Annotated in this window: 46 protein-coding genes (1 of these 46 running past the window's edge); 28 read left to right on the top strand and 18 right to left on the bottom strand. The window is 75.2% G+C overall.

Features of this window, described 5'->3' with window-relative positions; all coding sequences use genetic code 11:
- The 5 genes from ACH4F6_RS20585 to ACH4F6_RS20565 form a co-directional block, all read left to right on the top strand.
- A protein-coding gene (locus ACH4F6_RS20585; protein WP_397961685.1) for a phosphotransferase family protein crosses the window boundary here: on the top strand, positions 1-995 show its 3' portion. Its footprint begins 1 nt before the window's first position; only the last 995 of its 996 coding nucleotides appear in the window; its start codon straddles the left edge of the window (only 2 of its three bases are visible, at positions 1-2); it ends in the stop codon at positions 993-995.
- Between the two features lie 398 nt (positions 996-1393).
- A complete protein-coding gene (locus tag ACH4F6_RS20580; RefSeq protein ID WP_397961684.1) occupies positions 1394-3628 on the top strand; it encodes a SpoIIE family protein phosphatase in 2235 nt (744 codons plus the stop codon).
- A 96-nt stretch (positions 3629-3724) separates the two neighbouring features.
- A complete protein-coding gene (locus tag ACH4F6_RS20575; RefSeq protein WP_397961683.1) occupies positions 3725-4180 on the top strand; it encodes an RpiB/LacA/LacB family sugar-phosphate isomerase in 456 nt (151 codons plus the stop codon).
- A gap of 129 nt (positions 4181-4309) precedes the next feature.
- On the top strand, positions 4310-6694 hold the full coding sequence (locus tag ACH4F6_RS20570) for a phosphoketolase (RefSeq protein WP_397961682.1): 2385 nt from the start codon (positions 4310-4312) through the stop codon (positions 6692-6694).
- A gap of 376 nt (positions 6695-7070) precedes the next feature.
- The gene (locus ACH4F6_RS20565; RefSeq protein WP_397961681.1) at positions 7071-8084 is read left to right on the top strand and encodes a RimK family alpha-L-glutamate ligase; all 1014 of its coding nucleotides are present in this window, start codon (positions 7071-7073) and stop codon (positions 8082-8084) included.
- Between the two features lie 356 nt (positions 8085-8440).
- On the opposite strand, the gene ACH4F6_RS20560 is transcribed toward ACH4F6_RS20565, so the two are convergent.
- Both ACH4F6_RS20560 and ACH4F6_RS20555 read right to left on the bottom strand, forming a co-directional pair.
- Positions 8441-10369 (bottom strand): PAS domain S-box protein, encoded by a 1929-nt coding sequence (locus ACH4F6_RS20560; RefSeq protein ID WP_397961680.1) that lies wholly within the window; start codon positions 10367-10369, stop codon positions 8441-8443.
- A gap of 72 nt (positions 10370-10441) precedes the next feature.
- Positions 10442-12121, bottom strand: a complete 1680-nt coding sequence (locus ACH4F6_RS20555) for an APC family permease (RefSeq protein WP_397961679.1) — start codon at positions 12119-12121, stop codon at positions 10442-10444.
- 237 nt (positions 12122-12358) lie between these two features.
- Between ACH4F6_RS20555 and ACH4F6_RS20550 the strand changes: the two genes are divergently transcribed.
- Positions 12359-13228 (top strand): fructosamine kinase family protein, encoded by an 870-nt coding sequence (locus ACH4F6_RS20550; RefSeq protein ID WP_397961678.1) that lies wholly within the window; start codon positions 12359-12361, stop codon positions 13226-13228.
- Between the two features lie 204 nt (positions 13229-13432).
- Here ACH4F6_RS20550 and ACH4F6_RS20545 read toward each other — a convergent pair whose 3' ends face one another.
- Both ACH4F6_RS20545 and ACH4F6_RS20540 read right to left on the bottom strand, forming a co-directional pair.
- Positions 13433-13786 carry a hypothetical protein gene (locus tag ACH4F6_RS20545; RefSeq protein WP_397961677.1) on the bottom strand — a complete coding sequence of 118 codons (354 nt, stop codon included), beginning with the start codon at positions 13784-13786 and terminating at the stop codon, positions 13433-13435.
- 47 nt (positions 13787-13833) lie between these two features.
- Complete coding sequence (locus tag ACH4F6_RS20540; RefSeq protein ID WP_397961676.1) at positions 13834-14199, bottom strand: DUF6479 family protein; 366 nt, start codon at positions 14197-14199, stop codon at positions 13834-13836.
- 146 nt (positions 14200-14345) lie between these two features.
- Here ACH4F6_RS20540 and ACH4F6_RS20535 point away from each other — a divergent pair, with 146 nt between their 5' ends.
- Positions 14346-14720, top strand: a complete 375-nt coding sequence (locus ACH4F6_RS20535; protein ID WP_397961675.1) for a ferredoxin — start codon at positions 14346-14348, stop codon at positions 14718-14720.
- A gap of 254 nt (positions 14721-14974) precedes the next feature.
- Here ACH4F6_RS20535 and ACH4F6_RS20530 read toward each other — a convergent pair whose 3' ends face one another.
- Positions 14975-15703, bottom strand: coding sequence for a CBS domain-containing protein (locus tag ACH4F6_RS20530; RefSeq protein ID WP_397961674.1), 729 nt, complete (start codon positions 15701-15703; stop codon positions 14975-14977).
- A 197-nt stretch (positions 15704-15900) separates the two neighbouring features.
- On the opposite strand from ACH4F6_RS20530, the gene ACH4F6_RS20525 reads away from it, so the two are divergent.
- From ACH4F6_RS20525 to ACH4F6_RS20515, 3 genes are all read left to right on the top strand, one after another.
- Positions 15901-16803, top strand: a complete 903-nt coding sequence (locus ACH4F6_RS20525; RefSeq protein ID WP_397961673.1) for a universal stress protein — start codon at positions 15901-15903, stop codon at positions 16801-16803.
- Positions 16804-16911: 108 nt separating this feature from the next.
- Positions 16912-18510 carry a phytoene desaturase family protein gene (locus tag ACH4F6_RS20520; protein ID WP_397961671.1) on the top strand — a complete coding sequence of 533 codons (1599 nt, stop codon included), beginning with the start codon at positions 16912-16914 and terminating at the stop codon, positions 18508-18510.
- A gap of 70 nt (positions 18511-18580) precedes the next feature.
- Positions 18581-18772 carry a DUF2795 domain-containing protein gene (locus tag ACH4F6_RS20515; RefSeq protein WP_397961670.1) on the top strand — a complete coding sequence of 64 codons (192 nt, stop codon included), beginning with the start codon at positions 18581-18583 and terminating at the stop codon, positions 18770-18772.
- Between the two features lie 112 nt (positions 18773-18884).
- Here the strand turns inward: ACH4F6_RS20515 and ACH4F6_RS20510 are convergent, their stop codons facing one another.
- Positions 18885-21305 (bottom strand): penicillin acylase family protein, encoded by a 2421-nt coding sequence (locus tag ACH4F6_RS20510; protein WP_397961669.1) that lies wholly within the window; start codon positions 21303-21305, stop codon positions 18885-18887.
- 272 nt (positions 21306-21577) lie between these two features.
- On the opposite strand from ACH4F6_RS20510, the gene ACH4F6_RS20505 reads away from it, so the two are divergent.
- The 7 genes from ACH4F6_RS20505 (at position 21578) to ACH4F6_RS20475 (ending at position 28550) form a co-directional block, all read left to right on the top strand.
- Positions 21578-23071 (top strand): acyl-CoA synthetase, encoded by a 1494-nt coding sequence (locus ACH4F6_RS20505; protein ID WP_397961668.1) that lies wholly within the window; start codon positions 21578-21580, stop codon positions 23069-23071.
- Positions 23072-23128: 57 nt separating this feature from the next.
- Entirely contained in the window at positions 23129-24004 is an 876-nt protein-coding gene (locus ACH4F6_RS20500; RefSeq protein ID WP_397961667.1) for an alpha/beta fold hydrolase, read from the top strand.
- Between the two features lie 78 nt (positions 24005-24082).
- The gene (locus ACH4F6_RS20495; protein WP_397961666.1) at positions 24083-25558 is read left to right on the top strand and encodes an esterase/lipase family protein; all 1476 of its coding nucleotides are present in this window, start codon (positions 24083-24085) and stop codon (positions 25556-25558) included.
- Positions 25559-25878: 320 nt separating this feature from the next.
- Positions 25879-26121, top strand: a complete 243-nt coding sequence (locus tag ACH4F6_RS20490; RefSeq protein ID WP_397961665.1) for a DUF397 domain-containing protein — start codon at positions 25879-25881, stop codon at positions 26119-26121.
- A gap of 172 nt (positions 26122-26293) precedes the next feature.
- Positions 26294-27193, top strand: coding sequence for a universal stress protein (locus ACH4F6_RS20485; protein ID WP_397961664.1), 900 nt, complete (start codon positions 26294-26296; stop codon positions 27191-27193).
- An 86-nt stretch (positions 27194-27279) separates the two neighbouring features.
- A complete protein-coding gene (locus ACH4F6_RS20480) occupies positions 27280-27885 on the top strand; it encodes a CGNR zinc finger domain-containing protein (RefSeq protein ID WP_397961663.1) in 606 nt (201 codons plus the stop codon).
- Between the two features lie 167 nt (positions 27886-28052).
- Positions 28053-28550, top strand: a complete 498-nt coding sequence (locus ACH4F6_RS20475; protein WP_397961662.1) for a hypothetical protein — start codon at positions 28053-28055, stop codon at positions 28548-28550.
- A gap of 5 nt (positions 28551-28555) precedes the next feature.
- Here ACH4F6_RS20475 and ACH4F6_RS20470 read toward each other — a convergent pair whose 3' ends face one another.
- Positions 28556-30520, bottom strand: a complete 1965-nt coding sequence (locus ACH4F6_RS20470; protein ID WP_397961661.1) for an N-acetylmuramoyl-L-alanine amidase — start codon at positions 30518-30520, stop codon at positions 28556-28558.
- Positions 30521-30921: 401 nt separating this feature from the next.
- On the bottom strand, positions 30922-32052 hold the full coding sequence (locus tag ACH4F6_RS20465) for an aminoglycoside phosphotransferase family protein (protein WP_397961660.1): 1131 nt from the start codon (positions 32050-32052) through the stop codon (positions 30922-30924).
- Positions 32053-32284: 232 nt separating this feature from the next.
- On the opposite strand from ACH4F6_RS20465, the gene ACH4F6_RS20460 reads away from it, so the two are divergent.
- A complete protein-coding gene (locus ACH4F6_RS20460; protein WP_397961659.1) occupies positions 32285-33784 on the top strand; it encodes a hypothetical protein in 1500 nt (499 codons plus the stop codon).
- Positions 33785-33829: 45 nt separating this feature from the next.
- Here ACH4F6_RS20460 and ACH4F6_RS20455 read toward each other — a convergent pair whose 3' ends face one another.
- Positions 33830-35236: a PP2C family protein-serine/threonine phosphatase gene (locus ACH4F6_RS20455; protein ID WP_397961658.1), complete on the bottom strand. Its 1407-nt coding sequence runs from the start codon at positions 35234-35236 to the stop codon at positions 33830-33832.
- A 417-nt stretch (positions 35237-35653) separates the two neighbouring features.
- On the opposite strand from ACH4F6_RS20455, the gene ACH4F6_RS20450 reads away from it, so the two are divergent.
- Positions 35654-36076: an SsgA family sporulation/cell division regulator gene (locus ACH4F6_RS20450; protein ID WP_397961657.1), complete on the top strand. Its 423-nt coding sequence runs from the start codon at positions 35654-35656 to the stop codon at positions 36074-36076.
- 40 nt (positions 36077-36116) lie between these two features.
- Here ACH4F6_RS20450 and ACH4F6_RS20445 read toward each other — a convergent pair whose 3' ends face one another.
- Together ACH4F6_RS20445 and ACH4F6_RS20440 are read right to left on the bottom strand one after the other, a co-directional pair.
- Positions 36117-37130, bottom strand: coding sequence for a Gfo/Idh/MocA family oxidoreductase (locus tag ACH4F6_RS20445; RefSeq protein ID WP_397961656.1), 1014 nt, complete (start codon positions 37128-37130; stop codon positions 36117-36119).
- Positions 37131-37202: 72 nt separating this feature from the next.
- Positions 37203-38297: a chemotaxis protein gene (locus tag ACH4F6_RS20440; protein ID WP_397961655.1), complete on the bottom strand. Its 1095-nt coding sequence runs from the start codon at positions 38295-38297 to the stop codon at positions 37203-37205.
- A 330-nt stretch (positions 38298-38627) separates the two neighbouring features.
- On the opposite strand from ACH4F6_RS20440, the gene ACH4F6_RS20435 reads away from it, so the two are divergent.
- Positions 38628-39404 (top strand): alpha/beta fold hydrolase, encoded by a 777-nt coding sequence (locus ACH4F6_RS20435; protein WP_397961654.1) that lies wholly within the window; start codon positions 38628-38630, stop codon positions 39402-39404.
- Between the two features lie 82 nt (positions 39405-39486).
- On the opposite strand, the gene ACH4F6_RS20430 is transcribed toward ACH4F6_RS20435, so the two are convergent.
- Together ACH4F6_RS20430 and ACH4F6_RS20425 are read right to left on the bottom strand one after the other, a co-directional pair.
- Positions 39487-40977 (bottom strand): glutamate synthase-related protein, encoded by a 1491-nt coding sequence (locus ACH4F6_RS20430; protein WP_397961653.1) that lies wholly within the window; start codon positions 40975-40977, stop codon positions 39487-39489.
- Complete coding sequence (locus tag ACH4F6_RS20425; protein ID WP_397961652.1) at positions 40978-42576, bottom strand: alpha/beta fold hydrolase; 1599 nt, start codon at positions 42574-42576, stop codon at positions 40978-40980. It lies immediately after the preceding gene.
- A 271-nt stretch (positions 42577-42847) separates the two neighbouring features.
- Between ACH4F6_RS20425 and ACH4F6_RS20420 the strand changes: the two genes are divergently transcribed.
- Positions 42848-43546: a chaplin family protein gene (locus tag ACH4F6_RS20420; RefSeq protein ID WP_397961651.1), complete on the top strand. Its 699-nt coding sequence runs from the start codon at positions 42848-42850 to the stop codon at positions 43544-43546.
- Between the two features lie 64 nt (positions 43547-43610).
- Here ACH4F6_RS20420 and ACH4F6_RS20415 read toward each other — a convergent pair whose 3' ends face one another.
- Positions 43611-44084, bottom strand: a complete 474-nt coding sequence (locus tag ACH4F6_RS20415; protein ID WP_397961650.1) for a nucleoside deaminase — start codon at positions 44082-44084, stop codon at positions 43611-43613.
- 42 nt (positions 44085-44126) lie between these two features.
- Positions 44127-45326 (bottom strand): MFS transporter, encoded by a 1200-nt coding sequence (locus tag ACH4F6_RS20410; protein WP_397961649.1) that lies wholly within the window; start codon positions 45324-45326, stop codon positions 44127-44129.
- A 58-nt stretch (positions 45327-45384) separates the two neighbouring features.
- Between ACH4F6_RS20410 and ACH4F6_RS20405 the strand changes: the two genes are divergently transcribed.
- The 5 genes from ACH4F6_RS20405 to ACH4F6_RS20385 all read left to right on the top strand — a co-directional run bounded on the left by ACH4F6_RS20405 (position 45385) and on the right by ACH4F6_RS20385 (position 50784).
- A complete protein-coding gene (locus ACH4F6_RS20405) occupies positions 45385-45771 on the top strand; it encodes a MerR family transcriptional regulator (RefSeq protein WP_397961648.1) in 387 nt (128 codons plus the stop codon).
- A gap of 41 nt (positions 45772-45812) precedes the next feature.
- Positions 45813-46589 (top strand): GNAT family N-acetyltransferase, encoded by a 777-nt coding sequence (locus ACH4F6_RS20400; protein ID WP_397961647.1) that lies wholly within the window; start codon positions 45813-45815, stop codon positions 46587-46589.
- 147 nt (positions 46590-46736) lie between these two features.
- Positions 46737-48935 (top strand): MMPL family transporter, encoded by a 2199-nt coding sequence (locus ACH4F6_RS20395; protein WP_397961646.1) that lies wholly within the window; start codon positions 46737-46739, stop codon positions 48933-48935.
- Positions 48936-48940: 5 nt separating this feature from the next.
- Positions 48941-50149 (top strand): sensor histidine kinase, encoded by a 1209-nt coding sequence (locus ACH4F6_RS20390; RefSeq protein WP_397961645.1) that lies wholly within the window; start codon positions 48941-48943, stop codon positions 50147-50149.
- Positions 50146-50784 carry a response regulator gene (locus ACH4F6_RS20385; RefSeq protein ID WP_397961644.1) on the top strand — a complete coding sequence of 213 codons (639 nt, stop codon included), beginning with the start codon at positions 50146-50148 and terminating at the stop codon, positions 50782-50784. The genes ACH4F6_RS20390 and ACH4F6_RS20385 overlap by 4 nt, the downstream gene beginning before the upstream one ends.
- Positions 50785-51242: 458 nt before the next feature.
- On the opposite strand, the gene ACH4F6_RS20380 is transcribed toward ACH4F6_RS20385, so the two are convergent.
- Positions 51243-51860 carry a sigma-70 family RNA polymerase sigma factor gene (locus ACH4F6_RS20380; RefSeq protein WP_397961643.1) on the bottom strand — a complete coding sequence of 206 codons (618 nt, stop codon included), beginning with the start codon at positions 51858-51860 and terminating at the stop codon, positions 51243-51245.
- A gap of 127 nt (positions 51861-51987) precedes the next feature.
- Here ACH4F6_RS20380 and ACH4F6_RS20375 point away from each other — a divergent pair, with 127 nt between their 5' ends.
- Positions 51988-53079 (top strand): MerR family transcriptional regulator, encoded by a 1092-nt coding sequence (locus ACH4F6_RS20375; RefSeq protein WP_397961642.1) that lies wholly within the window; start codon positions 51988-51990, stop codon positions 53077-53079.
- 123 nt (positions 53080-53202) lie between these two features.
- Here ACH4F6_RS20375 and ACH4F6_RS20370 read toward each other — a convergent pair whose 3' ends face one another.
- Positions 53203-53898 (bottom strand): type 1 glutamine amidotransferase domain-containing protein, encoded by a 696-nt coding sequence (locus ACH4F6_RS20370; RefSeq protein WP_397961641.1) that lies wholly within the window; start codon positions 53896-53898, stop codon positions 53203-53205.
- Between the two features lie 172 nt (positions 53899-54070).
- Between ACH4F6_RS20370 and ACH4F6_RS20365 the strand changes: the two genes are divergently transcribed.
- On the top strand, positions 54071-54979 hold the full coding sequence (locus ACH4F6_RS20365) for a LysR family transcriptional regulator (RefSeq protein WP_397961640.1): 909 nt from the start codon (positions 54071-54073) through the stop codon (positions 54977-54979).
- A gap of 374 nt (positions 54980-55353) precedes the next feature.
- Here the strand turns inward: ACH4F6_RS20365 and ACH4F6_RS20360 are convergent, their stop codons facing one another.
- On the bottom strand, positions 55354-56718 hold the full coding sequence (locus ACH4F6_RS20360) for a cryptochrome/photolyase family protein (RefSeq protein ID WP_397961639.1): 1365 nt from the start codon (positions 56716-56718) through the stop codon (positions 55354-55356).
- Positions 56719-57034: the final 316 nt, after the last annotated feature.

Here is a 57034-nt window from a genome sequence, read left to right as displayed (position 1 = left end):
TGCAGAGCCGCACCAAGCGCCGTCTGTCCCCCGCCGAACTCGACGCCCTGCTGCGCACCGAGGCCGGTGTCGGCTGCCGGGTGGAGGCGGAGCTGACCGACGGCTGGTTCAACACCGCCTACCGGGTCCGCTTCGACGACGGCGAGCCCGCCGTCGTCAAACTCGCGCCCCCGGCGAGCGCGGAGGTCCTGCGCTACGAGCGCGGCATCCTGGCGACGGAGGTCATGGTGTACCGGCGGATCGCGGCCCTGCCGGACGGCGGTGTGCCGGCGCCCGCCCTGCTGTACGCGGGGGAGGAGTTCCTCGCCGTCTCCCTCCTGGAGGGCACACCCTGGGACAAGGCGGCCGGTCTCCTGTCGCCCACCACCGAGTCCGCGCTGCGCCGCGAACTCGGCGCGGTCACCGCGCGTCTGCACACCCTGGCGCCGCGGGACGGCCGGTTCGGCTACCCGGCCGCCGAGTCCGCGCTGTCCGCGGCCGACTGGCGGACGGCCTTCACCGCCATGGTGGAAGCACTGCTGGACGACGCCGGGCGCTGGCGCTCCCCGCTCGGCGTGGCACCCGAGGTCGTACGGGCCCTGGTGGCCGACGGCGGACCCGCCCTGGACGAGGTCACCGAACCCCGGCTGGTCCACTTCGACCTCTGGCCCGGCAACATCTTCGTCGACCCCGCCGACGACGGACGGCCGCCCCGGATCACCGGGCTCATCGACCACGAACGGGCGTTCTGGGGCGACCCGGCCGCCGAACTGGTCTCCCTGGCCTTCGGCGGCGACACCGGCCCGGACAGCGACCTCGTCGCCGGCTACACCGCGGCCGGAGGCAGCCTCGACTTCGGCCCCGCCTTCCGGCACCGGCTGGCCCTCTACCACCTCTACCTGGGCCTGCTCCTGGTCGTCGAGTGCGGGCCCCGCGGCTACGACGACGCCGGCCACCTCGAGTTCTGCCACCGCAGCCTCGGCGACGCCGTCAGCCGGCTCCGCGCGCTGGGGTAGGCGCACAGGGCGGCCGGCCACGCCCCGGAGGGGGACCGGGCCGGCAGGCGGACACGGGCGGCACGCCCACGGGACTCGGCGGGACGAACGGTGTGCGCGGTGCGAGGGCGCGCCGCGGGGGCCCGGCCCGCGACCGCCGACGGGACGCGCCCGGCCCCGGGGCCGCCCGGTGCCGGGGCCGTCGTGGACGGGCGTCCCGGCGGGCCGGGCACGGTCCGCGGGCCGGGCAGCCGAAGCGCGGGGGACACCGGGGCCGGCCCGGCGGGGACTGCGCGCCGACCGTGCGGACGGGCTAGGGTTTCGGTACGGCACCCTGCGCCCCGCCGGCGTCGCCGCCCGACCGCACCGGCGAGGACGGTGCCGGGCACGGGCGTCCCTCAGGCCGGCGGCGGGAGGCGATGGTGACCACCTCGGACGTCGGAGCGGGACGCCGCGACGAGCGGCGGGACTCGGTGCGGCTGCATCTGCTGGCCGCGCTGGCCGACGACGTGCCCGCGGCGGAGGCGCTGGCCGTCGGGGTGCAGCAGGCCGTGGCCGGGACCGGTGCCGTGGGCGGCACCGTCCACGTGCGCGACGCATCGGGCGGTGCGCGCCTCCTGGTGGTCGTGGGGGTGCCCCGGACGGCCGTCGGAGCCTGGGAGGACCTGCGGGAGGACGACGCGGCGCCCCCGGCGCGCGCCCTGCGCGCGTGCGCGCAGGTCTGGGAGACCGGGACGGACCCGGGGATCGGGGCGTCGGCGGTCCTGGCGGTCCCGTTGCTCTACGACGGAGCGCCGCTCGGTGTGCTCTCCCTGGTGATGGCCCTGCCGGGGGACCCGGACGCCGGCCGGGGCACCCTGCTGACCGCCGTGGCCGCGTGGATGGCCGGCCGCCTGGAGCGGTTCTCCGCCGCGTCCCCCGGAGCACCCGCACCCCCCGGAGCACCCGAGCCTCCCGAAGCCGCACGGGCCACCGGGGCCCGGCGCCCGCCGCCGGCCCCGGAGCCGGACCCCGCGGCCGCCGCCCGGCGCAAGGACCGCATGGCCGATCTGACCGTCGCCCTGGCGGAGGCGGTCACCGCCCGCGACCTGGTGAGCGTCGTCGCCCGGCGGGTCCTGCCGCCCTTCGGGGCCGACGCGCTCGCCGTCCAGGTGCTCTCCGACGACCGGCTGCACGTCATCGGCTCGGTCGGATACCCCAAGGAGTTCCTGGACCACTACCTGGAAGGCCTGTCGCTGCGCGCCAACACGGTGGCCTCCGACGTCCTCCGCCGCCGGACCCCCCGGTTCATCGAGACGCCCGACGAGTTCGCCCGGCTCTACCCGGTGATGAAAGGACTGATGGAGGAGTCGCTCAAGCAGGCGTGGGCCTTCCTGCCGCTCATCGTCTCCGGCCGCGCCATCGGCGTCTGCGTGCTGTCGTTCGCCCGGCCCCGCCGCTTCGGCGAGGACGACCGCGCCCTGCTCATCGCGCTCAGCGGCCTGGTCGCCCAGGCGCTGGAGCGTGCCCGGCTGTACGACACCGTCCACACCCGCGCCCAGGAACTGCAGCGCGACCTGCTCCCCGGATCCCTGCCGCCCCTGCCGGCGGTGACGGCCGCCGCCCGCTACCTCCCCGCCGGCAGGGGCGAGGACGTGGGCGGCGACTGGTACGACGTGATCCCGCTGTCGGCGGACCGGGTCGCCCTGGTCGTCGGCGACGTGATGGGGCACGGCATCACCGAGGCCGCCACGATGGGCCGGCTCCGCACGGCGGTGCGCACGCTCGCCGACCTCGAACTCGCCCCCTCGGAGCTCCTCAGCCACCTGAACTGCCTGGTCGGCGACCTGGGCGACGACTTCTACGCCACCTGCCTGTACGCCGTGTACGACCCGGTCACCCGCGTCCTCGCCTACGCCCGCGCCGGCCACCTGCCGCCCGTCGCCATCGGCCCCGACGGCACGGTGGGCCTCCCCGGCGGGGCCCCCGACCCGCCGCTGGGCGCGGCCCGCCCGCCGTTCGAGACCCACGAGCTGCCGCTGCCCGCCCAGAGCCTGCTCGCCCTGTGCACGGACGGGCTCCTCGAGTCCGGGACGCGGGACGTCGACCGAGGTCTGGCCCAGCTCACCCGGACCCTGACCGCCGCCGCGGCCCGCACCGCGTTCTTCGCCGCGGGGGACGGGGACGGCGAGGCCGGACGCGTCGACCGGCTGTGCGACACCGTCGTGTCCGACCTGCTGCCGGACGCGGAGCACACCGGCGACGACGCCGCCCTGCTGATCGCCCACACCCGGCGCACCGCGACGGCCGACGTCGCCTCCTGGCCCCTGCCGCACGACCCCAGGGCGGCCGGCCGGGCCCGGGAACTGGTCCGCCGGCAGCTGGCCGACTGGACGCTGGAGGACCTGGAGACGTCCACGGAGCTGATGGTCAGCGAGCTCGTCGGCAACGCCGTCCGGCACGGCCGGGGACCCGTGCGGCTGCGTCTGCTGCGCAGCCGGTCGCTGATCTGCGAGGTCTACGACGGCAGCCTCACCACCCCGCGCATCCGCTGGGCGGCGGACACCGACGAAGGGGGCCGCGGCCTCCAGCTCGTCGCGGCGCTGGCCGACCGCTGGGGCGCCCGCTACCTGGACGACGGCAAGTGCATCTGGGCCGAGCAGCGCTGTGGGTGACCCGCCCGAGGACGCCGGCCGCGACGCCGTTCCGCGGCCGCGGAGAGCGCCGGCCCCGGTGGCGGCCGCGACCGTGCGCTCAGTAGGCTCCGGACCATGCGGATCTCCGTCTCCTCCGACATGGACGAACCCGTGGCCCGGGCGCTCGTCGCCGAGCTGCACGGCCGCGGCCACGACGTCGTGACGCACGGCGCGCTGCGCCCCGGAGCCGACCCGCGGTGGGCGGTGTGCTCGGAGGCGGCGGCCCGGGACGTGGCCGGGGGGACCTCGCAGCAGGCGGTGGTGTGCTGCTGGACCGGCACCGGCGCGTCGATCGCCGCGAACAAGGTGCCCGGTGTCCGCGCGGCCCTGTGCACCGACGCCCGCACGGCCGACGGCGCCCGCCGCTGGAACGACGCCAACGTCCTCGCGCTCAGCCTGCGCCTCACCTCCGAGCCGCTGCTCAAGGAGATCCTGGACGCCTGGTTCACCGCCGAGCCCAGCGAGGACGCCGAGGACCGGGAGAACGTGACCCACGTCGACCGGCTCGACCGGGCGCGCACCGGCGGCTGACGGGAGACCACCCCTTCCGTCGACTCCGATGGGCCGATCGGCCCCGGTGGGTACCCGGCGGCCCGGACAGGGCGGGGAGATACGGACCGGAACCGCCTCCCGCCGACCCCCGACCCGGAAGGGAACCCGATGTCCGTCGACACCCGGCAGGCGTCCTCCCGGCTCACCGACGACGAGCTGAGGACGCTGGACGCCCACTGGCGCGCCGCGAACTACCTGTCCGTCGGCCAGATCTACCTCATGGCCAACCCCCTGCTCACCGAGCCGCTGCGCCCGGAGCACGTCAAACCGCGGCTGCTCGGCCACTGGGGCACCTCGCCCGGACTCAACCTCGTCCACACCCACCTCAACCGCGTCATCCGCGCCCGTGACCTCGACGCCCTGTGCGTCTGGGGGCCCGGCCACGGCGGCCCCGCGGTCGTCGCCAACTCCTGGCTGGAGGGCTCGTACACCGAGACCTATCCCGACGTCACCCGGGACGCGGCCGGCATGGCCCGGCTGTTCCGGCAGTTCTCCTTCCCTGGCGGCATCCCCAGCCACGTCGCCCCCGAGACGCCCGGCTCGATCCACGAGGGCGGCGAACTCGGCTACGCGCTCTCCCACGCCTACGGCGCCGCCTACGACAACCCCGGCCTGCTCGTCGCCTGCGTGATCGGCGACGGCGAGGCCGAGACCGGGCCGCTGGCCGCCTCCTGGCACTCCAACAAGTTCCTGGACCCGGTCCACGACGGCGCCGTCCTGCCGATCCTCCACCTCAACGGCTACAAGATCGCCAACCCGACGGTCCTCGCCCGCCTCCCCGAACCCGAACTCGACGAACTGCTGCGGGGCTACGGTCACGACCCGATCCACGTCACCGGCGACGACCCGGCCGCCGTCCACCGCGCGATGGCCGAGGCCATGGACACCGCCCTGGACCGCATCGCCGCCCTCCAGCGGGCGGCCCGGGCGGACGGCGCCGGCGGCCGCGCCCGCCGGCCGGTGATCGTGCTGCGCACCCCCAAGGGCTGGACCGGGCCCGCCCAGGTCGACGGGCTCCCCGTGGAGGGCACCTGGCGCTCCCACCAGGTGCCGCTGGCCGCGGTCCGCGACAACCCCGAGCACCTGCGCCAGCTGGAGGCGTGGCTGCGCTCCTACCGGCCCGGGGAACTCTTCGACGAGCACGGCGCCCCGCGCCCGGACGTCCTGGCCTGCGTCCCCGACGGCACCCGCCGCCTCGGCTCCACCCCGCGCGCCAACGGCGGCCTCCTGCTGCGCGAACTCCCGCTGCCCGCCCTGGAGCCGTACGCCGTGCCGGTCGACAAGCCGGGCGTGACCCTGCACGAACCCACGGCCGTGCTGGGCGGGTTGCTGGAGCACGTCATGCGCGCCACGGCCGAGCGGCGCGACTTCCGGCTCGTCGGCCCCGACGAGACCGCCTCCAACCGCCTCCAGGCCGTCTACGGCGCCAGCGGCAAGGCCTGGCAGGCGCAGACCCTCCAGGTCGACGAACACCTCGACCGGCACGGCCGGGTGATGGAGATCCTCTCCGAACACACCTGCCAGGGCTGGCTCGAGGGATACCTGCTCACCGGCCGGCACGGACTGTTCTCCTGCTACGAGGCGTTCGTGCACATCGTCGACTCCATGGTCAACCAGCACGTCAAGTGGCTGCGGGTGACCCGGCGGCTGCCCTGGCGCGCCCCCATCGCCTCCCTCAACTACCTGCTGACGTCCCACGTCTGGCGCCAGGACCACAACGGCTTCTCGCACCAGGACCCGGGCTTCGTCGACCACATCCTGAACAAGAGTCCCGAGGCGGTGCGGGTCTACCTGCCGCCGGACGCCAACACCCTGCTGACGGTGGCCGACCACGTCCTGCGCAGCCGTGACTACGTCAACGTCGTCGTGGCGGGCAAGCAGCCCTGCTTCGACTGGCTGACCCTGGACCAGGCCCGCGTCCACTGCGCGCGCGGCGCCGGCGTGTGGGAGTGGGCCGGCACCGAGGACGGCACCCGCGAACCGGACGTCGTCCTCGCCTGCGCGGGCGACGTGCCCACCCAGGAGGTGCTGGCCGCCGCCCAGCTGCTCCGCCGCCACCTGCCGGAACTGGCGGTGCGGGTGGTGAACGTCGTCGACATCGCCCGCCTGATGCCGAGCGGGGAACACCCGCACGGGATGACCGACTTCGAGTACGACGGGCTGTTCACCGCCGACAAGCCGGTCGTCTTCGCCTACCACGGCTACCCGTGGCTGATCCACCGCCTGGCCTACCGCCGCACCGGCCACCGGAACCTGCACGTGCGCGGCTACAAGGAGATCGGCACCACCACCACGCCGTTCGACATGGTCGTCGGCAACGACCTCGACCGCTACCGCCTGGTCATGGACGTCATCGACCGCGTCCCCGGCCTGGCGGTGCGCGCCGCCGCCCTGCGCCAGCGGATGGAGGACGTGCGGCTGCGCCACCACGCCTGGATCCGCGAGCACGGCACCGACCTGCCGGAGGTCGCCGACTGGACGTGGGAGGGCTGACGCGGGGCCCGGACGCAGTGCTCCGACGCGGGGCCCGGCGGCCGCCCGCCGGGGCGCACGCACGGGGGCGCGCGGCGCAGGGGAAGGGGCAGGGCGCCGGTGCGCGTGCGCCCTGTCACGGCGTCCCGGCGGGTGCCTACAGTGGTCGGCCAGCCCTGCGGCGCGGATCCGGCGGGGCGGGCCCCACCATCCCGTGGTCACCGGCCGTACCGGCCCCCGGCTCCCGTCCGGACCCGGCACGGCCCGCACGCCGGCGCGGCTTCCAGGGCGACGGGTGCGACGACCCCCGCGCGACAGGCACCACCCCGTGACGCCGTTCGGGCCGCGCAGCCGGGTGCCCGGTCCGGGCGCGCGTCGAGAGCCACTGGAGGCCGCTGTGTCCCGACCGTGCATCGCCCTGATCGCCGACCCCACGTCGTCCGAGGGCTGCCGCGAGTACCTCGCGCGGGCGGTGGAACTGCTCACCGGCGCACCGCCCGTCCGGATCGACTCACGGCACTTCGCGACCGGGGGAACCGGCCGCGCCGTCCGCGACGGGGACCGGTTACGGCTGCTCGTCCCGCAGGAGGGGCTGGACGTCGTCCCCGACGTCGTCGTGCTCTACGAGATCCCGCCGCACCGCCGCCGGTCCCTCGCCGCGTTCCAGGAACTGCTGGAGCGCCACGGAGTGGTGACCCTCGGCTCCGGGCCGGACGCCTGGCGGACCGCGACGGAGAAGAACCTCACCGTCGAGCGCTTCCGCCGGGACGGCATCGCCCAGATGGAGACCGTCGTCCTGTCCCGGCCCTCCGCGCGGGAGGCGGCCGGCGCCTTCGAGCGGCTCGGCCGCGACGTCTGGGCCCGGCCCGTCGTCGGCACCGGCGGCAGCGACACCTTCCACGTCACCACCCCCGCCGGGCTGGCGGACGCCACCGCCTACTACGCGCGGCACGGCACCGACTGGATGCTCTCCCGCGACGCGGGCAACGTCACCGCCGACGGGCTGCGCCACCAGTTCCGCGTCTTCGTCCTCGGCGGCCGCGTCGTGCACGCCCGCGAGCACCTCCAGCCCGCACCGGACACCCCCTGCAACACCTGCCGGGGCGCCACCGCCGTCCACATCGCGCCGCGGGACCTGAGCCCCCGTCTCGGCGAACTCGCCGTCGCCGCGACCGCCTCGGTCGGGCTCCCCTTCGCGGGCGTCGACCTGGCGGAGGAGCACGGCGGGGTGGTCTTCGAGGTCAACGTCCAGCCCGCCTTCGTCGACGGCGAGGTCGAGGTCCGGGCCGTGGCCGTGCCGTACGTCCAGGCGCACCTGGACGCCTGCGCCCCGGCCGGGGGCGGCCGCCGGGGCGCCGCGCCGCCGACGGCCGTCGCGCTCGGCCCGGAGGACCGGCTCCCCGCCCGGTGAGACCGGCGGGGCGGAGCGCCGTCCGCCGGGCGCTCCGCCCCCCGCCCGCCCTCGGGCGGTACCGGATCGGATCCCGCCCAGCGGCTCCGCCGCCCCGCAGGCGTGTGCCCCGGGCACGCCCGCGTGCGCCCGGCCGACCCCCGTGCGGACGGGGCGCTCCCCGCCGCCGTCGCGTCGCCCGCCGGGCTGCCCGCGCCGGGCGAACGGGCGCGGCGGAGGCGCGGAGGGGGCCGGACCCGACCGCTTCCAGGTGTCGGGATCCGGTCGTTCCCCCAGGGAGGGCCGGGCTCGCTCCCCGGCGCCGGGAGGGCTGGGTCGCCGGGGCGCACGCCTTCGGCGGTGCGCCGCGGCGGCGCTCACAGCTTCAGCGTGAACCACGTCGTCTTGCCCTCGTCGGTCGGCCGCACGCCCCAGTCGTGGGCGAGGGCGCGGACCAGGAGCAGCCCGCGGCCGGACTCCTCGTCCTGCGCCGCCGGGCGGGGCTGGGGGAGGTGCGGGCTGCGGTCGCCGACCTCGACCGTGAGGTCGGTGTCCGTGCGGTGCAGGTGCAGGGCGATGGGGCCCGCCGCGTGCTGGACCGCGTTGGTCAGCGTCTCCGACAGCAGCAGGAGGGCGTCGTCGGCGCGGTCCGGGCAGTTCCACGAGGTCAGCGCCTTGTGCAGGAAGGCGCGCCCCTCCGGCACGGAGGACGGGACGGCCGGCAGGTCGGTGGTGACGGAGGCGAGCGGCGCGGCCGGGAGCTGGGCCAGCAGCAGGGTGACGTCGTCGTTGTGGCTCTCGGGGTCGGGCAGCAGGCCCGCCAGCACCTGGTCGGCCGCGGCCTCCAGGCAGGGCGTGTCGACGAACAGCTCGTCCAGCAGGACGCTCAGTTCACCGATCCGTCCCTCGATGTCGCTGCCCGGCGTCTCGATCAGGCCGTCCGTGTAGAGCACCAGGGTGGCGCCCGGGGGTATCTCGGAGCTGGACTGCTCGAAGACGACGTCGCCCACGCCGAGCGGCGCGTTGACCGGGTTGGCCAGGGCCCGGACGCCGTCGCCCGCGCCGGCGACCAGGACCGGCAGATGGCCCGCCGAACAGACGGTGACCGTGCGCGTGTCGGGAGCGATCACCAGGTAGCAGCAGGTGACGAGCTGGTCGGGCACGTCCAGGTCGGCGACGCACGTGTCGAGCGCCCGCATCAGCTGCCGCGGTGGCATGCCGGTCTTCGCCAGCGCGTGCGCGGCGGAGCGCAGCTGGCCCATCACCGCGGCGGCCTCCAGACCGCGGCCCATCACGTCACCGATCAGCACGCCCACCCGGTCGGCGCCCAGCGGGATCAGGTCGAACCAGTCCCCGCCCACCCCGGCGCCCTGGGTGGCCGGCCGGTAACGGCTGGCGGTGGCCATGCCGGGCAGCGCGGGCGGAGTGCCCATCAGGCTGCGCTGGAGCGTGAGCGCGATGTGCCGCTGCTGCTCGTACAGGGCGGTGAGTTCGGCCTCCGCGCGCTTGCGGTCGCTGATGTCCCGCACGATCGCGCACGCCCCGACGACCGTGCCGTGGGTGTCCCGCGTCGGCCACAGCGTGACGTCGACGTCCAGCAGCCCCCCGGTGCGGGTGACCCGCAGGGTCTCGAAGTGCTCGACCTTGCGGCCGCGCCGCAGCCGTTTGAGCAGCGTCTTGACCTCGCCGCGCAGCTCCGGCGGGGCGAGCAGGGAGACGTGCCGGCCGATGACCTCCTCGGCGGTGTAGCGGTACAGGCGCTGCGCGGCGGCGTTCCAGTAGGTGATGTACCCGTCGAGCGTGTGGGCGAGGATGGCGTCCTGCGAGGACTCCACGAGCGCGGCCAGCTCGTTGATGCGGGCCTCGGCCGCCTTGCGGTCGCTGACGTCGCGCACGGCCGCCGAGACCAGCAGGCCGTCCGCGGTCTCCAGGGGGCTCAGGCTGATCTCGACGGGGAACTCGGTGCCGTCCTTGCGCAGTCCGTGCAGTTCGAGCCCGGCGCCCATGGGACGGACCTGCCGGTTGGACGCGTACCCGCCGCGGTGCGCGGTGTGCTGGTCGCGGAAACGGTGCGGGATCAGCAGCTCGACCGGGTGGCCGAGCAGTTCCTCGCGGTCGTAGCCGAACAGCGCCTCCGTCTGCGCGTTGACGAGCCTGATGGCGCCGGTGTCGTCGACGATGACCATCGCGTCCGGCGCCGCCTCCAGCAGGCCGCGGAACCGCTCCTCCGCCCCGCCCTCGCGCACGGGAGCGCGGCAGCCGCACCGTTGCCGTTCCGCCGGCTCCACCCTCACCACGTCGGCCATGGCCCACCTCACCTCACGCGACGAATCAGGCCATCACACCGCCTTCGGGGCGTCCCCGCTCCGGTATGTCGTTTACTGACCGTTCACGCCCGAACCTGCCGCAGGACATCCGGTCCCGACCGCCCGGGCGGGGCCGGTTCCCGACCGTGCGGACGGATGCCCGACGGCGGGGCCGGCGGCGCCCGGCCCCCGCGGTGGCTGGTCCTCGACCACGAGGGCCGGCGTGTGCGTCGTCAGGACCTCGCCCCGGAAGAACGCCGGGCTGCGCCGCCGCATCGCCGCCATGAGGACCAGGCCCAGGAGCAGCAGGCCGACGCCGATCACGAAGACCGAGCCGACGCCGAGCACGGCGGAGCCGCTGCCGTAGGCCGGGTCCCACATGTCGTGGAGCGTCTTGCCGAACACGGCGGTCAGCAGGACGCCGCCCAGCACCGGGAAGAGGCCCTTGAAGACCGCGTCCCGCACCGAGCGGGTCAGGTCGGCGCGGAAGTACCAGGCGCAGGCGAAGGCCGTCAGCGCGTAGTAGAAGCAGATCATCAGGCCGAGCGCGTAGATGGTGTCGACGAGGACGTGCTCGCTGACGAGGGTCATCACGGTGTAGAAGACGCCGGTCGCCACGCCGGCGACGACCGTGGCGCGCCCGGGCGTCCGGAAGCGTTCGTGCACGCGTGCGTACGACGCGGGGAGCGCCTCGTACGTCGCCATGGCCAGCACCGTGCGGGCCACGGGGATGAACGTCGTCTGGAGGCTGGCGGCGGCCGAGGCGAGGACGGCGAGGAAGAGCAGGATGCCGAGGGAGCCGCCCATGACCGGGCCGGCGAGGGCGGCGAAGACGTTGTCGGAGGTCTCGGGGTTGGCGAGGCCGAGGCCGTCGGTTCCGGCGCCGACCGCCATCTGGGCGGCCACCGCGGTCGTCAGGTAGGAACCGACCAGCACGGCCATCGCGACGAGCGCGGCCAGGCCCGGTGTCCGCTCGCTGCCGACGGTCTCCTCGTTCGCCGTCAGACAGGTGTCCCAGCCCCAGTACATGAAGATCGACAGGGACAGTCCGGCGCTGAACGCCGCGAAGGACTTCACCGCGAAGGGGTTCAGCCAGGACCAGGAGAAGTCCAGGTGGCCGGCGAGCGAGCCGGAACGGGCCTTCTGCAGCGCCAGCGCGACGAACACGGCCAGCACGACCAGCTGCAGCGCCACCAGCGCGTACTGCACACCCTTCGTGGTCGTCATCCCGCGGTAGCTGATCGCCGTGGCGACCGCGATCAGCACGAGGCAGGTGAGGATGTGGACCGCCTTGTTCCCGTCGAGGCCGGCCACCCGGTCGCTGCCGGTCACCTCGCCTGCCAGCAGCCAGAAGTACGAGGTGGCGACGCCCGCCAGGTTCGACAGCACGATCACGGTCGCGATCACCAGGCCCCAGCCGCACATCCAGCCGACGTGCGGCCCGAACGCCTTGACCGTCCAGGTGAAGGAGGTGCCGCAGTCCGGCACGGCCTCGTTCAGCTCCCGGTAGGCGAACGCGACCAGCAGCATGGGCAGGAATCCGGCCAGGAACACGGCCGGCATCCGCACCCCCACCTCGCCCGCCGTGGAGCCGAGCGTGGAGGTGAGGCAGTAGACGGGCGCCACGGTCGAGACGCCGATGACCGCGCTGCCCAGCAGACCGACGGAATTCCCGCCGAGTCCCTTGCCGCGCACACCGCCGGCACCGTCGTCCGTCGCGCCGGACCGCGATCGCGTCACCGTCTGAGTCATGACATGGGACGGTAAGTCATGCGTTTTCCACGGCCGGATTCCTCACGGCCGACCCACCGGACCTCGCAATCACAGCCGTTGATGGCCCGCCACCCGTGGATTGCCCCCATTAGAAGCGCGCTCGATCTCACATTGCAAGGAACCGTCGAGACTGTTCGATATTCGGAAACCGTACGGCCGCCCGAAATGCCCCGTTCCGAATCTTCCGTGTGACCTGCGTCGCCCTACCCTGGCGCCGTGTGCACACCTGACGACGCACCCGGCGCCGTCGCGACGCGCCTCACCGGAGCGGCCGCGCTCCGCGAGCGCCCGCTGTCCGCGACCCTGGCCGAGGTGGACCTCGACGACGGCCGCACGGTGATGGTCAAACGCGGCGACGGACCGGGCGCCGCGCCGGCGGAGGCGGCGGGCCTGCGCCGGCTGGCCGACGCCGGCGCGGTCCGGATCCCGGCCGTGCACGGGCACGACGACCGCCGGCTGGTGAGCGACCGGGTGCCGACCGGCGCACCGGCCCCCGGGGCCGCCCGCCGGTTCGGACGCGACCTCGCCGCCCTGCACGCGGCCGGCGCCCCCGCCTTCGGCGCCCCGCCGCCCGGCGGCCCCCGGAACGCCTTCGTCGGGCGCGCCCCCCTGCGCAACGCCGACGGCGACGACTGGCCCCGCCGGTACGCCGACCACCGGGTGCTGCCGTATCTGCGGACGGCGGTCGACGACGGCGTCCTGCGCCCCGCCGAGGCGGCCGTCGTCGAGTGGGTCTGCGCCCGGCTCCCCGACCTGGCCGGCCCCGCCGAGCCGCCCGCACGACTCCACGGCGACCTGTGGAACGGCAACGTCCTGTGGGGCGCGGACGGGCACGTCCGGCTCATCGACCCGGCCGCCCACGGCGGGCACCGCGAGACCGACCTGGCGATGCTGCACCTGTTCGGCTGCCCCCACCTCGACCAGGTGCTGGACGGCCACCAGGAGACGGCCCCGCTCGCGGACGGCCGGGCCGCGCGCATCGGGCTGCACCAGCTCTTCCCGCTCCTCGTCCACGCGGTCCTGTTCGGCCCGGCCTACGCCGAGCGGACGCTGTCGGTCGCCGCGCGGGTGCTGCGCGAGCACTGAGACGCGCCCCCGGAGACCCCCGGACACCGGGGCGGGATCCCGGGTGCCCCGGGCGACGCGCGAGCGCCGGGGCGGGGCCTGCGCGACGCGCGAGCGGGCCGGACGGGGCCACGGGGGACCGTGGGGCCCGGGCGGCGGCCCGGGCCCGTTCTCACGGCGGCCGGGCGCGCGGACGGCGAACGCCGCGCGCCCGGCCGGACACCGTCACCTCGTCCGGTCGCCCTTCGGCTTGCCCGGCTGGTCGGGGGTGCCGTGCGGCGGCGGACTCATGGGCTGCGGCGAGGTCGCCGGCGACACCGGCGAGCCCGACCGCCCCTGGGACTGCTCCGGACGCAGGGCTCCCGGGTCGCCCGTGGTCGGCTCCGCGCCCGCCTCCAGCTGTTCCAGGCGGGACGTCAGCAACTCGGTGACCGGGAGCCGGTCGGCATGGGTCCGTTCGTAGGCGAGCAGCTCCTCCACCTCCCCCGCGGTGAGCGACCGTACGCGACTCTCCAGTCCGCCGATGGGCAGGTGGTCGTAGTCGGGCAGGGGCAGGGTGCTGCGGCCGTGCTCGGCCATGGATCTCACTTCCGTTCGCAGGTCGCGGTGGCGCGGGAGGACACCGGTCAGTGGGCGCCCAGACCGCCTCCGCCGAACGAGCCGCTGCTGCCCCGGCCCCAGCGCGGCCGCGTCTTGCTCGTGCTCGCGCGCGTCCGCATGTTGGTCAGTTCGTACGGGGTCAGCGGGCGGCTGCCCTTGGGCGTCTGCGGCACGTCGTCGGGTTCCTGGTTCTCACGGACCTCGTGCACCGCGCCCTCCGGCGGCAGGTGCGGTTGATCCTCGGGGCGCGGCCTCGGCGACTCGCGCTGCTTGACACGCGCGCCCAGCCAGAAGCTGCCGGCCAGCAGACCCACGAGGACGACGCCGACCAGGAACAGGAACAGGCTGATCAGGCCGCTCGGGGCGGCCAGCTGCATGCTTGCGGTGCTCATATCGGGTGAATACCCCTGCAATCGGACACGAATCGCCCGATGGCGCTCCTTGCTCTCCGTGCGGAACCCGTCGCGGACGGCCCCCGAGGCACCCACGGCGCCACCGGCCGGTGTTTGACGCCGCCCGGCCCGGCAACCCGCCGGGTGTGACTTCGACGACATCCCAACAGGAACTCTTCCGGTTCCTGGAGGACCGCTTCGCCTGCGCCCAGGCGTGCACGGAGTGTGCTCGCGCCTGCGCGACGCGCGCGAGTCTCGTGGATCCGGACGGGGCGGACCTTCAGGAACTCGTACGGCGCAAGGGCATCATGTGCGCGGAGGTGTGCGACGCGACCTGCCGTGTGCTGTCCGAGGAGAGCCGGACGGACGAGGCCGGCATCCGGGTCCAGCTGGAGTGGTGCCGGACCGTGTGCCTGGAGTGCGCGCACGTCTTCGACAAGCAGCCGGGCGCGGAGGAGAGCGCGGCCGCCTGCCGTGCGTGCGCCCAGGCCTGCACGGACTTCATGGCCACACTCGCCTGAGGCACCTCCGCCGGCGGCCCCGCGCCCACCCCGCGCGGCACCCGGTGCCGTCCGCGACGGACGGCGCCGGGTGCGGGACGGCCGTACCCGTGGGGCCCGACGGCCCCGCGGCACGGTCGCGCCGGACGACCCCGCACGGTCGCGACCGACGGTCCCGCGCGGTCGAGCCGGGCGGTCCCGTCGCCGACGGCGGTCGGCTCACCGACGGTGGCCGGTGTCCCGGGGCCGGTCGCGTTCCTGCCGCTGCACCGGGTTCAGAGGCTGCGCAGCCAGTCGTCGGCCACGCCGTGCACGACCAGACCGGTGCGCTGCGGGTGCTTGTCGTCGATGCGGCAGGAGAGGTGATCGACGACGTCCACGACGCCGTCCAGCCGTCGTGTCAGGCCGACGGCCACGGTGATCTCACTGCGCCGTTCCAGCTGACCGGTGAGCGTCACCACACCGTCGTGCACGGTGATCCCGACGACGCGGGGGGACAGCCAGAGCGTGTTGAGGAAGACCTCCTGCCGGACGTCCCGCCGGATCTCGTCGTCGGACCGCAGGAAGACCTGGAGCAGGTCCCGGCGCGTGACGATGCCGACGAGCCGCTCCTCCCCGTCCACCACGGGCAGCCGGTCGACGCCGTGCTCCGTCATGAGCCGGGCGGCCTCGGACACCGTGGCGTCGGCGGTCACCGTGACGGCGGGCCGCGACATCAACCCGCTGGCCGTCCTGGCGCGGCCCCCGCCCGCGGCGTGCCGGACACGGCCGCCGAGCGCGCGCCGGCAGCGTGCCCGCAGGCCGGCGGACCACGGCACGCGCGTCTGACGCGGCACCAGGTCGGACTCGGACACCACGCCGAGGACCCTGCGGTTCCCGTCGATCACCGGGACCCCGCTGACGCGGTGTTCCTCGAGCAGGCGCACCACCTCCTTGAACGGCGTGTCGCTCCGCACGGTGACGACCTCGTCGACCATGAGGGCGCCTGTCCTCGTGGGCTTCATGGCTGAGCCTCGCTCTCCTCGGGTGCCGGTGGCCGCCACCCCCCGCTCCGGGGGTGCGGCTCCAGCTTGCGGCCGCGGCGGCGGCCCCGGAGAGGGCCGGACGGCCCCCGTGGGGGACCGGGCAGCCTCTCCCGTCGCTCGGATCACGGTGTGACGCTGGTACCGGACATGACGAACCGAGGGCTGGAGGTGCCGGGATGGTTTCGCCGGTTGTCGTCGGAGTCGACGGTTCCGCCGAGAGTCTCGCCGCCGCCGCGTGGGCGGCCCGCGAGGCCGAACGCCGGGACCGACCGCTGCGTCTGGTGCACGCCTGGGCCTGGCACCCCCGCCGGGCGGAGCACGAGACCGCGAACGCCGCCCAGCGGCAGCCGGCCCGGCGCGCGCTGCGGCGGGCGGAGGACCGCGTCCGCGCCGAGTGCCCCCGGCTCCGGGCCGTCGACGCGCAGCTGGAGGGCCCGGTCGTCCCCGCCCTGCTGGAAGCGGCCGGCGACGCGGACGTGATGGTCCTGGGCTCGCGCGGGCCGAGCGGGTTCACCGGACTCCTCGCGGGGTCCGTCGCGCTCGGCGTGGTCGCGAGGGCCACGTGCCCCGTCGTCCTCGTCCGGGCGGACGGGGAGGCGGCGGACGGACACCCGCCGGCCGGTGACGGAAGCGCGCCGGTGCGGACCGGGCACGGGGACGTGGTGCTCGCCGTCGACGTCCACGACGCCTGTGACGAGGTCATCGGGTTCGCCTTCGAGGCGGCCCGCCTGCGGGGGGCGCGGCTGCGGGCCGTGTACGCGTGGCGGACGGCCGGTCCGGTCGGACTCGGGTCCGGCGACATCGGGCTGGTGCGGGACTCCCGGCAGGGCGAGGAGTGGCTCGGCTTCCTCCAGGCGGTGCTCCAGGCGTGGCGCGACAAGTACCCCGACGTGGAGGTCCGCACGACCGCGGTGGCGGACAAGCCCACGACCGCGCTGGTACGGGCCTCGACCGGAGCGGATCTCCTCGTCGTCGGACACCGCCTCGCCGAACGCCCGGTGGTTCCCCGCACCGGGCCCGTCACCCACGCCGCGATCCACCACGTCGGCTGTCCCGTGGCCGTCGTGCCCCACGCGTAGGGCGGCCCGCGGACCGCGCCGGGCCGGCGCCGGGCGGCGCACCGCCGACCGGCCGGAACCGCGCACCGCGCCCTGGCCCGCCGTGATCGTCCCGTGCTACGAAGAAACATGCCTGCACACGAGGGACACCAGGAGGCCCGGGGACACCGCGCCTACGACGCCGTCGTCGTCGGCGGCGGCCACAACGGGCTGGTCGCCGCCGCCTACCTGGCCCGGGCCGGCCGGTCCGTGCTGGTGCTGGAGCGGCTGGACCACACCGGGGGCGCGGCCGTCTCCACCCGCCCGTTCGCCGGCGTGGACGCCCGGCTGTCGCGCTACTCGTACCTGGTCAGCCTGCTGCCGCGGAAGATCGTGCGGGACCTGGGCCTGGACTTCCGCGTCCAGGGCCGCACCGTGTCGTCGTACACCCCCGTGGAGCGCGGCGGCCGGCCCACCGGGCTGCTCGTGGGCGGGGGCGAGGAGCGCACCCGGGAGGCGTTCGCCCGGCTGACGGGCGGCGAGCGCGAGTACGCGTCCTGGCAGCGCTTCTACGGCATGACCGGGCGGGTCGCCCGGCGCGTCTTCCCGACGCTCACCGAGCCGCTGCCCAGCCGCGGGGAACTGCGCCGCCGCGTCGACGACGAGGAGGCCTGGCGGACCCTCTTCGAGGAGCCGATCGGCATGGCGATCGAGGAGCACTTCGCGGACGACCTGGTGCGGGGCGTGGTCCTGACGGACGCCCTCATCGGCACCTTCGCCGACGCCCACGACGCCTCCCTGAAGCAGAACCGCTGCTTCCTCTACCACGTCATCGGCGGCGGCACCGGCGCCTGGGACGTGCCCGTGGGCGGCATGGGCGCGCTCACCGACGCCCTGGCCGCCGCCGCCCGGGGCGCGGGCGCCGTCCTCGCCACGGGCCACGAGGCCGTACGGATCGCCACGGACGGCCGGACCGCCGAGGTCACCTACCGCACCGCCGACGGCGAGGGCGTCGCGACCGCCCGGCACGTCCTGGTGAACGCCTCCCCGCAGACGCTGGCCGCCCTCACCGGCGACGAGCCGCCCGCCCCCGCCGAGGGCGCCCAGCTCAAGGTGAACATGCTGCTGAAACGGCTGCCCCGGCTGCGCGACGGCGCCGTCGACCCGCGCGAGGCCTTCGCCGGCACCTTCCACATCGCCGAGGGCTACGAGCAGTTGGCCGCCGCCCACGCCCAGGCGGCCGCCGGCGAGCTGCCCGCCGCCCCGCCCTCGGAGATCTACTGCCACTCCCTGACCGATCCGAGCATCCTGGGCCCGGACCTGGCCGCGCGCGGTCACCAGACGCTGACCCTGTTCGGCCTGCACACACCGGCCCGGCTGTTCGCGGGCGACAACGACGCCGTCCGCGAGGAACTGCTGAGGGCGACCCTCGCCCAGCTCGACGCCCACCTGGCCGAACCCCTCGCCGACTGCCTGGCCACCGACGCCGACGGCCGTCCCTGCATCGAGGCGAGGACCCCGCTGGACCTGGAGCGCGACCTGGGTCTGCCGGGCGGCAACATCTTCCACCGCGACCTCTCCTGGCCGCACGCCCAGGAGGGCGCCGGCCGCTGGGGCGTGGAGACCCGGCACGCCAACGTCCTGCTGTGCGGGGCCGGCGCGGTGCGCGGCGGAGGGGTCAGCGGGGTGCCGGGGCACAACGCGGCGATGGCCGTGCTGGAGGCGCGGGAAGCCCGGCCGGACCGGTGAGCCGCATGGCTCGGGCGGGGAGGGGTACCGCGGCACGACGGAAGCACCGCATCCGTGACAGGAGGCTGTCATGGCGGACCTCAACCCCATCGACCTGCAGAAGGCCCTCAGCGGCATGGACTACCCGACGGACCGGCGGCACCTCGTGGAGCGTGCCCGCGCGAACAAGGCCGACGACAAGGTCGTCAGCCGTCTCGACGGCCTGAAGCAGGACCGCTTCGACGGGCCGAACGAGGTGCAGAAGGCCGTCTTCGACGAGTAGCCGGCGCGAGCGCGGCCACCCCCGGCCGGCCGGAGAACCGTCTCCGGCCGGCCGGACCGCGCCGGCTGCGGGAACCCTCCGGCGAGGGCCGTGCGCGGCCGGTGCGACGGGCTCAGCGCTCCCGCACCCGTACGACCCGCAGCCCGGGCGACGCCAGGACGTCCTTCTCGCAGAACCGGGAGGTGACCCACTTCTCCCCGGAGAACAGCCGGGTCTGGTCGCTGAAGTGGGGCGAGCGCGGGTCCGACGACTGGGAGTACGTCAGCAGGGTCCGGGCCACCGGGCAGCCGCCGCCGCCCCAGCCGACGGCCTGCACGTAGCTGGAGCCGGTCGTCACCTCCGTGTAGCCGCCGCCCGCCGGGTTCCACACCGCTTCCACCTTGTTCCAGACGCCGAGGGACTCGGTGCCGCCCGGGACCGGGATGCGCTTGCCGTTGCGCACGACGAACTGGTGGTCGCCGAGCGGCGCGTCGAGCGGGATGCCGGCGGCGCGCAGTTCGGCGACGGCGTCCGCGAGGGCCGTGGTGAAGGCGGGCGCGTCCGTGTCGAGCGTGTTCGGGGTGCCGACGGGATCGGCCGCCGAGAAGGGCACCTTCCACTGCCGGGCCGCGGGCATCCTGCGCCAGAAGCGGTCGAAGAGCAGCGCCCCCCGGCTGCCGGTGCCGGCCGTGCCGTCCCACGCGGCCAGCACCCGGCAGGCCTCGCGCACGTCGACCGCGGCGCCGGCGCTGCCCGTCGCGGTTCCGCCCGGCAGCGCGGCGCACGCCGTCGCCGCGTCCGCCGCGGCCAGGCCGGCGGCGGGCACCCGGTCGGCGAACTGCTGCCGCTGCAGGTCCCGTACGGTCAGGCCGCCGCGCCGCGCCATCGCGGCCACGTCCTCGATCGCGCCCCGGGTGCGCAGCGAGCGCGCGGTGCCGATCGTGCCGAAGATCCGCTCGTAGCCCGTCAGGGGCCGGTCGGCGTTGGCCAGCCAGGCGCTGTCGTTGGAGTTCTCCGCGTACGGGGCGTCCTGGAGGGTGGGCAGCCCGGCGGGGCCGAAGATGCCCGGCTCGACGGCGTCGGGGTCGGCGCCGAGGGCGCAGTCGCCGCGTGAGCCGTCGAGGACCGCCACCCCGGAGGCGGGGTACGTGACCTTGCCGAGCGGGGTGGAGCAGCGCCGCTCCAGCTCGTCGGTGATGCGGGGGAGCACCTGCGACTGCGTGAACAGGGTGTGCCCGCCGGAGTCGGCGGCGATCGTGTTCACCCAGGGCAGGCCCTGGGTGCGGCGCAGGGAGGCGAGGAGGCCGGCCGTGCTGCGGGCGGTGCCGAAGCCGAGGGAGGTGTCGGAGGCGCGCAGGTTGGTGGCGTTGGGGTCGTTGAGGGCGTACGCCGTCGTGGCCGTCCAGGGCAGCGGCAGCGTGGCGCCGAGGGAGGTGACGACCGGGCCGTAGCGGGTCCACCACTGGGTGCGGGTGACGGGCGCGCCGCCCCGCACGGGGACGGTGACGGTCCGCTTGCTCATGCGCTCCGGCCGGCCGTCCACCAGGTACACCGTCGGGTCGGCCGGGTCGAGCGCGAGCTGGTGCAGGTTGAAGGGGACGCCGGTGGCGACGGTGTGGCTCCAGGCGACGTGGGCGTTGTGGCCGATGGACACGGTGGCGGTGCCCAGCAGCGAGCCGCCCGCGACGTTCAGCCGGCCCGGAATGGTCTGCTGCGACTGCCAGAAGCGTCGGCCGCCCTGCCAGGGGTAGTGCGGGTTGCCGAGCAGCAGGCCGCGGCCGTTCGCCGTGGTGCCGCCGCCGAAGGCGACGGCGTTGGAGCCCATGTCGGCGGAGTCGGCGGCGAGGAGTCCGGCGGCGGCGCGGGCGGTGGCCCCGGCGTCGATCGCCGCCGGGGCGGCCGTGCCGGCGGAGGGCGCGGCGGGCGGCCGGGCCGCGGTGACGCCGTCGACGGCCCGGCCCTGGCCGCCGAGGACGGCGAGCGCGTAGCCCCGCGTGGCCACGTCGAGCGTGGTGACCGGCCGCACCCAGGCCGCTCCCGCGCAGGCGGGGTCGGTGATCCGGTTCTGCCGCAGCCAGGCGTTGTACCCGGCCGCGAAGCCCCGCATGAGCTCCTTGGCGCTGCGGCTCGGACCCGCGGGCGCCGGCCGGGCGAGCAGGCCCTCCACCGTGCCCGCCTCGCGCACCCCGCGGAAGTACAGGTCGCTGGAGAGGTTCCCGGCGGCCGAGGAGAGCGAGGAGTCCGGCGCCGCGTCGGCCCCGAAGAACCGCGAGCGCTCACCGCGCACGGTCACGAAACCGTCGGCGAGCGTGCACACCTGGTCGGCGGCCTGCGCCCACCCGGTGCCGAAGCCCAGGTCCGCGTAGTCCTTCGCGAGGATGTGCGGAATGCCGTACTCGGTGTAGCGGATGACGGCGGACAGACCGCCGGCGGAGGGGCGGTCCTGGTGGGACCGCCGGTCCTGCTGTCCGGCCGCGGTCGCCGGGAGCGTGCCCGTGGCGGCGGTCAGCAGGGCGACGGCGGCGACGACCAGTCGTCTCGCGCGGGTGCGCATCGTGCCTCCCAACATCGTCGGGGGAAGGAGCGGCCGAGCGTACCAGCGGGTATGTGGCTTGTGAGAGGGGTGAGTTGAAGGTCGCGCGTGATCCGGACCCGGTTCCCCGCGCCGCCCGGCGCCGGGTGGGAGCGGCGGTCCGGCGAACGGCCGCCGCCGGCCGGGCCGTCGGGCTCCGGCGGCCGCACCGGAGCGGCGGCCCGAACGGACTGACGGGCCGTCAGGCCCGTTCGGCTTGACCTGCCCCGGCCGCCGTCCGAGGATCATGCGTCATGACGCCCGGACACGGCAGTACGGTCGACGGGGTGCTGCGGCGCAGCGCCCGCCGCACCCCGGCACGCGTCGCGGTCGAGTACCGCGACCGCACCTGGACCTACGAGGAACTCGACGAGGCCGTCTCCCGCGCGGCGAACGTCCTGCTCGCCCAGGGCCTCGCCCCCGGCGACCGGGTCGGCGCCTACGGCCACAACTCGGACGCCTACGTCATCGCCTTCCTCGCGTGCGCCCGCGCGGGCCTGGTGCACGTCCCCGTCAACCAGAACCTCACCGGCGACGACCTCGCCTACGTCGTCGGCCAGTCGGGCAGCACCCTGGTCCTCGCCGACCCCGGCCTCGCGGACCGCCTCCCCGGCGGCGTGCGCACGCTGCCCCTGCGCGACGCCGACGGCTCGCTCCTCTCCCTGCTCGCCTCGGCCCCGCCGTACGACGGCCCGGAACCGCGCTCCGAGGACCTCGTCCAACTGCTCTACACCTCGGGGACGACGGCGCTGCCCAAGGGCGCGATGATGACCCACCGCGCCCTGGTGCACGAGTACCTGAGCGCGATCACCGCCCTCGACCTGAGCGCCGGCGACCGTCCCGCGCACTCCCTGCCGCTGTACCACTCGGCGCAGATGCACGTGTTCCTGCTGCCGTACCTCGCCGTCGGCGCCACGAACATCGTCCTCGACGCACCGGACGGCGACACGCTCCTCGACCTCGTCGAGGCGGGCCGGGTGGACAGTCTCTTCGCCCCGCCCACCGTCTGGATCGGCCTGGCCGGCCGTCCCGACTTCGCCACCCGCGACCTCGGCGGGCTGCGCAAGGCGTACTACGGGGCGTCGATCATGCCGGTCCCCGTCCTGGAACGCCTGCGCGAACGCCTCCCGGGGCTCGCCTTCTACAACTGCTTCGGCCAGAGCGAGATCGGCCCGCTCGCCACCGTGCTGGCCCCCGACGAGCACGAGGGCCGCATGGACTCCTGCGGCCGCACGGTCCTGTTCGTGGACGCCCGGGTCGTCGACGAGAACGGCGAGGACGTCCCCGACGGCACCCCGGGGGAGATCGTCTACCGCTCCCCGCAACTGTGCGAGGGGTACTGGGAGAAGCCGGAGGAGACCGCCGAGGCCTTCCGCGACGGCTGGTTCCGCTCCGGCGACCTCGCCGTGCGCGACGCCGACGGCTACTTCACCATCGTCGACCGGGTGAAGGACGCGATCAACTCCGGCGGTGTCCTGGTCGCCTCCCGCCAGGTCGAGGACGCCCTCTACACCCACGAGGCGGTCGCCGAGGCGGCCGTCGTCGGCCTGCCCGACGAGAAGTGGATCGAGGCGGTCACCGCGGTCGTCGTCCCCCGCGCGGAGGTCACCGAGGAGGAACTCATCGCCCACGCCCGCGAGAAGCTCCCCGCCTTCAAGGCGCCGAAGCGGGTGCTCTTCGTGGAGGAACTGCCGCGCAACGCCAGCGGGAAGATCCTGAAGAGGGAGCTGAGGGACCGGTTCGCCTGAGGGCCGGCCACGGACGCCGGTTGCCGGGGGCCGCGCGGTGCGGAGAGGATCACCGGCATGCCGACCTTCACAGCGCCCGACGGAACCGAGCTGGCCTATCACCTCCGCGGTGAGGGCGATCCCCTCGTCGTGCTGCCCGGCGGGCCCATGCGGGCCTCCCGCTACCTGGGCGACCTCGGCGGTCTCGCCGCCCACCGCCGTCTCGTCCTGCTCGACCTGCGCGGCACCGGCGACTCCGCGGCGCCGGCCGATCCGGCCACGTACCGCTGCGACCGCCAGGTCGAGGACGTCGAGGCGCTCCGCGTCCATCTGGGGCTGGAACGGATGGACGTGCTCGCCCACTCGGCGGGCGGCAGCCTCGCGCTGCTCCATGCGGCGCGCCACCCGGACCGGGTGGCCCGGCTCGTGCTGGTCACCGTCATCCCGCGGGCGCTGGGACGGCCGCCCACGGCCGAGGAACGGCTCGCGGCGGCCCGGCTGCGCGCGCACGAACCGTGGTTCGCGACCGCGCTGCCCGAGCTGGAGGCCTGGCTGGCCGGCGAGGACGACCCCGACTGGAACCGGCTCGCCAGGTTCTTCCACGGCAGGTGGGACGACACCGCCCGGGCCCACGAGGCGGCCGCGGAGGAGGAGAGCAACGACGAGGCGGCCGGCCTCTTCCACGACCCGGCCGCCTTCGACCCGCCCGCCCTGCGCGCCGCGCTGAGCTCCCTGCCCGCCCCGGTCCTGGTGCTCGCCGGGGAACTGGACGGCGCCCCGCGGCCCGAGGCGGCGCGGTGGGCCGCCGGTGTCCTCCCGTGCGCCGAGGTCGCCGTCCAGCCCGGGGCCGGGCACTACCCGTGGCTGGACGACCCGGAGTGGTTCACCGGACGGACCGTCAGCTTCCTCGACGGGGCGACGGGTCGCGGCCCCGGCCCCGCCCGCCTAGACTGAAAAGGCCTCCACCAGCAGTTCTCCGCATCCGTTCGAGCCGCGGAGGGGGCCATGCCGGACAGGGCGAGACTTCCCGTCGTGTACGTCAGGGGATACGCGGGCGACACCTCGGGGATCGACAAGGCCGTCCAGGACCCGTTCTACGGGTTCAACGAGGGATCCACGCACGTGCGGGTCGGGCCGGACGACGCACCCCGCTTCCACCAGTTCGAGAGCCCGCTGCTCCGGCTGCACCTCGACGAGGGCTACCACATCCTCGTCGAGGGCAGCCAGGAGGCGTACCTGCGCAGCCACGCGCGGACGCCCCCCGACAGCATCTGGGTCCACCGCTTCTACGACGTCTGCGCCGACACCTGGAGCGCCGAACCGACGGCGTTCCGGATGGAGGACGCGGCCGCGGACCTGCGCCGCCTCGTCATGACGCTCAAGGAGAGGTGCGGCGTGCCCCGGGTGCACCTCGTGGCCCACTCCATGGGCGGACTCGTGTGCCGCTGCCTGATCCAGAAGGTCTTCCCCGAGCGGGGCGAGGACCCGGCCGACCACGTCGACAAGCTGTTCACCTACGGCACCCCGCACGGAGGCATCACCTTCGACGTGGGCTTCGGCCTCGCCGAGCGGCTGCGCGACCTCACCGGGTTCCGGGGCGCCGACGTCTTCGGCCCCCGGCGCATGTACGCCTACCTCACCCCCGGCGCCCGGGAACAGGACCCGCCGCCGGGCTGGAGCGCGCGCGTCATGCCCGAGGGCGTCTTCCCGCCCGACCGGGTCTTCTGCCTGGTGGGCACGAACCCCGGCGACTACGACGTCGCCCACGGCGCGTCCGCGTACGCCGTGGGGGCGCGCAGCGACGGGCTGGTCCACATCGACAACGCCCGGGTGACGGGAGCGCACCAGGCGTTCGTGCACCGCAGTCACAGCGGCCGCTACGGACTGGTGAACTCCGAGGAGGGCTACCAGAACCTGCGGCGCTTCCTGTTCGGCGACCGGAGGGTCGAAGCCCGGCTCGTCGGCCACCGGCCGCCGGCCGGCGACGGCCGGACCTCGTGGCAGGCGGAGACCCGGCTGTCGGTGCGGGGGCTGCCCGTCGTGACGCACGAACGGCTCGCCGCCCACCGGTGCCCGATCCAGTTGCCGGCCCCGGACGGCGGGGCGGCCTCCGACGCCCCCGTCCACCTGGCGACGACGTTCCTGCGCGGCGACGCGCCCCGCCCCCCGGGCAGCACCACCCTCCGCTACGCGCTGCACGTGGGGTTCCTGGCGGTGCGGGAACGGGACGGCGTCCTCAGCTTCACCGACCACCTCGAACAGACCGCGGACTTCGCCGACATCCTGGTCGTCGACGTGGGCACGGACGAGAGCGGCCCCGGCGTCTGGGCCGCCTGGAACTCGGAGATCCCCGGCGCCATCTGGGAGCACCGGCCGCCCGGCCGCCCGGTCGGCGACGAGGACCCGAGACCGGGCGTCTGGCAGGCCGACATCCCCTTCCCGGAATCGGTCCACCCGATCCTCGGGCCCGGGGCCGCGATCCGGCTGACCGCCACGCCCTGGGAATGACGGTGCTCACCGGTCTCTCCGCCGCGCCCGGGAACGGCGGCGCTCACCGGTCTCTCCGCCGCGCCCGGGAACGGCGGCGCTCACCGGTCTCTCCGCCACCGCCGCCTCCCGCGCCCGCCGGTGGTCCGCCATGACGCCCCGTCACACCCCGCCGCGCCGGTCCCCGGGCGCGCCCCGCGGCGGCGGCTCCCGGTTCCTCTCCGGGCGGCTCGTGGGCGCACGTTCCCGTGACTCCCGAAAGGTCCTTCTCATGTGCTCTGTCCGCGTCCGTGGCCGATCGCTAGGCTGGCCGCGGACGACGAACCGGGAGGAGCACGGACGTGGCCGAGAGCACCATCCAGCAGCAGCCGTTCGCGGGCTGGGACAAGCCGGAGCTGGACCTCAGCAAGGCCGACTGGCAGTCCAGCAGCAGGGGCCTGGGGGATGTCCAGATCGCCTTCGTCGAGGGGTTCGTCGCGATGCGCAACAGCGGCCGCCCCGAGAGCCCTTCCCTGATCTTCACGCCCGCCGAGTGGGGAGCCTTCGTCTCCGGCGCGCGGGAGGGGGAGTTCGACCTGACCTGACGGTCCGGTCCCCACCGCGAGGCTCCGGGACCCACCGGACGGCCGCGGCGAGCCGAACCGGCGGTGTCATCCGCCGTTTTCCGGACACGCGGTCCACGGGGCCCGGCCGGGGCCGACGTCTGAGCCGGGCCGGCCCCGGCAGGACACAGGTCGTATCCCGGAGGTGAGGACCATGAGCACCCTGCCGGTCGTCGCGGCGGTCGACGGTTCGGACGACAGCTGGCACGCCCTCGACTGGGCGCTGGACGCGGCGCGCCGGCGCGCCGCGCCGCTGCGGGTGGCGCACGTGCGCCAGTACGCCGCCTGGAGCCCGCCCGGCGCCCCCCTCGTCGTCCCCCCGCCGCCGGAGGAGGACCCGGTGCTCGCCGAGGCCCGCGCCCGGCTGGCGCGGACCGCTCAGGCGCCGGACGTGGAGTACGTCGGACTGGACGGCCCCGCGGGAGCCCTCCTCCCCGGACTGGGGGCCGAGGCCGCGCTGCTCGTCCTCGGCTCCCGGGGACGCGGCGGCTTCGCCCGCCTGCTGCTCGGCTCCAACGGCCTGACCGCCGCGCGGGACGCCGAGTGCCCGGTCGTGGTCGTGCCCCGGCCCGGCCGCGAGGTCGACGGCCCGCGGCCGGAACCGGGGCCGCGCGTCGTCGTGGGCCTCAAGGCGGACGCCCCCGACGACGCCGCCCTCGGCTTCGCCTTCACCGAGGCGGCCCTGCGCGACGCCCGCCTCCAGGTGGTCGCCGCCTACCCGTGGCCCGTGCAGACGTGGGCCGGGCCGGGCGAGCTGATCGCGCCGGCCGTGGAGCAGGGGGCCGTCGAGCACGAGACGCGCACCCTCGCCGAGGGCTTCCTCGCCCCGCACCGGGAACGCCACCCCGGCGTCCGCGCCGAGGTGCACCCGGCCCCCGGCGACGCGGCCGGCCACCTCGTCACGGCCTCCCAGGACGCCGGCCTGGTCGTGGTGGGCCGCCACCGCCGCCGGCTCCTGGCCCCCGCCCGCATGCTGGGCTCCGTCACGCACGCCGTCCTGCTGCACGCGGCGAGCCCGGTGGCGGTCGTGCCCCCGGCGCCGGGGGAGGAGTGAGGCGGACGGCCGGACCGGCGCCGCGGAAGGGGACGGCGGGGAAGGGGGAGCGGATCAACGGACACCGGCGGTCCTATCATCAGTACATGCAGGACGCAGCTCCCGCCGACACCCGCCTCGCCCTGGACCTCGCCCTGACCGTCCGGCACGACGGCCACGGCGGGGTCGCCGACGACCTGGCCGACCCCGCCGGCCTCGCCGCCTGGGTCCGGGCCCACGCCGACGACCTCCCGGACGCCTCCGGGTACGTCGCCGACGCCCCCGCCCTCGCCGCCGTCCGCGAGCTGCGCGCCGCCGTGCGGGCCCTCTTCGCCCGGGCCGTGCGCCCCGGCGCGCCGAGCCCCGCCGACGCGGCCCGGCTGCCGCCCGTCCCCGAAGCCCTGGAGCGCCTCAACGCGGCCGCCGCGCGCACCCCCACCGTCCCCGTCCTGTGCTGGGACGCCGAGGCCGCCGGTCCCGTCGCCGGCCGGCGGGCGGCGGGCGGCGGCGGCGACCTCGCGGCCGTGCTCGCGCAGGCCGCGATCGCCTTCCTCGCCGGCCCCGACCGGCGCCGGCTGCGCGCCTGCCACGCCCCGCGCTGCGTCCGCTACTTCCTCAAGGACCACCCCCGCCAGGAGTGGTGCAAGCCGTCCTGCGGCAACCGGGCGAGGGTGGCGCGCCACCACGAACGGCACAGGAGGACGACGGCCTGACGGCACCGGCCCGGTCCGGATCGAGGACGCGGGGCGGTGTCCCCGCGCGCCCCGCGGCGGACCCGCGACCGGCACCGCACGACCGCCGTCATCCGTACGGCGACCCCGGCCCGCCCCCCTCGGCTCCCTCGGCCGCGCCGTCGCACGGCACCCCGTACCATGGCCGCATGTCGTTCCTCCGCCGCCGCAGCGCCACCCCCGCCGGGCCCGACTTCGACGTCCTGGCCATGGACCCGGGCGACTGGCCCGGCAATCTCGGCGCCGGCCTGCTGCCCGCCCCCGACGGCACCTGCCAGGGCGTCTTCCTGCGCTACGACCTCTTCGGCGGCCGCGGCCCCGCGATGATCATCGGCAACCTCCCCGAGGGCTCCCCGGCCCGTGAGGTCGAGGAGGGCCAGGTGCCCTTCGAGGTCGCCCAGCTGCTGCTCGCGCTGGAGAACGACGAGGAGGTCACCGTCGTCGGCACCGAGGACATGCCGGTCATGCAGGGCGACAACCTGCTGATCGTGCGCCGCCTCAAGCTCTCCGAGAGCCGGATCTCCTGCGTGCAGTTCGACCGCAGCGACAACGTCCTGGTGACCATCGCCGCCTGGGACCGCCCGATCACGGACGACCTGTACGCCCTGCTGAAGCCGCTCCCGGCGGAGCTTTTCCAGCAGGGCTGACCGGTTCAGACGGCCGACACGCGTACGTCCGCGGCCCGGACGAACGCCACGCGGTGCCCGTACTGGATCTCGTAGTACAGGTCCTTGCCGACCACCACCCGGTGTGCGTCGGTGGTGAAGGTGACCGCGTAGTAGTACTCGCCCGGCACCGTGTCACCGACCACGTACCTCTGGCCCTTCGGCAGCCGGTACGGCAGCGGTGAGACCGGCTGCGCGGGGACCCCCGCCGGATACGCCGACGCCTCCGGGTAGGCCCGCCCGTAGAGCGGGACGCTGTCCACGCCGTCCTTCGGGGTGACCACCAGGCCGGTCGCGGGCACCGCCGCCGGCTGCTTCGCCGGGTTGCGGAACCAGGCCTTCTGCCCCAGGTACCAGATCGCCGTCCAGTCGCCCCACCGGTCGGCGACCGCGTACTGCTGCCCCGTGGACACCCGTGACGAGAGGTCGTTCACCCCGGTGGACGGCGTGGTGCCCAGACCGATGTCCTTGATCAGGGGCGAGGTCTCCGAGTGGTCCGCGTACAGCCGCACCTCACCGGACCCGTGCGCCGCGCACGGCTCGCCCTTGGTGACGCAGCCCGTGTACACCGGCTGGTTGGCCCGGTAGTCCGGCAGGATCGTCACCAGGGAACCCGCCTTGCCGGCCGTGGCCTGGAAGGGGCGGCCCAGCAGCTCGAAGTAGTGCCGCCAGTCCCAGTACGGGCCCGGGTCCGTGTGCATGCCCGGGACGGTCGCCGTCGTCGGGCCGGGCACGTTGTCGTGGCCCAGGATGTGCTGCCGGTCCAGGGGGATGCCGTACTTCGCGGCCAGGTACGTCACCAGGCGCGCCGACGACCGGTACATCGCCTCCGTGTACCAGGAGTCCGGGAAGGCCAGGAAGCCCTCGTGCTCCAGCCCGATCGACTTGGCGTTGACGTACCAGTTGCCCGCGTGCCAGGCCACGTCCTTCGCCTTCACGTGCTGCGCGACGTGGCCGTCGGTGGAGCGCAGCGAGTAGTTCCAGGACACGTAGGCCGGGTCCTGGACCAGGTTGATGACGCCCTCCCAGCCGCCCTCGGTGTCGTGGACGACGATGTACTCGACGGACTGCGACGCCGGGCGCTCGCCCAGGTCGTGGTTGCCGTAGTCGCCGTCGCCGAACTGCTCGTAGGGCGCCGGGATCCACTCGCAGGACACGGTCGCCGGGCACTCGGTGCCCGCGGCCGAGGCCGTGCGCAGACCGGTGCGCCGCAGTTGCGCGACGTCCGGCACCAGCCCCGGCTGCGCGGGCAGGACGACCCGCTGCCCGGAGTCCGTGGTGCGCTGCGCGCCGACGCGGAGCACGTCGTACACGTCGTTGGCGTAGGTGGCGCCGGTGGTCCTGTCGTCGGCGCCCGAGAAGTGCGCCACGGCGCCGTACCAGTCCGCCGGATCGGGGCTCAGCGGTGCGTTCAGGTCGCGCTGGGCAGCGGCGAGCAGGGCGGCGCCGCCGGCCACGTTGGCCGCGGGGTCCGTGCGCAGCTTCTCCGGGCTCATGCCGGTCAGCTCGGCCGCCCGCACGAGCGTCTTCAGACGGGCGGGGATCTCGGCGTCGTCGGGGAGCGCCTTGCGGGGGTGCAGGGGCCCGCGGGCGCCGTCGCCGCGGGGGTCCTCCGCGCCCGCGCTGTGGTGCGGGGCCGGGGTGAGGGCGGTGCGGGCGTCGGTGAGGTGCATCGGGCCGTAGCCGCCGGTCACGCTGGGCGCGCCGTCGTGCGAGTCCCAGCGGGACTGGAGGTAGGAGACGCCGAGCAGCACGCTCTGGGGCACGTGGTACCGCTCGGCCGCGGCGGCGAACGCCTGCTGGAGTCCCCTCGCGCCGTCGCCGGGCGGGCCCGGGTCGGACGTCGCGCCCAGCAGGGGGAGGAGCAGAGCCGTCGACGCCAGGGCGCCGACGGCTCTGCGGGTGCGTGCGGAGCCGGGGAGTGGTCCGGGGCGGGTGACGGTTCCTCGCAAGGCGGCCTCCTGGGACGAGCGTGCGGAGCGGGGCGTGCGGGGCCGGGCGTGAGGCAGTGGTACCGGCTTGCCGACGGTCCGTCAATCATGCGCACAGCAGGGGAATTTCCCACGTCAACAGGGGTTCGGCGAGTTTCGCGGCGGCGGCGTCCCGACCTGCGGGGCGTCAGTGGCGTACGCCAAGGGACGAGTGCACCACCGTGCGGACGATCATACGAATGGAGGTCGTACGAACGGGGTCCCGGGGGCGGGGGGCCGTACGAACGGAGGTCACGCGCGTGCGGGTCACGGGCGTGGGACCCACGGGCGTGGACGTCACGCGCGCGGCGGACGGATCGGTGCCGGACGCACGGGGGTCCGCGGTGCGCCGCCGCTCTGGCGCACCGCGGACCCCTCTCCCCTCAGCGGGTGCCGACCGCCGCCCGCACGGCCCGGCGGGCCATCTGGCAGTCGTCGTGCAGCCGCCGCAGCAGCAGCCGCTGCTCCTCGCCGGACGGCGCGGCACCCGGATGGGCCGCCGTCGGGGCCGTGTCGTGCATCGAACGCTGCACGGCCGTCTCGTAGGTGCGGATCTCCCGGGTCAGCACCAGCATCAGGTTCACCAGGAACGCGTCGCGCGAGGCCGGGCCCGCCGACTGGGCGATCTGGCTGATCTGACGGCGCGCCACCGGTGCGTCCCCCAGCACCGACCACAGCGTCGCCAGGTCGTACCCCGGCAGGTACCACCCCGCGTGCTCCCAGTCCACCAGCACTGGACCGGCCGGTGACACGAGGATGTTCGACAGGAGGGCGTCGCCGTGGCAGAACTGGCCCATGCCCTGGCGGCCCGCGGCCGCCGCGATGCCGTGCAGCAGCTTCTGCAGGTCCCCCAGGTCCCGGTCGGTGAGCAGACCCAGCTCGTGGTACCGGGAGATCCGCGCCGCGTAGTCCAGCGGCGCGTCGAACGTGCCCGCCGGCGGCCGCCAGGCGTTGAGCCGGCAGACCGCGCCGAGCGCCGCCCTGATGTCCGCGCGCGGCGGGGGCTCCACCGGGTGCCGCTGGAGGGCCGCGACCCGTCCCGGCATCCGTTCGACGACGAGCGCGCAGTTGTCCGGGTCCGCCGCGATCAGCCTCGGCACCCGTACCGGGGGGCGGTGCCGGACGAACGTGCGGTATGCGGCTATCTCGTGCCTGATCCGCTCCGCCCACACGGGGGAGTGGTCCAGCAGACACTTCGCGACGGCCGTGCTGCGTCCCGTCGTGCCGACCAGGAGCACGGAGCGGCCGCTGCGGCGGAGCACCTGCACCGGCGCGAACTCCGGGCAGATGCGGTGCACCGACGCGATCGCCGCGCGCAGCTGCGCGCCCTGGGGGCCGGACAGGTCGAGTCTCCCGCTGAGCGGTTGCGTGCCGAGCCCCGCGGGACGGCGGGCGCCGCCCGCGCCGAGCACGGGGGCCGCCGGCCGCGCGGGGGCGAGGTAGGGGCCGCCGCCGCCCGGGCGGGAGTGCAGCGACCGGGGCGGGGCGGACACGGAGGACGATGCTGCGTACATGGGCGGGACAGATCCCTTCGTGTGCCTTGAGGACAAAGCGCCGCCCGGCCCGGCCTCCCGGGTGCACCCTGGGGAATGTCCCTCGGCGACCGGGTCGGGGTGGCGCGTTCCTACCTGACACCCGTGGGCCGGTGGCACACCATCTGGCGGACCCTGGCGAAACCCTGGCGAATAGTCGCCCGGCAACTTTCGCCCGGCTACTGTCAACTCAGCCGAGAACCTGGGGGCTTACGTGAGCGGACAACCCAACACCCGGCTCGCGGACCTGTTCGGCCTGGCCGGCTGGTCCAAGGGCGAACTCGCGAGGCTGGTCAACCGGCAGGCGGCGGCCATGGGCCACCCCCAGCTGGCGACGGACACCTCCCGGGTGCGGCGGTGGATCGACACGGGAGAGATCCCGCGCGATCCGGTGCCGCGGGTGCTGGCGGCTCTGTTCACCGAGCGTCTCGGCCGTGTCGTGACCATCGAGGACCTAGGTCTGGTGCGGCACGGGCGTGCGGGGAGACGGCCACACGGCGGGAGCGCGGAACATCCCGACGGCGTGCCGTGGGCGCCCGAACGGACCGCCGCGGTCCTCACCGAATTCACGGGAATGGACCTCATGCTCAACCGACGCGGCTTGGTGGGCGCGGGTGCCGTGCTCGCCGCGGGACCAGCACTCAGCAGTGCCATGTACGAATGGCTGCACACCGACCCCACTCTCTCCGGCGACGCCCCCGTCGCCGGCCATCCCCTCCTGCACGCCGACTCCGCCGGGCTCGACCGTTACGAGGCCGCCCCCGTGGGGGCGGAGGAGGTCGACGAACTGGAACGCTCGGTCGAGGTGTTCCGGGCCTGGGACGCGGCCCGGGGCGGCGGGCTCCAGCGCAAGGCCGTGGTGGGCCAGCTCAACGAGGTGGGCGGCATGCTCGCCTACCGCCACCCCCCTCATCTCCAGCGGCGCCTGTGGGGCGTCGCCGCCAACCTCGCCGTCCTCGCCGGCTGGATGTCGCACGACGTCGGCCTGGAACCCACGGCCCAGAAGTACTTCGTCATCGCCGCGCACGCCGCGCGAGAGGGCGGTGACCGGCCGCGGGCCGGTGAGGCGCTGTCCCGGGCGGCCCGTCAGATGGTCCACCTGGGCCGGCCCGACGAGGCCCTCGACCTGATGAAGCTCGCCCAGTCCGGTTCCGGCGACGAGGTGCTGCCGCGCACCAGGGCGATGTTCCACACCGTCGAGGCCTGGGCGCAGGCGTCGATGGGCAAGGGCCAGGCCATGCGCCGCACCCTGGGCCGGGCGGAGGACCTGTTCGTCTCCGACAAGGGCGACGTGCGGCCGCCGGCCTGGATGCAGACCTTCAAGGACGAGGACCTGTACGGCATGCAGGCCCTGGCCTACCGCACGCTGGCCGAGTTCGAGCCCGGGGCGGCCGCGCACGCCCAGTACTACGCGCAGAAGGCGCTCGCGCTGCGGGTCGACGGACGGGAGCGGTCGAAGATCTTCGACCACCTGTCCATGGCGTCGGCGTGCTTCATCGCGAACGACCCCGAACAGGCGGACCGCTACGCCCGGCTGGCCCTGATGGCGATGGGGTCGAACTCCTCCCGCCGCACCTGGGACCGGCTGCGCCAGATGTACCGGCTCACCGCGGAGTACGCCGACTACCCGAGGATCAGCGAGCTGCGCGAGGAGATCCGGGAGGCGCTGCCGAAGGCGAGGGGAGGGCGGGGCGGCAACACCGCTCAGGCGTAGGTGCGGTACCCGTCACCGCTCAGGCGTGGACGCGGTAGCGGTCCGTCACGGCGTCACCCGGGCCACGAGGACGCAGGCGTCGTCCTCGCGTTCGCTCGCGCCGAGTTCCTCCACGACCGTCCGCAGGCACTCCTGCGCGGTGTGCGCCGGCTCGAAGCGCGGGGCCAGGTCCAGCAGGACGGCCGCGTCGACGGGTTCGCCGCCGGAGGGCGCCAGCCCGGTGGTGTGCAGCAGCAGGAGGTCGCCCTCCTGGAGGGTCTCCTCGGCCTGTCGGTAGGCGGCGCCCGGGGTGGCGCCGAGGAGGACGCCGTCCGGTGCGCCGAGCCGGCGCCCCGTCCCGTCGCGGAAGAGCACCGGGGCGGGGTGCCCGGCCTGCGCCCATGTCAGGGTGCGGGTCCGGGGGCGGTAGCGGCAGCAGACGGCGCCGGCCAGGGCCGGCTGGGCGCCGGTGTCCAGTAACTGGTTGAGCCAGGCCATCAGTTGGGCGGGCCGGGTGCCCGCCATCGCCATGCCGCGCAGGGCGCCCAGCGTCATCGCCGTGGTGGACGCGACGGCCGGCCCGTGCCCGGTGAGGTCGCCGACGCTCAACAGCGTGTCGCCGTCCGGGAGTTCGAGCGCGTCGTACCAGCCGCCGCCGATCAGGGAGCCGGTGCGGGCGGGCAGGTGGTGCGCGTCGATGTCGAGACGGCGGGGGCCCTGCCGCGGGAGCCGCAGGGAACCGGACCAGGCGGGCCGTGCGGCTTCCCCCGGCTCGACCGCGAGCCGGTGCCCGGTCCGGGCCGGCGGGCGCCGGCGGTGCAGCGAGTCACGGGTCTCGCGCACCGCCCGCTGACTGCGGCGCAGTTCGCTCACGTCGCGCAGCACGGCCCACATCGTGGCGGTGCTGCCGTCGGCGCCGAGCACGGGCTCGCCCATCATGTGCACGGTCCGGACCGCGCCGTCCGGTCGGACGATCCGGAACTCGCCGTCGATGGGACGGGCGTCGACGAGACAGTCGGTGACCATCGCGGTGAGCCGGGGGCGGTCCTCCTCGAGGACCAGCGAGGGCAGTTCGTCGAGGGTGAGCGCGGGGGCGGACGGGTCGCGGCCGAGGAGCCGGTACAGCTCCGTGGACCAGACGGCCTCGTCGGTCAGGAGGTTCCATTCCGCGCTGCCGACCCGGCTGAGCAGCGCCTCGTGCCGGGAGGCGGGCCGGGCGGGCGCCGTCTCCGGTACGGGCGGGCCGTCCCGCAGTTCCGCCAAGTGCGCGTGGAGGTCGTTCAGCTGATGCAGCGCCAGGTCGCAGAGGGCCCGCTGCCAGCGTTCCCGCGGGTCCGTTCCGTCGCCCTGGGCGTCCCGTCGTACGGCGTCCACCTCGCCCTTGAGTCGTCGTGTCTGCGTGATCAGCGCGTCGACCGGGCCACGTCCTGGCGGCTGGGCGGCGGGGCGGTCCGCAGACAGATGGGACGGCATGACGCACTCCGATGCGGGGGGACGGGACGGGCCGGGGCTGACGGAAGGGCCGTTACGACTGTTGCACAGCCCGCGACCGCGTGTAAGGGATTTGGCAACACACGATCCGGTGATGCGTCCGGCATATGCCACAGTCTTCACGGTGGCGTCGGGCGAGGTGGAGGGTGTAGGCCGTTTCGCGGCCAAGTCGTAGGCGAACTACGCCACTTGAATGGTTCGCGGCATGGCTCCACGGGGTCCGCCCGGGTGTTCGAGGGTCGTGTGTTCCATGATCTGGGGGCTCGGCGGGGCGGCCACTGCGTTCGTGACGCAGCTCACATCGATTCGGACCGCTTTCGCGTAATGCGATCGGCCTCCGCGAGGTCCTACAACCAGCACGCCGAAACGGCCGACCTCTCACCGCTGCGGAGACCGCGCATGGACCTCGCCCACGTCACCGTCGAACAGCCCGCCCGCGCCCAGCTGGTCGCGTCCCAGGAGCAGGAGCTGCCGGTGCCCGCCGTGCTCCGCTACTCGTCCCGCGACCCGCTGGCCGTGCACCTCGACTTCCCGCCCGAGGCGTGTCTCGAGGGTGAGGCCGTCACCTGGACCTTCGGCCGTGCGCTGCTGGAGGAGGGGCTGCGCGGGCCGGCGGGCGACGGCGACGTGCAGATCTGGCCGTGCGGCCGGACCCGTACGGTCATGGAGCTCCACTCGCCGCTCGGGCTGGCGCTGCTCCGGTTCGACACGGCCGCCCTGCGCCGGTTCCTGCTGCGGAGCCACGCCGTCGTCCCGGCGGGGCGGGAGGACGTCGGCGCCGAGCTGGAGCGGGGACTGGACGCCCTCCTCGGCAACGTCTGACGCGCTCCCCGGCGGGGTCCGGGGCGCGGCGTCCTCGCCGTCAGCGGTACAGGTCCGGGCGCGGGGCGAGGTCGACGGTCACGCGGGCGCCGCTCTCCAGGGCGCGGACCCCGGCCTCGGCGACGGCGGAGGCCGCGTAGCCGTCCCAGGCGCTCGGGCCGGTGACCACGCCCCGGCGGGTGGCGTCGACCCATGCCTGCACCTCGCGGTCGTAGGCGTCGGCGAACCGGACCAGGTAGTCCCGGGGCACGTCCGTGCCGGCCGAGCCGTGCGCGGTGACGAGCACGCCGTGGTCGTCGCCGACGCGCGCGCTGCCCGCCTCGCCCACGGCCTCGCAGCGCACCTGGTAGCCGAAGCCGCAGTTGACGAAGACCTCCACGTCGACCAGGGCGCCGCCGTCGGTCTCGAAGAGCACGAACTGCGGGTCGAGGAGGCCGTCCGGGGCGCCGGCGGAGGGGCGCGGCCGCAGCACGGTGACCGCGGTCAGCTCCTGGCCCAGCAGCCAGCGGGCCGCGTCGATCTCGTGCGAGACGGAGCTGTCGATCAGCATGGCGCTGGTGAAGCCGGGCGGCGAGGAGACGTTGCGGTGGGTGCAGTGCAGCATCAGCGGCCGCCCCAGCCGCCCGTCGTCCAGCAGGGCCTTGAGCCCGCGGTACCCGGTGTCGTAGCGGCGCATGAAGCCGATCTGGGCCAGCCGCCGGCCCCGGCGCGCCTCCGTCTCCAGGACGCGCAGGGCGCCGGCGGAGTCCGGCACCATGGGCTTCTCGCAGAACACCGGCAGACCGCGGGCGAAGGCCGCGAGCAGCGCCTCCTCGTGGGCGGGGCCGGGCGAGGCGATCAGCACGGCACCGACGCCCGGGGCGTCCAGCGCGGCCTCCGCCTCCGTGTGGAGCGAGACCCCCTCGATTCCGGCCGCCGCCTTCTCGGCGCGGGCGGCGTCGGGGTCGGCCACGGCGGCGACCCTGGCGCCGCTCACCACGCGATCGAGGCGTCGTACGTGGTCGGCTCCCATGTGTCCGGCACCCAGCACCGCCACGCCCAGCAGGTCACCCACGTGCCCTCTCCCTCCCGGCCGGTGATCACGCCGTAGCGTACGCCGCCGGCCGGAACGCCGGGCAGGGCCGACTCAGTAGCGGAGCACCCCCGCGATGCCGTCCACGTCGCCCAGGGCGCCGTCGGGGAGGAAGCGCACGTCGGCGCCCTTGTCCAGGCACTGTTCGACGATCTCGTCGACGATGTCCTCGCGGGCGTCCAGGTCGCCGCTCGCCGCCGGGGTCAGGTGGGCGCCGTCGTCGCGGACCGTGACGCGGTAGTTCTCCTCCACCGCCAGCAGCCTGACCCGGCCCTCGCAGGCGTTGCGCCAGACCTCGTCGACACCGGCGGCGAAGGTCCGGTGGCCGCGGGCCGACTCCAGTTCCCGGGTCACGGCCGCGGCGTCGTGGCGGGTCTGCGCGTCGTGCAGCGGGCCCACGGCCTGCCACACGGCGTCGGCGGAGCCGTGGGCGAGGCCGCCGTGCGGGACGTGCACCGCGCCGCGGGCGACACCGCCGAACTCGTCCAGGAGGGAGAGCGCGGCCGGCTGGCCGGTCACGTACAGCGGCCGCGGGTCCTGGCGCAGCAGCCGGGCCAGGGCGGTGTCGGCGTCGCGCAGGAAGTGGCGGGTGCCCTCGTCGCGGAAGGTGCTCGGCGGGTTGCCGACGCGCTCCATCCGCTCGGCGTCGAAGTGCATCGGGCTCCTGACCATCGGGAAGCCGCCGGTGTGCGCCTCGACGACCCGGTCGCCGCCGCCGTTCCACAGGGTGACGCGGTCGGCCGAGACCGACAGCACCCAGAACGGGCGCTCGGCGGCCTGGGCGGAGACCAGGTTGCGGGTGAGGAAGGTGTCCGACAGGACGACGCGTTCGGGCACGGACCGGGCCAGGGACCACACCTGGTGCTCGCCCGGCGCGGCGAAGATCACCAGGCCGTCCTCGGTGTGCGTCAGGTCGACCTCGGACAGGGCGCGGTCGAGCTGCCGGGCGACGTCGACGCGCCGCTCCCGGGTGACCGACGGGTCGTTCTCCAGTTGCTTCTTGGCCTCCGTCACGGCGTTGCGCAGGCGCACCCGGTCCTGGGTGTTGCCGGGTTCGCGGCGGTGCGTCGGGGTCAGCACGGACACCGCGGGATAGGGGCGCGGACGGCGCAGTTCGGAGAGGGTCGCGGGGCTGAGTGCGTGCTCCATAGCAGCACGATAGGGCTGATTCGCGTACCGGGCATTCGGGGGCGAATCAGCCTCTTTCCGGCTAGGGTGATCCGGTCGTGGCGTGAGTCCGCCGGGAGGAAGTCCGCACCGGTGAACTCGTCGGGACGCCGCCCGCCGGCGGTCCCGGCCCGACGCCCGCTGCGCCGAGTTCCCGGGCCGCACGACTGCCCGGACGCCTTCCCCGGCGCGGCGCAGCGCCCGCCCTCTTCGGACGGGTCCTCGATTCCCCCGGCGGACGACGGGTGACGGCGGCCCCGCCGTCCGGTTACCGTACGCGGCAGTAACCGGACGGCACCGCAGGAGGCACCCATGCCGCAGTTCGCAGTCGACGGCGCGACCCTGGCGTACGACGACGAGGGCCCGCGCGACGGCGGCGGGGCGCCCCTGGTGTTCGTCCACGGCTGGACGGCGAACCGGCACCGCTGGGACCACCAGGTGGCGCACTTCTCCCGGACGCGCCGGGTGATCCGGCTCGACCTGCGCGGGCACGGCGAGAGCGGCGGGGCGGGCGTGAAGACGATCCGGGAGCTGGCGGACGACGTCCTCGCCCTCCTCGACCACCTGGAGGCCGAGCGGTTCGTCCTGGTCGGCCACTCGATGGGCGGGATGATCGCGCAGACCATCGCCCTCGCCCACCCCGAGCGCGTCGAGCGCATGGTGCTGGTGAACTCCATCGGCCGGATGACCTACAGCCGGGGCAGGGGCCTGCTGATGGCCGCCTCCACCCTCGTCCCCTACAAGCTGTTCGTCGCCACGAACATCCAGCGCGCCTTCGCCCCCGGCTACCCGCGCGACGAGATCCGCGCCTACGTGAAGTCCTCCGCGGACACCCCCCGCGAGGTGGTCATGACACTGTACGGCGCCATGCGCGCGTTCGACGTCCTGGACCGGGCGGGGGAGATCCGCACACCCACCCTGATGATCCACGGCTACCACGACATCCAGCTGCCGGTGCGGCAGATGCTGCGGATGGCCAAGGCCTATCCGGACGCCACCGTCCGCATCCTCGACGCGGGCCACGAGCTGCCCGTGGAGAAGCCGGCCGAGCTGACGGCCGCGATCGACGCCTTCGTGACCCCCGCCTGACCCGTCCCCGCCGGGCGCCCCGCCTGACCCGTCCCCGCCGTCCCGCCCGGCCCGTCCCCGCCGTCCCGCCCGCCGGTCACCGTCACCGCCCCCCGCCGCCCCGGCCGAACGAGTCCGGGTCCGCGGCCTTCCAGTCCGCCGCCCACGACGGGGGCGGCCCGGCGAGCAGCGCGCCCGGCTCCAGCCACTCGTACAGCTCCGCGTACGAGCGGAGCGTCGCCGGCCCCGTCCGCCGTACCAGGTGGGCGGGGGTGAGACCGCCCGGCTCCCGTACGCCCATCGCCGCCATGACGCGGACGGCGCCACGGACCGCGGCCCGCTGGTAGTCGTGGACGCGCCGGGACCGCTCGGTCACGTGCAGGGCGCGCGTCCGCAGCGGGTCCTGGGTCGTGATGCCCGCCGGGCAGGCGCCGGTGTGGCAGCGGCGTGCCTCGACGCAGCCGAGGGCGAGCATCATCGCGCGTGCGGAGTTGGTGTAGTCGGCGCCCTGGACCAGGCGCCTGACGATGTCCGGGCCCGTGGCGACCCTCCCGCTCGCCCCGATCCGGACCCGGTCGCGCAGACCGGCGCCGACGAGCGCGTTGTGCACGGTGATCAGCCCCTCCGTGAGCGGCATGCCCAGCCGGCCGGCGTACTCCGCCGGCGCGGCGCCGGTCCCGCCCTCCGCCCCGTCCACCACCACGAAATCCGGCGCCACCCCCTCCGCGACCATCGCCCGGCACACCGCGAGGAACTCCCGCCGTGATCCCACGCACAGCTTGAAGCCGACCGGCTTGCCGCCCGCCAGCTCCCGCAGCCGCGCCAGGAACAGCACCAGTTCGCGCGGCGTCGAGAACACCCGGTGGCGCGGCGGCGACACCACCGTCCCGCCCACCGGCACACCGCGCTCCCGTGCGACGCCGGCGCTCACCTTCACCCCCGGCAGGACCCCGCCGCCGCCCGGCGCGGCCCCCTGCGAGAGCTTCAGCGACACGCACTTCACCTCCGGCAGCGCCGCCTTGTCCGCGAACTCCCGCGCGTCGAAGCCGCCGTCGCCGGTCCGGCAGCCGAAGTACCCCGTGCCGATCTCCCAGACCAGGTCCCCGCCGCCGCGCAGGTGGTGTTCCGACAGCCCGCCCTCCCCGGTGTCCTGGGCGAAGCGCCCCAGCCGCGCGCCCTGGTTCAGCGCGAGGACCGCCCGCGGCGACAGCGCCCCGTAACTCATCCCGGACACGTTCAGCAGCGCCATGTCGTACGGCTGCCGGCAGTCGGGGCCGCCCACCCGCACCACCGGCGGTTCCTCCGGCGGCTCGGCCGGACGCAGGGACGGCACGAGGAACTCGTGGCCGCCCGCCGACACGTCCACGTCCCCGGCGCGGTCCCGGACGGCGGCGGGCCCGCCCCGCAGCCGGCCGGTCAGCGGATGCCCCCGCAGCACCGGGTCGCGGCGCTGCAGCAGGTCCCGGCAGCCCAGAGCGGCCGACGCCAGCAGCGGCCCGGCCGCGCACCACCACCAGGGGGACACGGTGCGGGCGGCGGCCGTCGCCCCGGCGGCGGCGACCACGACGACCAGCAGCGTCAGGTACCGGAGCACTCAGCGGTCCTCGTCGGCCCCGCAGGAGCTGCCGCTCGACGGCAGGGAGCCGTACAGCAGGAAGTCGTCGACCTTGCGGTGCACGCACTTGGACGAGCCGTACCCGGTGTGGCCCTCGCTGCGGTTGTCGAGCACCACGGCCGACGGCCCGAGCCGCTGCGCCGTCTCGACGGTCCAGCGATACGGCGTCGCCGGGTCGCCGCGGGTCCCCACGAGCAGCATCTTCGGCGTGTCGAGGTCCTTCACCTCGTCGCGGATGTAGTCGGTGCCCTTGGGCCGGCCGTAGCACATCAGGACCTGGACGAGCCGGTACCGGCCGAAGACCGGCGACGCCTCCTCGTAGGCGGAGCGCAGCCGTTTCAGGTCGGCGGTGACCCGCGCGGCGGTGGGGCGGTCGGGGTCGTCCGCGCAGTTGATCGCCATCAGCGCCGCCGGCAGGTTGTCGAGGGGGACGTCCTCCTCGTCGACCAGGCCCCCGGTGGGCTCGGTGCCGCCCGGGTCGCGGAACGGCAGCGCCAGGCCCCCGGTCGCGAACGCCATCACCCCGCTGGTGTCCCCGTGCTCGACGAGCTGCGCGAGCGCCCGTTCCAGGGACGGCCACAGATCCTTGCTGTACAGCCCCTGCCCGATGGCCCCCACGAGGTCCTGCCCGGTGAACGGCTCACCGAAGTCCGTCGCCACCGGGTCCCGGTCCAGCGAGCGGACGAGCCGTACGACCTCCTCCCGGGCCTTGCGCGGGTCCTGCCCGAACGGGCAGGCGATGTCCTCGGCGCACCAGCCGACGAAGTCGTCGAGGGCCACCTGCTGCCCCCGGGCGCTCGCGATGCCCTGCTGCGCCAGCGGCTCGGTGAGCGTGTCGACGCCGTCCAGGACGAGCCGGCCCACCCGGTCGGGGAACCGGGCGGCGTACACCGCGCCGAGCCGGCTGCCGTACGAGAAGCCCAGGAAGTTCAGCTTGTCGTCGCCCAGCGCCGCACGCATCACGTCCAGGTCCCGGGCCGCGTCGACGGTCCCTATGTGCGGCAGGACGGGCCCGGAGTGCTTCGTGCAGGCCGCGGCCGCCTTCTTGAGCCGGTCCAGCAGCAGCCGGGGGTCGGTCACGTCGGCCGGGGTGGCGGCGAGGGCGGCGAGGGCGGCGTCCTCGCCGTCCCCGCAGCTGACCGGAGAGGACCGGCCGACGCCCCGGGGGTCGAAGGAGACCACGTCGTACCCGTCGGTGAGTTCCAGGAAGTCCTTGCCGGCGAACGCCAGTTCGGGCACGCCCGGGCCGCCCGGCCCGCCGAAGTTCAGCACCACCGAGCCGCGCCGGTCGCCGGTGGCCCGGTAGCGGGCGAGCGCCAGGTCGAGGGTGCCGGCCCCGGGGCGCGCGTAGTCGAGCGGGACGGTCACCTTGCCGCACTGCAGGTCGCGGGGCATCCCGTCGCTCTCGCAGCGCGTCCAGGCGACCTTCTGTCCGTAGAACCGCGACAGACCGGGTCCGGGGTCACCGTCCGTGCCCGCGGCCGCCGTGGGCAGTCCCGCGCCCACCAGGGTCAGTGCGGCGGCCACGGCGAGCGCGCAGCGCCGCGGCAGAGGCCGCCTCGACAGCTTGGCCAGCATCAGTGCCTCCAGGGGCGCCCCACAGCGGACCGCGAACCGGCGCCTTCGCCCACGATAGGCGGGCCGTGCGGGGGCCGCCTCCGGACGGCGGAGGCACCCTCGCGGCCGCCCTGCGGCGCCCGTACCGAGCGCCTGGGGCGCAGGCGTCGTTTTGTTCGACTGCGTCACCTCGTTGGGGTGAAAGCCCGAATAGGCATAACTGGGACGAGTTCGTCTGCGTTCTACGGGGTGCGGGCGAGCGCCCGCGACCATGTCTGGAAGGCAGGGACCCATGAGACGGGTTACCCGAAACGGTGTGATCGCCGTCGCCGCCGCCTCGGGCGCGATGGCCATGACGCTGCCCGCGTTCGCCGACTCCGGCGCGAGCGGAACCGCGGCCGGCTCGCCGGGCTTCATCTCCGGCAACAACGTCCAGGTGCCGGTGCACCTCCCGGTGAACCTGTGCGGGAACACCGTGAACGTGGTGGGCTTGCTGAACCCCGCCGCGGGCAACACGTGCGCCAACGTGAGCTCGGGCCATCAGCACGACGACCACGGCAAGCACGGCGCGAAGGCGTACGGCGAGGCGGCGCACTCGCCGGGCGCCGTCTCCGGCAACGAGGTGCAGGTGCCGGTCGACGTCCCGGTGAACGCCACCGGCAACAGCCTGGACGTCGTCGGCATCCTGAACCCGGCGTTCGACAACAAGTCCGGGAACATCTCGGAGGAGGAGCCGGCACACCCGGCCGAGCCGCCGGTGCGGCACACCCCGCCCGCCGCGTCCGAGCCGGGTCCGACGATCCCGAAGACCATGCCGCCGGACAAGGCGCCGCAGGCCCCGGCCCCCGAGGCCACGGCGCCCGTGGCGCACGCTCCGTCCCTGGCCCGCACGGGAGCCGACGCCACCGCCCCCGCCCTCCTGGGCAGCACGGCGCTGATCCTCGGCGGAGCGCTGCTGTACCGCCGGTTCCGGCCGGGCGCGGAGCGCTGATCCGCGCCCCCGGCGGGGGGCGTCCCGCGGTCGTCGCCGGGCGGGCGACTCCCGCGGCCCGCCCTCAGGCGCCGTAGAACCGCCGGTGCAGTCCCCGCACCTCCTCCGCCGGCCCGGGGACCGGCCCCTCCACGGTCACCCCGGGCGCGATCTCCTGGACCGGCAGGGCACGCACGGGCGGCGCGGGGACGCCCCACTCGGCCGGCCGGCCGGCGAGCTGGGCACAGGAGGCGACGTACACGATGCGGCCGAGGCCCACCCAGGCGTGGGCTGCCGCGCACATCGGGCAGTGCTCGCCGGACGTGTAGACGGTGGCCGCCGCCCGCTCCTCGGGCGACAGCCGGACCGCCGACCAGCGGGCCAGGGCGAACTCGGGGTGGCGGGTCCGGCCACCCGACGCCACCCGGTTGTGGTCCTCGGCGAGCACCGTGCCGTCCCCGCCGACCAGCACCGAGCCGAACGGTTCGTCCCCGGCTCGCAGCGCCTCGGCGGCCAGCTCGACACACCGGCGCAGGTGGGGGAGTTCGTCGTCCTTCACCCTCGTGCGCGGTCCTCCTCGCGACGGGATGATCTTCGGCGGTCAGCCTGGACCCCGCACCGCGGGGAAGGCGTGCCTCCGCCCCACCGCGACGGCGGTGAGGGCGAGGACGACCAGCGGGAGCGCCGCCCACGGCAGCGCGCCCGCGCCGCTCGCGTCCAGGACGACACCGCCGGTCAGCGAGCCGCCCGCGATGCCCGCGTTGTAGACCGTGGTCTGCAGCGAGGTCGCGACGTCCGCGGCGGCCGGACCCGAGGCGTCGACCAGGGCCGTCTGGAGGAGGGTCGGCGTCCCGCCGAAGGCCACCCCCCACAGGGCGACCGAGACCAGCAGCACGGCGGGGACCTCGGCGTACCGGCCGAGCGCGAGCATGACCACGGCGCACAGGGCGAGGGCGCCCAGCAGGGTGGCCCGGGGACGCCGGTCGACGAGCAGCCCCGTCCCCCAGATCCCGGCGACCGTCGACGCCCCGAACACCAGCAGCACCACGTCGGTGCGGCCGAACCCCGCGTGCGCGGCGAACGGGGCCGCGTACGTGTACATCACCTGGTGGCCCAGCAGCAGGAACAGCGTCACGGACAGGATCAGCGGGATCCCGGGGAGCACGGCGACCCGCCGGAGCGGGGCGCGGCCGGCGCGGGGCTCGCCGGGAAAGCCCGGGACCCGCCGGCGCACCCAGACCACGAGCAGCACCGCCACCCCGGCCAGCAGCCCGAACACCGCCCGCCAGCCGACGAGCGCGGCCAGCGCCGTCCCGGCGGGCACGCCCAGCGACAGGGCCAGGGTGATGCCGGCCAGCACCACCGCGATCGCCCGGCCACGCCGTTCGCCCGGCGCCATCCGCGCCGCGTACCCGGCGAGCATCGCCCACAGCGTGCCGCCCGCCACCCCGGCCGACAGCCGCGCGGCGAACGTGACGCCGTACGAGGACGACACGGCGACCACCGTGTTGCTCGACGCGAACGCCAGCAGCGTGCCGATGAGCACCGGGCGCCGGGGCAGGCCGCGCACCAGGGCGGTCACCGGGATCGCCGCCGCGAACGACGCCACCGCGTATCCCGTCACCAGGAAGCCCACCCGGGACTCGGGGACGCCGAGCGCGGGGGCCATGCGGGGCAGCAGACCGGCGGGCAGCAGTTCGGTGACGACGGCGGCGAAGGCGGCCGTGGCCAGGGCGAGCAGCCCCGACCAGGGCAGGGGCGAGGGCATGACGGTGCCCTTGGCCAAGGATGTGGTGGACATGCGACCATGCTCGGACGTTCGCATCAGTGTGAAGGCAAGGGCAGCCCCGGAGCCCCGTATGAAGATCGGTGAACTCTCCCGCCGCACCGGCGTCCCCACCCGGCTGCTGCGCTACTACGAGGAGCAGGACCTGCTCCACCCGGGGCGGGGCGAGAACGGCTACCGCTCCTACGGCGAGGAGGCCGTCCGGGACGTGCAGCAGATCCGCGGACTGCTGGACTCCGGCCTCACCACCGAGATGATCCGGGCGATCCTGCCCTACCTCTCGGGGCCGGACGAGATCCTCCTGCCCGCCGAGCGCCTGACCCCCGAGACCGCCGCCCTCCTCCAGGCGCACCTCGACCGCATCCAGGCCCGCATCGACTGCCTGGCCCGCAACCGCGACCGGCTGAGCGCGTACCTGGCGGCCGTGCGGCCGGCCGCGGCGGAGTCCCCCGGGGCGTAATCGCGTTGCTGCCGCCGGGCCGGGGATGGTGGCATGACCGCATGGACCATGCCGCCGTGCTCGCCCTCCACGACCGTCACCTGCGCCGGGGCGCCCGTCCCGACGGCCCCGACGCCCGCGTCGAACGCACCGGGAAGGTGGTCCGGCAAGTGGCCTCCGCCCAGGGCTGGAACGGCGTCGTCTGGTCCTGTCTCGGGGAGACGGACGCCGACGCGGTCATCGCCGAACAGATCGCGTACTTCACGCGGCTCGGCCGCGAGTTCGAGTGGAAGCTCTACGGTCACGACCGCCCGGCCGACCTCGGACGGCGGCTCGCGGCGGCCGGGTTCACCCCCGGCCCCGAGGAGACGCTGATGATCGGCGAGACCACGGCCCTGCGGTGCGACGCCCCGCTTCCCGACGGCGTCCGCATCGTGCCCGTCACCGACCGGGCGGGCGTCGACCTCGTCGTCGCCGTGCACGAGAAGGCCTTCGGCACCGACGCGTCCCTGCTGCGCCACCGGATGCTCGCCCGCCTCACCACCGACCCGGACACCGTCGTCGCCGTCGTCGCGCTCGCCGGTGAGGAGCCGGTGAGCTCGGCGCGGATGGAACTGGTGCCCGGCACGGACTTCGCCGGACTGTGGGGCGGAGGCACCGTCGAGGCCTGGCGCGGCCGCGGCATCTACCGCGCCCTGGTCGCCCACCGCGCCCGCGCGGCCGCCGAGCGCGGCTACCGCCACCTCCAGGTCGACGCCTCCGACCAGAGCCGCCCCATCCTGGAGCGCCTGGGTTTCGCGGCACTGAGCACGACGACGCCGTACGTCCACACGCCCTGAGGACCCCTCTTCCGCATCCCGCTCGGCCGTCTCACCGCGACGACGGCGCGCCGCGGCTCGGTCCGAACGGGTCAACCGATCGGTGGACCCGAAGTTCAACCGGGTGCCTCTGTCCGCCGACTGTGCCGGCCAGCAAGGCTCTTGGACATGAACTCATTCACTGTGCGCATGGCGCGCCGGAGCGCTCGGCACCCCTGGCGGGCCCTCGTCGGCTGGTTCGTGTTCGTGGTGCTGTGCCTGGGGATCGGCAGCGCAGTCGGCACGAACAGCGCCAAGACGGCCGACTACCGGGTCGGCGAGGCCGGGCGGGCGGAGGCGATGGCCGCCGAGGGGCGGCTGGAGCGCAGGCCCACCGAGCAGGTGCTGATCTCCGCACGGTCGGGCGCCCTCGACCGGGGCGCGGCCGAAGCCGCCGCCGAGGAACTCGGCGACCGGATGGAGCGGCTGCCCGAGGTCGCGGACGTGGCCGATCCGCTGCTGTCCGCGGACGGCCGGATCCTCATGGTCGAGGTGGCCCTGAAGGGCGAGGAGCGCGACGCCAAGGAGAAGGTCGGCGCGTTGGCCGAACAGACCGGGGCCGTGGGGGAGGCGTATCCGGGGCTGCTGCTGGAGGAGACCGGAAGTCCCTCCATCAGCAAGGGAGTCGACCGGCAGCGCAGCGACGACCTGGCCCTCTCCGAGAAGATCACGCTGCCCGTCACGCTGGTCGTGCTGCTGGCCGTCTTCGGGTCCGTGACCATGGCGGGGGTGCCGCTGCTGCTCGCGCTCTCGTCGATCGCGGCGGCGGTCGGGCTGTCGATGGTGGTCTCGCACGTCTCTCCCGACGCCGGGGTCGGCACGAACGTCATCCTGATGATCGGGCTCGCGGTCGGCGTCGACTACACCCTCTTCCACCTCAAGCGGGAGCGCGAGGAGCGCTCCCGCTCCGGCGGCCGATTGAGCTCCGAGGCACTGGTGGAGCTGGCCGCGGCGACCTCGGGCCGGGCGGTCGTGGTCTCCGGACTCGCGGTCGTGGCCTCCACGGCGACGCTGTACCTCGCCTCCGACGTCGTCTTCTCCTCGCTGGCCACCGGCACGATCGTGGTCGTCCTGGTCGCGGTGGCCAGTTCCCTGACCGCGTTGCCCGCGCTGCTGGTCACACTGGGCCGGCGAGAGGAGCGCAGGGCGCGGCGCCGGGCCGGCCGCGGGAAGCCCGCGCGCCGGACGCCAGGCGAAGCCGGTGGCCGGGTGTGGGCCGCGCTGCTGCGGCCGGCGAGCCGGCATCCCCTGGCCACGCTGTGCGTCTCGGTTCTCGGGCTGCTCGCGCTCATCACCCCGCTGACCGGGCTGAAGATCACGGAGATGAGCCGGGACACGCATTCCCGGGACATCCCCGCCATGCGGGTGTACGACCGGCTCAACGAGGCGTTCCCGGAGCAACGGGTCACGCACCAGGTCGTCGTCCGGGCCACGGCCGCGCGCTCCGGCGAGGTCGCCGGGGCCCTGCGCGAGCTGGCCCGCCGCGCCGACGCGGACCCGCTGTTCGCCGGCGCCGCACCCGTCCGCGCCTCCGCCGACCACCGGATCAGCGTCCTCGAGCTGAAGGTGCCGTACCTGGGAAACTCCGACCAGGCGTACGCCTCCCTCGACAGCCTGCGGGAGGACCACCTGCCCGCGACCGTCGGCCGGGTCGACGGAGCGGAGTTCGCCGTGAGCGGGGACGTCGCTCGGTACACGGACTATCCCGCTCACCAGAACGACAAACTCCCGCTGGTCCTCGGGGCGTTGCTGCTCGTGACCTTCGCCATGACCACCTACGCGTTCCGTTCGGTGGTGCTGGGCCTGATCGGTGTCGTCCTGAACCTGCTCTCCGCCGCGGCAGCGCTCGGACTGCTCGTCCTGGTCTTTCAGGGGACCTGGGCCGAGGAACTGCTGGACTTCCGCTCCACGGGCTCCGTCGGGTCCCGCGTACCGCTGTTCCTCTTCGTGATCCTCTTCGGACTCTCGATGGACTACCAGGTGTTCGTGGTGAGCCGGATCAGGGAGGCCGTGCTCGCGGGCGTGCCCACGAGGCAGGCCGTGCTCGACGGGATCCGCAGGTCGGCGAGCGTGGTGACGAGCGCGGCGGTGGTGATGACGACCGTGTTCGTGAGTTTCGTCTTCCTGCACATCATCGAGATGAAACAGATCGGCTTCGTCCTCGCGGCGGCCGTGCTGCTCGACGCGTTCATCGTCCGGATCATGGTGCTGCCCTCGGCGCTGCTGCTGTTCGGTGAGGCCAGCTGGTGGCCCTCACGGCCGGCGGTGCGGGCCGCGGTGACTCCGCGGCAAGTGGCCGACGACCGACCGACGGTCGACGTACGGTGATCGTCATGACCGCTCTCGCCGACTCCGTGGCCGACGCCTCCTGGACCACGGCACTGCGCCGGTGGAACACGGTGTGCTGGGTGCTGTTCGGGGCGATGGCCGTCGGGCTGGTGACGGCGGCACCGCCCGGCGGGAGCACGTACGAGGCACTCGCGCTGCTGGGCTGCGTGGTGCTGTGCTACGCGGTCCTCGACCGCCGCCCCGGCAATCCCGTCGTGCGGCCACAGGTCTACCTGTCGGTGCTGGTGCTCGCGCTCGGCGGGCTGGCGTACCTGGGCGGCGGTTACGCGGCGCTGTTCATGGTGACGCTGCCGCACTACTGGATGTTCGGGCGGACCCCGAGGATCTCGATGGGATTCCTCGGTCTGGCCGCCGGCGCCACGCTCACCGGGGCCCTGGTCCGGGAGGGCTGGTCGGCGGAGTTCTTCGGCGAGACGATGGTGTCCGTCCTGATCGTGGTCGCGGTGGGCGTGCTGATCGGTCTGTGGGCGCACTCGGTCGTCGCGCAGAGCGCCGAACGGGCCAGGCTGATCGAGGAGTTGGAGCGGACGCAGGCGGAACTGTCCGAGGCGCACCAGCGGCAGGGCGCGGCGGACGAGCGGGAACGCATGGCACGCGACATCCACGACACGCTCGCGCAGGGCTTCGCGTCGATCATCGTGCTCGCGGAGGCGGCACGAGCGGGAATGGCGGACGATCCGGGGCGCAGCGCCCAGCAGCTGCGGTCGATCGAGTCCACCGCGCGGGAAAACCTGGCCGAGGCCCGGGAACTGGTCGGCTCGGCGGGACAGCCCGGCCCGGGCCGGGTGGTGTCCGGTTCGGTGGCGCGGACCCTGCGCCGCACGCTGGACCGCTTCGTGGAGGACACCGGGCTCGCCGTGGACGCCGACCTGGCCGACCTCGAGTGCGACCAGCAGACCCGGATCGCCCTGCTGCGCTGTACCCAGGAGTCCCTGGCCAACGTGCGCAAGCACGCGCGGGCGTCCACGGTCGGCGTGGTGTTGGTCCGGCGGCCGTACGGAGTGGAGCTGGAGATCACCGACGACGGGACGGGGTTCGTGGCGGAGGAATCGACGGGCTTCGGGCTCGACGGCATGCACAAACGACTGGCGGAACTGGGCGGGAGGCTCACGGTGACGAGTTCGGTGGGCGACGGGACACGGATCCTGGCGACGATCCCCACGGCGGACGAGAGCGACGGGGCCGAGGCATGAGCGAGGGGGCTGTGCGCATCGTCGTGGTGGACGACCACACCGTGATGCGGGCCGGAGTGGTCGCTCTGCTCGCCGGCGAGGACAGCATCGAGATCGTCGGCGAGGCCGGCGACGGACGCGCGGCGCTCGGACTCGTCGAGCGGCACGACCCCGACGTGGCCCTGGTGGACCTGCGGATGCCCGTCCTGGACGGGGTGGCGACCACGACCGAGATCGTCGCCCGGTATCCGCGTACCCGGGTGCTGATCCTGACGACCTACGACACCGACGCGGAGATCGAACGCGGGGTGGAGGCGGGAGCCGTCGGCTATCTCCTCAAGGACACCACCCGCGAGCAGCTCGTCGACGCCGTCCACTCTGCGGCGCGCGGCGAGACGGTGCTCGCTCCCCGCGTCGCCGAGAAGCTGGTCGCGCGGCTGCGGCGGCCCGTCCAGGACCCGCTGACCGACCGGGAGACCGACGTCCTCGCCGCAGTGGCCGACGGACTCACCAACGCCGAGATCGGCAGACGCCTCGTCATCGCCGAAGCCACGGTGAAGACCCATCTGCTGCGCCTGTTCGCCAAGCTCGACGTGAACGACCGGACCAGGGCGGTGGTGGTGGCCATGGAGAGGGGGCTGCTGAGGCGGCCCTAGGTGTGCTGTCCCGGGACGTCGGTGACCGCGGGCGATCGTCCGCGTCACGTGAGGCATGCGATCAGCGGCGACTTCGCGAAGGCCGCCGAGCCGGCCGTGTCGGCGCGACGGGGGCGGGAGAAGCAGCAGGGCCTCGATCCGGTTCCGCTCCACGGGATCCCCGGAGCGGCGGATCGACACGGTCGAGCGTCTGCGGCCGCGCGTGCCCTCCGGCCTCGGGCCGCTGCTGGAGACCGGCCGGACGCTGTCGCAGGAGCCGTGGCCGGCGCCGGCGGCTGAGCACGCGTACGGCGGCGGTGCCGTTCACCAGGGCGCCGGCGTCCGGGCCGCCGTCCCCTCCGTCATGGGCCTCGCCCTCGGGGAGCGCCGAATCTCTCCGAGGGCGAGGGGCTGGGTGGCGGGAGTGCAGCGTTCGTGCGTCGAACGGGTCCCGGACGCCCCGCGGGTCCGGGCGCGCGTCAGCGGTGCGCCTCCGGCTCCAGGCGGCGCCGGAGCTGGTGCAGTCCGCGCCGGGCGTGGCTCTTGACCGTGCCCAGGGGCCAGCCGGTGCGGGCCGCGATCTGGGTCTGGGTCAGGTCCTCGTAGAAGGTCAGCCGCAGCACCCGTCGCTGGGGCGCGGGCAGCCGGGCGAGTTCGCCGAGCAGCAGGACCCGGTCGAGGACGGTCTCGGGACGGTCGCCCGCCGGGTCGGCGAGGGTGAGGACGGATCCGGCCGAGTCGACCAGGTCGCGCCGGCGGGTGCGGGCGGCGAGGGTGTCGGCGATCCTGCGCCGGGTGATGCCGACGATCCAGCCGCCGACCGTGCCCCGTTCGGGCCGGTAGCCCGCGTGGCCCCGCCAGACGCCGAGGAACACCTGCTGGGTGACGTCCTCGGCCTCCTTCGCGTCGCCCAGGGAACGCCACGCCAGCGTGTGCACCAGCGTGGACCAGCGCCGGTACACCGCCGCCAGGCACGCCTCGTCGCCCGCGACGAGACCGCGCGCCAGGTCCTCGTCGGCGAGGTTCCCCGCGACGGCGCCGGACCGGTGCGGGGAGGCCGGGACGGGTGGGGCCGGGGCACTGGACGGCAGGCTCATGGCGGCGGCTCCTCACGTCGGGCGGCCCGGTGCGGGCGTCGTCCGGGGGTGTTTCCGGTGCCCTGATCGTGCGAGCCGTCACCCGGGTGGCTCAACTTGCGTCGTTTCCGCGTCGTATGCTCGCGGCATGAGCGAGTTGCCGACCCCGGACGACACCGGCCTGACGACCGGCACCCTGGCCCGTCGACTGGGCGTGGCGCCCACCACGCTGCGTTCCTGGGACCGCAGGTACGGCATCGGACCCGCGGTGCGCGCCGACGGCCGGCACCGCCGTTGGCGGCCCGGCGACGTGGCCGTGCTCGAGGAGATGTGCCGGCTGACGGCGGCCGGGGTGCCGCCCGCCGAGGCGGCGCGGACGGCGAGGGAGCGGTCCGCGACCCACCCGGAGCCCCGGCCCGTCGTCGTACCGTCCGTCGTCGTGCAGCCCGTCGTCGAGCGGTCCGGTGCCGAGCGGTACGGCGCCGTACCTCCCGGCGCCGTACCTCCCGGTGCCGGCCCGTCCCGCGCGGCCGGTGCGCTCCCGCTGGGCCGCGATGTGCGCCAGGAGTGCCGGGGGCTGGCCCGAGCCGCCGTACGGCTCGACGCGCCGGCCGTCGAGGCGCGGCTGGAGGAGGCCGTCGAACAGCACGGGCTGACCACCGCCTGGCAGGAGGTGATGGTGCCGGCCCTGCACGCCGTGGGGCGCAAGTGGGAGTCTTCCGGCGACCGGTACGTCGAGGTCGAGCACCTGCTGTCCTGGCACGTCTCCACCGCCCTGCGCCGCGCCACCAGACTGCCCGCCCCGGACGAGGGGGCGGGCGCTCCCGGGCCGGTGGCACTGGCCTGCGTGCCCGGCGAGCAGCACACCCTGCCGCTGGAGGCGCTCAACGCCGGGCTGAGCCACCTCGGGCTCCGCACCCGCATGTTCGGCGCCGCCGTCCCCGCGGAGGCGCTGACGGCCGCGGTCCGGCGGCTGGGGCCGGCCGCGGTGGTCCTGTGGGCCCAGTCGCGCTCCACGGCGAACCTGGCGCTCGCCCGGCACGTCGCCGACACCCGGTGGGGCGTGCGCGGCGCACGGCGCAGACCGACGGTCGTGCTCGGCGGCCCCGGCTGGGCGGGGCGTCCCGTGCGGGGCATGCCGCGGCCGGGCGGGCTGCGGGAGGCGCTGGAGGTGCTGGAGGTGCTGTCGGCCACGCCGTCGTCCGTGCCGGCGGCCGACGGTCCGTGGCCCGGGGGGTGACGTCCCGCCGCGGGAGCACCGCGCGGGCCGCCGTCGGCCGGCCCGCGCGCCGAGGAGGCCCGTCACCCGCGCGCCGGCGGCGGGGCCGAGCGGGCGCCGGGCCTCTCCGGCGCCCGTCCGGGATCAGCCCAGCTTCTTGAGCAGCTCGGTCGCGAGCGGGGCGGAGGAGGCCGGGTTCTGGCCGGTGACCAGGTTGCGGTCCACGACGACGTTCGGCGCCCACGGCTCGCCGGCCCGGACGTCGACGCCCGCCTCGGCGAGCCGGTCCTGGAGCAGCCACTTCGCCTTCTCGCCCAGTCCCGCCTGGAGCTCCTCGGCGTTGGTGAAGGCGGCGACCCGGTAGCCCGCGAAGGCGTTCGTGCCGTCCTCCTTCAGCGCCGCCAGCAGGGCGGCGGGGCCGTGGCACACCACGCCGAGCGGCTTGCCCGACTCCAGGGTCTCGACCAGGACCCGCCCGGAGGCGGCGTCGACCGCCAGGTCCTCCATGGGGCCGTGCCCGCCGGGGTAGAAGACGGCCGCGTAGTCGCCGGGGTCCACGTCCTCCAGCCGTACCGGGCCGCGCAGCTCCGTCATGGCCTCCAGCCCGGCGGCGATCCGGTCGGCGCCCTCCTGGCCGCCGTTGGCCTCGGCGGCCAGGCTGCCCTTGTCCACCGGCGGGACGACCCCGCCGGGCGTGGCGACGACGACCTCGTGGCCGGCCGCCCGGAACGCCTCGTACGGGGTGACGGCCTCCTCCGCCCAGAAGCCGGTGGCGTGCCGCGTCCCGTCGGCGAGGGTCCAGTGGTCGGCGCCGGTCATCACGAAAAGGATCCTGGCCATGTGTGTCTCCGAGAGGTTCGCGTGGGTGCTGTCCGTCGCGGCTGACGATCCGTGCGCGGCACGTCAGCTCGTCGACGTCCTCGAACCTACGGCGGCCGACCCACCGGATTCCAATGGCCGTTCCGATGTCCGGCATTGGAAAGGCAATGGCAGGAAGGGAATACTGGGCCGGGTGGAGCACGACCGACACCTGGACCTGAACCTGCTACGCACCTTCCTCGCCGTGTACCGCTCGGGCTCGTTCACCGGCGCGGCCCACCTGCTCGGTCTGTCCCAGCCGACGGTGACGACCCAGATGCGCGCCCTGGAGCGGCAGGCCGGCCGGGAACTCTTCGAGCGGCTCCCGCGCGGTGTCGCTCCCACCGCCGTCGCCGACGAACTGGCGGCCCGGATCGCCGCCCCGCTGGACGAGCTCGCCACGGTCGCCGGCCCGGACCCGGCGCCGGCGGGCCGCGCCGGCCCGGTGCACCTCGCGGGGCCCGCCGAACTCCTGTGCGCCCGGGTCCTGCCCGTCCTGGCGCCGCTGGTGGCCGACGGCGTCCGGCTGCGCGTGGCGACCGGGCTGACCGACCCGCTGCTCGACGAACTGCGGGCCGGGCGGCACGACCTCGTCATCGCCACGACCCGCCCGCGCGGCCGCACCCTGATCTCCGCGCCCCTGACGGACGAGGAGTTCGTGCTGGTCGCCGCGCCGGTGTGGGCCGAACGCCTCCGGGGCCGGCCGGCCGCCGAGCTGCCCGCGGCCCTGCACCCCGTCCCGCTGGTCACGTACGCGGAGGACCTGCCGATCGCCCGCCGCTACTGGCGGCACGTCTTCGGACGGCGGCTGTCGAGCCCCGCCGCCGTGACCGTGCCCGACCTGCGCGGAGTGCTGGCCGCGGTCGTGGCCGGCGCGGGCTTCACCGTCCTGCCCCGCTACCTCTGCCTGGACGAGCTGTCCTCGGGCGCCCTCGTCGCCCTGCACGAGCCGGAGGACCCGCCGATCAACACCGGCTTCCTCGTCCAGCGGCCCGGCGCCGTGGACAACCCGGACGTCCCCCGCGTCCGCGACCTGCTGCTGGGGGCGGGCCGGTCCTGGTGACGCGCTGCCGGCCCGCCGCACGCCCCGGCCCCGCCCGGCAGCGACGACTCCTGGACCCGCCCGCCGCCCGCCCCGGAGTGCCCCGGCCCGGCCGGCGGGCGGGCCGCACTCGGCGCACCGTGCCGGCCCGCCGCCTCCCCGGGGCCCGGCCCGCCCGGCGCCCGCGGGACCGTTCCTCCGGGGACGGCCGGACGCCCGGTGCTGACGCCCCTCGACGACCGCCGGGACGCCCCCCGCCGGACGCGTCGTCCGTGTGACCGCCGCGGTCGAGCCGCCCGCACGTCCCCCGCGTGAGGCTCGCTGCCCCGTCCGGGGAACGCCGGACGGCCGGGACCCGCCGCGGGAGACGTGCCGATCGCTCCCCGGGCCGTTCCTCACTCGCGCGAGCGGGCCCGCCGGAACCGGGCGAGTCCCTCCGACAGCTCGACGACCGGATCCGGGTATCCGGCCGCCTCCCGGTCCGTGCCCCGCAGCTTCCACGGCTCGTGCACCGCCGCGCCCCCGATCCCCGCCAGCTCGGGCACCCAGCGCCGGACGTACGCCCCGTCCGGGTCGTACCGCTTCGCCTGGACCACGGGGTTGAGGACCCGGTTGGGCCGGGTGTCGGCGCCGGTTCCCGCGACCCACTGCCAGTTGAGCTGGTTGTTGGCCAGGTCCCCGTCGACCAGCAGCTCCAGGAAGTGCCGGGCGCCGATCCGCCAGTCGACGTACAAGGTCTTGGTGAGGAAGCTCGCGGTCAGCAGCCGGCCCCGGTTGTGCATCCAGCCCTCGTGGCGCAGCTGCCGCATCGCGGCGTCCACCACCGGGTAGCCGGTACGCCCCTCGCGCCACGCCGCGATGTCGGCCCCGGCCGTCCGCTCCGTGCGCCAGCGGTCGTGCCGGGGACGGTAGTCCGCGCGCGAGGCGTCCGGGCGGGCCGCCAGCAACTGGCGGTGGAAGTCGCGCCAGGCGAGCTGCCGTACGAACGCCTCGGCGCCGGGACCGTCCACGGCGCGTGCCCGGTGGACGAGTTCGACGGGGGAGAGGGTGCCGAAGTGCAGGTGCGGCGAGAGCCGGGAGGTGGCGTCGCCCGCCAGGTCGTCGTGCCGGTCCTCGTAGGCGCCGACGCCGCGGCGCAGCCAGGCGGTGAGCCGCCGGCGGCCCTCCGTCTCGCCGCCCGGCGCGAGCCCCGCGGACACGCCCGAGTGGGAGGGCAGGTCCTCCGAGCCGACGCCGTCCGGCACGCGTACGGTCCGGGGTGCCCGGAGCCTCTCCCGCAGCGGCTGCCGCGACCAGCGCCGGAAGTACGGGGTGAAGACGGCGAAGTGGTCGGAGGCGGACGGGGCGACCGCGCCGGGCGGGACGGCGGTCGTCACCGTGTCGTGGACGTGCAGACGCACCCCGTCGGCCTCCAGGGCGTGCCGCAGCCGCTCCTCCCGGTGCTGCGCGTACCCGCTCACGTCCGCCGCCAGGTGCACCTCGTCGGCGCCCGCCTCGCCGGCCGCCCGGCACACCTCCTCGACCGGGTCACCGGAGCGGACGACGAGCCGCCCGCCGCGCGCCCGCAGTCCCGCGTCGAGGTCCCGCAGGCAGTCGGCGAGGAACGCCAGCCGGTTGGGGGCCGCGAACCCGGCGGCGTCCACGCCCCGGTCGCGCACGAACAGCGGCACCACCTCGCGGGCGCCCTCCAGGGCCGCGCTGAGCGGCGGATGGTCGTGCAGACGCAGATCGGAGGTGAACAGGACGACCGAGACGTTCATGACGCTGACTCCGGAGGGAACGAGGGGCCACCGGGTGCTTCCGCGGACACGCACCCGCCGGATGCGCGGACACGCACCCGGCGGTCGCGCGGACAGCCTCCGGCGAGCGCGTGACAGGCACCCGGCGGTCGCGCGGACAGGCTTCCGGCGGTTGCGCGGACCCGCACCCGGCGGTCGCGCGGACAGCTTCCGGCGGACGGGCGACACGCACCCGCCGGATGCGCGGACAGCCTCCGGCGAGCGCGTGACAGGCACCCGGCGGTCGCGCGGACAGGCTTCCGGCGGTTGCGCGGACCCGCACCCGGCGGTCGCGCGG

The sequence above is a fragment of the Streptomyces sp. NPDC017936 genome, from assembly GCF_044328485.1.
GTDB lineage: Bacteria > Actinomycetota > Actinomycetes > Streptomycetales > Streptomycetaceae > Streptomyces.
The sequence above is the reverse complement of the archived record's forward strand: the minus strand, read 5'-3'. Positions and strand labels throughout refer to the sequence as shown.

What these genes read in the sequence shown, in the direction of transcription:
- ACH4F6_RS20555 (WP_397961679.1), bottom strand. Translation starts at nt 12,121, where the DNA reads ATGACTCAGACGGTGACGCGATCGCGGTCCGGCGCGACGGACGACGGT.
- ACH4F6_RS20505 (WP_397961668.1), top strand. Translation starts at nt 21,578, where the DNA reads ATGACGCCCGGACACGGCAGTACGGTCGACGGGGTGCTGCGGCGCAGC.
- ACH4F6_RS20475 (WP_397961662.1), top strand. Translation starts at nt 28,053, where the DNA reads ATGTCGTTCCTCCGCCGCCGCAGCGCCACCCCCGCCGGGCCCGACTTC.
- ACH4F6_RS20480 (WP_397961663.1), top strand. Translation starts at nt 27,280, where the DNA reads ATGCAGGACGCAGCTCCCGCCGACACCCGCCTCGCCCTGGACCTCGCC.
- ACH4F6_RS20510 (WP_397961669.1), bottom strand. Translation starts at nt 21,305, where the DNA reads ATGCGCACCCGCGCGAGACGACTGGTCGTCGCCGCCGTCGCCCTGCTG.
- ACH4F6_RS20580 (WP_397961684.1), top strand. Translation starts at nt 1,394, where the DNA reads ATGGTGACCACCTCGGACGTCGGAGCGGGACGCCGCGACGAGCGGCGG.
- ACH4F6_RS20545 (WP_397961677.1), bottom strand. Translation starts at nt 13,786, where the DNA reads ATGGCCGAGCACGGCCGCAGCACCCTGCCCCTGCCCGACTACGACCAC.
- ACH4F6_RS20410 (WP_397961649.1), bottom strand. Translation starts at nt 45,326, where the DNA reads ATGTCCACCACATCCTTGGCCAAGGGCACCGTCATGCCCTCGCCCCTG.
- ACH4F6_RS20435 (WP_397961654.1), top strand. Translation starts at nt 38,628, where the DNA reads ATGCCGCAGTTCGCAGTCGACGGCGCGACCCTGGCGTACGACGACGAG.
- ACH4F6_RS20560 (WP_397961680.1), bottom strand. Translation starts at nt 10,369, where the DNA reads ATGGCCGACGTGGTGAGGGTGGAGCCGGCGGAACGGCAACGGTGCGGC.
- ACH4F6_RS20485 (WP_397961664.1), top strand. Translation starts at nt 26,294, where the DNA reads ATGAGCACCCTGCCGGTCGTCGCGGCGGTCGACGGTTCGGACGACAGC.
- ACH4F6_RS20380 (WP_397961643.1), bottom strand. Translation starts at nt 51,860, where the DNA reads ATGAGCCTGCCGTCCAGTGCCCCGGCCCCACCCGTCCCGGCCTCCCCG.
- ACH4F6_RS20570 (WP_397961682.1), top strand. Translation starts at nt 4,310, where the DNA reads ATGTCCGTCGACACCCGGCAGGCGTCCTCCCGGCTCACCGACGACGAG.
- ACH4F6_RS20400 (WP_397961647.1), top strand. Translation starts at nt 45,813, where the DNA reads ATGGACCATGCCGCCGTGCTCGCCCTCCACGACCGTCACCTGCGCCGG.
- ACH4F6_RS20500 (WP_397961667.1), top strand. Translation starts at nt 23,129, where the DNA reads ATGCCGACCTTCACAGCGCCCGACGGAACCGAGCTGGCCTATCACCTC.
- ACH4F6_RS20530 (WP_397961674.1), bottom strand. Translation starts at nt 15,703, where the DNA reads ATGAAGCCCACGAGGACAGGCGCCCTCATGGTCGACGAGGTCGTCACC.
- ACH4F6_RS20370 (WP_397961641.1), bottom strand. Translation starts at nt 53,898, where the DNA reads ATGGCCAGGATCCTTTTCGTGATGACCGGCGCCGACCACTGGACCCTC.
- ACH4F6_RS20525 (WP_397961673.1), top strand. Translation starts at nt 15,901, where the DNA reads ATGGTTTCGCCGGTTGTCGTCGGAGTCGACGGTTCCGCCGAGAGTCTC.
- ACH4F6_RS20385 (WP_397961644.1), top strand. Translation starts at nt 50,146, where the DNA reads ATGAGCGAGGGGGCTGTGCGCATCGTCGTGGTGGACGACCACACCGTG.
- ACH4F6_RS20390 (WP_397961645.1), top strand. Translation starts at nt 48,941, where the DNA reads ATGACCGCTCTCGCCGACTCCGTGGCCGACGCCTCCTGGACCACGGCA.
- ACH4F6_RS20455 (WP_397961658.1), bottom strand. Translation starts at nt 35,236, where the DNA reads ATGCCGTCCCATCTGTCTGCGGACCGCCCCGCCGCCCAGCCGCCAGGA.
- ACH4F6_RS20440 (WP_397961655.1), bottom strand. Translation starts at nt 38,297, where the DNA reads ATGGAGCACGCACTCAGCCCCGCGACCCTCTCCGAACTGCGCCGTCCG.
- ACH4F6_RS20450 (WP_397961657.1), top strand. Translation starts at nt 35,654, where the DNA reads ATGGACCTCGCCCACGTCACCGTCGAACAGCCCGCCCGCGCCCAGCTG.
- ACH4F6_RS20515 (WP_397961670.1), top strand. Translation starts at nt 18,581, where the DNA reads ATGGCGGACCTCAACCCCATCGACCTGCAGAAGGCCCTCAGCGGCATG.
- ACH4F6_RS20395 (WP_397961646.1), top strand. Translation starts at nt 46,737, where the DNA reads ATGAACTCATTCACTGTGCGCATGGCGCGCCGGAGCGCTCGGCACCCC.
- ACH4F6_RS20540 (WP_397961676.1), bottom strand. Translation starts at nt 14,199, where the DNA reads ATGAGCACCGCAAGCATGCAGCTGGCCGCCCCGAGCGGCCTGATCAGC.
- ACH4F6_RS20405 (WP_397961648.1), top strand. Translation starts at nt 45,385, where the DNA reads ATGAAGATCGGTGAACTCTCCCGCCGCACCGGCGTCCCCACCCGGCTG.
- ACH4F6_RS20420 (WP_397961651.1), top strand. Translation starts at nt 42,848, where the DNA reads ATGAGACGGGTTACCCGAAACGGTGTGATCGCCGTCGCCGCCGCCTCG.
- ACH4F6_RS20575 (WP_397961683.1), top strand. Translation starts at nt 3,725, where the DNA reads ATGCGGATCTCCGTCTCCTCCGACATGGACGAACCCGTGGCCCGGGCG.
- ACH4F6_RS20520 (WP_397961671.1), top strand. Translation starts at nt 16,912, where the DNA reads ATGCCTGCACACGAGGGACACCAGGAGGCCCGGGGACACCGCGCCTAC.
- ACH4F6_RS20375 (WP_397961642.1), top strand. Translation starts at nt 51,988, where the DNA reads ATGAGCGAGTTGCCGACCCCGGACGACACCGGCCTGACGACCGGCACC.
- ACH4F6_RS20360 (WP_397961639.1), bottom strand. Translation starts at nt 56,718, where the DNA reads ATGAACGTCTCGGTCGTCCTGTTCACCTCCGATCTGCGTCTGCACGAC.
- ACH4F6_RS20425 (WP_397961652.1), bottom strand. Translation starts at nt 42,576, where the DNA reads ATGCTGGCCAAGCTGTCGAGGCGGCCTCTGCCGCGGCGCTGCGCGCTC.
- ACH4F6_RS20465 (WP_397961660.1), bottom strand. Translation starts at nt 32,052, where the DNA reads ATGTACGCAGCATCGTCCTCCGTGTCCGCCCCGCCCCGGTCGCTGCAC.